At 63.5% G+C, this 56,385-nt stretch carries 53 protein-coding genes (2 of these 53 only partly in view); 25 read left to right on the top strand and 28 right to left on the bottom strand.

Annotated elements, in window-relative coordinates:
• A protein-coding gene (locus OGV19_RS27180; RefSeq protein ID WP_264311482.1) for an MFS transporter crosses the window boundary here: on the top strand, positions 1–1,437 show its 3' portion. It extends 72 nt beyond the left edge of the window; the window shows 1,437 of its 1,509 coding nt (coding positions 73–1,509); its start codon lies beyond the left edge, outside the window; its stop codon occupies positions 1,435–1,437.
• A 16-nt stretch (positions 1,438–1,453) separates the two neighbouring features.
• On the opposite strand, the gene OGV19_RS27175 is transcribed toward OGV19_RS27180, so the two are convergent.
• The 4 genes from OGV19_RS27175 to OGV19_RS27160 all read right to left on the bottom strand — a co-directional run bounded on the left by OGV19_RS27175 (position 1,454) and on the right by OGV19_RS27160 (position 6,842).
• Positions 1,454–2,044, bottom strand: a complete 591-nt coding sequence (locus tag OGV19_RS27175; protein ID WP_264311481.1) for a TetR/AcrR family transcriptional regulator — start codon at positions 2,042–2,044, stop codon at positions 1,454–1,456.
• Between the two features lie 129 nt (positions 2,045–2,173).
• Positions 2,174–4,561 (bottom strand): TonB-dependent siderophore receptor, encoded by a 2,388-nt coding sequence (locus OGV19_RS27170; protein WP_264311480.1) that lies wholly within the window; start codon positions 4,559–4,561, stop codon positions 2,174–2,176.
• Positions 4,562–4,725: 164 nt separating this feature from the next.
• Positions 4,726–5,193: a hypothetical protein gene (locus OGV19_RS27165; protein WP_264311479.1), complete on the bottom strand. Its 468-nt coding sequence runs from the start codon at positions 5,191–5,193 to the stop codon at positions 4,726–4,728.
• A 101-nt stretch (positions 5,194–5,294) separates the two neighbouring features.
• Complete coding sequence (locus OGV19_RS27160; protein WP_264311478.1) at positions 5,295–6,842, bottom strand: MFS transporter; 1,548 nt, start codon at positions 6,840–6,842, stop codon at positions 5,295–5,297.
• A gap of 328 nt (positions 6,843–7,170) precedes the next feature.
• On the opposite strand from OGV19_RS27160, the gene OGV19_RS27155 reads away from it, so the two are divergent.
• On the top strand, positions 7,171–8,031 hold the full coding sequence (locus OGV19_RS27155) for a LysR family transcriptional regulator (RefSeq protein ID WP_264311477.1): 861 nt from the start codon (positions 7,171–7,173) through the stop codon (positions 8,029–8,031).
• A gap of 57 nt (positions 8,032–8,088) precedes the next feature.
• On the opposite strand, the gene gabP is transcribed toward OGV19_RS27155, so the two are convergent.
• The 3 genes from gabP to OGV19_RS27140 all read right to left on the bottom strand — a co-directional run bounded on the left by gabP (position 8,089) and on the right by OGV19_RS27140 (position 12,642).
• A complete protein-coding gene (gene gabP, locus OGV19_RS27150) occupies positions 8,089–9,480 on the bottom strand; it encodes a GABA permease (RefSeq protein ID WP_264311476.1) in 1,392 nt (463 codons plus the stop codon).
• Between the two features lie 435 nt (positions 9,481–9,915).
• Entirely contained in the window at positions 9,916–11,271 is a 1,356-nt protein-coding gene (gudD, locus tag OGV19_RS27145) for a glucarate dehydratase (protein ID WP_264311475.1), read from the bottom strand.
• Between the two features lie 18 nt (positions 11,272–11,289).
• Positions 11,290–12,642, bottom strand: coding sequence for an MFS transporter (locus OGV19_RS27140; RefSeq protein WP_264311474.1), 1,353 nt, complete (start codon positions 12,640–12,642; stop codon positions 11,290–11,292).
• A 256-nt stretch (positions 12,643–12,898) separates the two neighbouring features.
• Here OGV19_RS27140 and OGV19_RS27135 point away from each other — a divergent pair, with 256 nt between their 5' ends.
• Positions 12,899–13,600 (top strand): FadR/GntR family transcriptional regulator, encoded by a 702-nt coding sequence (locus OGV19_RS27135; protein ID WP_264311473.1) that lies wholly within the window; start codon positions 12,899–12,901, stop codon positions 13,598–13,600.
• 14 nt (positions 13,601–13,614) lie between these two features.
• Here the strand turns inward: OGV19_RS27135 and OGV19_RS27130 are convergent, their stop codons facing one another.
• The 4 genes from OGV19_RS27130 to OGV19_RS27115 form a co-directional block, all read right to left on the bottom strand.
• On the bottom strand, positions 13,615–14,625 hold the full coding sequence (locus OGV19_RS27130; protein ID WP_264311472.1) for a zinc-dependent alcohol dehydrogenase family protein: 1,011 nt from the start codon (positions 14,623–14,625) through the stop codon (positions 13,615–13,617).
• Between the two features lie 113 nt (positions 14,626–14,738).
• Positions 14,739–15,329: an HAD family hydrolase gene (locus tag OGV19_RS27125; protein WP_264311471.1), complete on the bottom strand. Its 591-nt coding sequence runs from the start codon at positions 15,327–15,329 to the stop codon at positions 14,739–14,741.
• Complete coding sequence (gene tesB / locus OGV19_RS27120; RefSeq protein WP_027595074.1) at positions 15,326–16,195, bottom strand: acyl-CoA thioesterase II; 870 nt, start codon at positions 16,193–16,195, stop codon at positions 15,326–15,328. Before tesB ends, OGV19_RS27125 begins: the two co-directional genes overlap by 4 nt.
• 95 nt (positions 16,196–16,290) lie before the next feature.
• Positions 16,291–16,860, bottom strand: coding sequence for a GNAT family N-acetyltransferase (locus OGV19_RS27115; RefSeq protein WP_264311470.1), 570 nt, complete (start codon positions 16,858–16,860; stop codon positions 16,291–16,293).
• 180 nt (positions 16,861–17,040) lie between these two features.
• Here OGV19_RS27115 and OGV19_RS27110 point away from each other — a divergent pair, with 180 nt between their 5' ends.
• The 3 genes from OGV19_RS27110 to OGV19_RS27100 all read left to right on the top strand — a co-directional run bounded on the left by OGV19_RS27110 (position 17,041) and on the right by OGV19_RS27100 (position 20,116).
• Positions 17,041–17,727 carry a lipopolysaccharide core heptose(II)-phosphate phosphatase PmrG gene (locus OGV19_RS27110; RefSeq protein ID WP_264311469.1) on the top strand — a complete coding sequence of 229 codons (687 nt, stop codon included), beginning with the start codon at positions 17,041–17,043 and terminating at the stop codon, positions 17,725–17,727.
• A 77-nt stretch (positions 17,728–17,804) separates the two neighbouring features.
• On the top strand, positions 17,805–18,719 hold the full coding sequence (locus tag OGV19_RS27105) for a histone deacetylase family protein (protein ID WP_264311468.1): 915 nt from the start codon (positions 17,805–17,807) through the stop codon (positions 18,717–18,719).
• A gap of 149 nt (positions 18,720–18,868) precedes the next feature.
• Positions 18,869–20,116: a TIGR03862 family flavoprotein gene (locus tag OGV19_RS27100; protein ID WP_264314016.1), complete on the top strand. Its 1,248-nt coding sequence runs from the start codon at positions 18,869–18,871 to the stop codon at positions 20,114–20,116.
• Positions 20,117–20,287: 171 nt separating this feature from the next.
• Here OGV19_RS27100 and OGV19_RS27095 read toward each other — a convergent pair whose 3' ends face one another.
• Positions 20,288–21,619 carry an RNA helicase RhlE1 gene (locus tag OGV19_RS27095; RefSeq protein ID WP_264311467.1) on the bottom strand — a complete coding sequence of 444 codons (1,332 nt, stop codon included), beginning with the start codon at positions 21,617–21,619 and terminating at the stop codon, positions 20,288–20,290.
• A 55-nt stretch (positions 21,620–21,674) separates the two neighbouring features.
• Positions 21,675–22,595, bottom strand: coding sequence for a drug/metabolite exporter YedA (yedA, locus tag OGV19_RS27090; RefSeq protein ID WP_186652640.1), 921 nt, complete (start codon positions 22,593–22,595; stop codon positions 21,675–21,677).
• Positions 22,596–22,750: 155 nt separating this feature from the next.
• Between yedA and OGV19_RS27085 the strand changes: the two genes are divergently transcribed.
• Positions 22,751–23,212: an Lrp/AsnC family transcriptional regulator gene (locus tag OGV19_RS27085; protein ID WP_264311466.1), complete on the top strand. Its 462-nt coding sequence runs from the start codon at positions 22,751–22,753 to the stop codon at positions 23,210–23,212.
• 7 nt (positions 23,213–23,219) lie between these two features.
• Here OGV19_RS27085 and OGV19_RS27080 read toward each other — a convergent pair whose 3' ends face one another.
• Together OGV19_RS27080 and OGV19_RS27075 are read right to left on the bottom strand one after the other, a co-directional pair.
• Positions 23,220–23,714, bottom strand: a complete 495-nt coding sequence (locus tag OGV19_RS27080) for a LabA-like NYN domain-containing protein (protein ID WP_264311465.1) — start codon at positions 23,712–23,714, stop codon at positions 23,220–23,222.
• Between the two features lie 57 nt (positions 23,715–23,771).
• On the bottom strand, positions 23,772–24,536 hold the full coding sequence (locus tag OGV19_RS27075) for a DUF2076 domain-containing protein (protein WP_264311464.1): 765 nt from the start codon (positions 24,534–24,536) through the stop codon (positions 23,772–23,774).
• 167 nt (positions 24,537–24,703) lie between these two features.
• Between OGV19_RS27075 and OGV19_RS27070 the strand changes: the two genes are divergently transcribed.
• A complete protein-coding gene (locus OGV19_RS27070; protein WP_264311463.1) occupies positions 24,704–25,360 on the top strand; it encodes a YciC family protein in 657 nt (218 codons plus the stop codon).
• Between the two features lie 82 nt (positions 25,361–25,442).
• Here the strand turns inward: OGV19_RS27070 and hrpB are convergent, their stop codons facing one another.
• Positions 25,443–27,968 carry an ATP-dependent helicase HrpB gene (gene hrpB / locus OGV19_RS27065; RefSeq protein ID WP_264311462.1) on the bottom strand — a complete coding sequence of 842 codons (2,526 nt, stop codon included), beginning with the start codon at positions 27,966–27,968 and terminating at the stop codon, positions 25,443–25,445.
• Positions 27,969–28,083: 115 nt separating this feature from the next.
• On the opposite strand from hrpB, the gene OGV19_RS27060 reads away from it, so the two are divergent.
• Positions 28,084–28,503: a periplasmic Zn2+ metallochaperone PmcY gene (locus OGV19_RS27060; RefSeq protein ID WP_264311461.1), complete on the top strand. Its 420-nt coding sequence runs from the start codon at positions 28,084–28,086 to the stop codon at positions 28,501–28,503.
• A gap of 25 nt (positions 28,504–28,528) precedes the next feature.
• Entirely contained in the window at positions 28,529–29,398 is an 870-nt protein-coding gene (locus tag OGV19_RS27055) for a cation diffusion facilitator family transporter (RefSeq protein WP_264314015.1), read from the top strand.
• A 13-nt stretch (positions 29,399–29,411) separates the two neighbouring features.
• On the opposite strand, the gene OGV19_RS27050 is transcribed toward OGV19_RS27055, so the two are convergent.
• Positions 29,412–30,209 (bottom strand): DUF6515 family protein, encoded by a 798-nt coding sequence (locus OGV19_RS27050; protein WP_264311460.1) that lies wholly within the window; start codon positions 30,207–30,209, stop codon positions 29,412–29,414.
• 398 nt (positions 30,210–30,607) lie between these two features.
• Here OGV19_RS27050 and OGV19_RS27045 point away from each other — a divergent pair, with 398 nt between their 5' ends.
• Positions 30,608–31,084 (top strand): Lrp/AsnC family transcriptional regulator, encoded by a 477-nt coding sequence (locus tag OGV19_RS27045; RefSeq protein WP_003249795.1) that lies wholly within the window; start codon positions 30,608–30,610, stop codon positions 31,082–31,084.
• Positions 31,085–31,137: 53 nt separating this feature from the next.
• Positions 31,138–31,341, top strand: coding sequence for a DUF2788 domain-containing protein (locus tag OGV19_RS27040; RefSeq protein ID WP_033701689.1), 204 nt, complete (start codon positions 31,138–31,140; stop codon positions 31,339–31,341).
• Positions 31,342–31,542: 201 nt separating this feature from the next.
• Here the strand turns inward: OGV19_RS27040 and OGV19_RS27035 are convergent, their stop codons facing one another.
• The 4 genes from OGV19_RS27035 to OGV19_RS27020 form a co-directional block, all read right to left on the bottom strand.
• On the bottom strand, positions 31,543–32,178 hold the full coding sequence (locus OGV19_RS27035) for a pseudouridine synthase (protein WP_264311459.1): 636 nt from the start codon (positions 32,176–32,178) through the stop codon (positions 31,543–31,545).
• Between the two features lie 6 nt (positions 32,179–32,184).
• Positions 32,185–33,648: an AMP nucleosidase gene (amn, locus tag OGV19_RS27030; RefSeq protein WP_264311458.1), complete on the bottom strand. Its 1,464-nt coding sequence runs from the start codon at positions 33,646–33,648 to the stop codon at positions 32,185–32,187.
• A gap of 71 nt (positions 33,649–33,719) precedes the next feature.
• Positions 33,720–35,372, bottom strand: coding sequence for an acyl-CoA dehydrogenase family protein (locus OGV19_RS27025; protein ID WP_264311457.1), 1,653 nt, complete (start codon positions 35,370–35,372; stop codon positions 33,720–33,722).
• Positions 35,373–35,565: 193 nt separating this feature from the next.
• Positions 35,566–37,554 (bottom strand): sensor histidine kinase, encoded by a 1,989-nt coding sequence (locus tag OGV19_RS27020; protein WP_264311456.1) that lies wholly within the window; start codon positions 37,552–37,554, stop codon positions 35,566–35,568.
• Between the two features lie 265 nt (positions 37,555–37,819).
• On the opposite strand from OGV19_RS27020, the gene OGV19_RS27015 reads away from it, so the two are divergent.
• From OGV19_RS27015 to OGV19_RS27000, 4 genes are all read left to right on the top strand, one after another.
• Entirely contained in the window at positions 37,820–38,617 is a 798-nt protein-coding gene (locus tag OGV19_RS27015) for a hydroxymethylpyrimidine/phosphomethylpyrimidine kinase (protein ID WP_264311455.1), read from the top strand.
• A gap of 14 nt (positions 38,618–38,631) precedes the next feature.
• Positions 38,632–39,255 carry a thiamine phosphate synthase gene (gene thiE / locus OGV19_RS27010; RefSeq protein ID WP_264311454.1) on the top strand — a complete coding sequence of 208 codons (624 nt, stop codon included), beginning with the start codon at positions 38,632–38,634 and terminating at the stop codon, positions 39,253–39,255.
• 16 nt (positions 39,256–39,271) lie between these two features.
• The gene (gene hemL, locus OGV19_RS27005) at positions 39,272–40,555 is read left to right on the top strand and encodes a glutamate-1-semialdehyde 2,1-aminomutase (protein ID WP_264311453.1); all 1,284 of its coding nucleotides are present in this window, start codon (positions 39,272–39,274) and stop codon (positions 40,553–40,555) included.
• 258 nt (positions 40,556–40,813) lie between these two features.
• Positions 40,814–41,359, top strand: coding sequence for a tetratricopeptide repeat protein (locus OGV19_RS27000; RefSeq protein ID WP_264311452.1), 546 nt, complete (start codon positions 40,814–40,816; stop codon positions 41,357–41,359).
• A 6-nt stretch (positions 41,360–41,365) separates the two neighbouring features.
• Here OGV19_RS27000 and OGV19_RS26995 read toward each other — a convergent pair whose 3' ends face one another.
• Positions 41,366–41,692, bottom strand: coding sequence for a DUF1820 family protein (locus OGV19_RS26995; RefSeq protein ID WP_027592627.1), 327 nt, complete (start codon positions 41,690–41,692; stop codon positions 41,366–41,368).
• 260 nt (positions 41,693–41,952) lie between these two features.
• Between OGV19_RS26995 and OGV19_RS26990 the strand changes: the two genes are divergently transcribed.
• From OGV19_RS26990 to lnt, 4 genes are read left to right on the top strand one after another with little or no spacing between them, the layout of a single operon-like run.
• Entirely contained in the window at positions 41,953–42,951 is a 999-nt protein-coding gene (locus OGV19_RS26990; RefSeq protein ID WP_264311451.1) for a PhoH family protein, read from the top strand.
• Entirely contained in the window at positions 42,944–43,417 is a 474-nt protein-coding gene (ybeY, locus tag OGV19_RS26985) for an rRNA maturation RNase YbeY (protein WP_264311450.1), read from the top strand. Before OGV19_RS26990 ends, ybeY begins: the two co-directional genes overlap by 8 nt.
• A gap of 25 nt (positions 43,418–43,442) precedes the next feature.
• On the top strand, positions 43,443–44,282 hold the full coding sequence (locus tag OGV19_RS26980) for a CorC family transporter (protein WP_264311449.1): 840 nt from the start codon (positions 43,443–43,445) through the stop codon (positions 44,280–44,282).
• Positions 44,283–44,290: 8 nt separating this feature from the next.
• Entirely contained in the window at positions 44,291–45,808 is a 1,518-nt protein-coding gene (gene lnt / locus OGV19_RS26975) for an apolipoprotein N-acyltransferase (RefSeq protein ID WP_264311448.1), read from the top strand.
• A gap of 123 nt (positions 45,809–45,931) precedes the next feature.
• On the opposite strand, the gene OGV19_RS26970 is transcribed toward lnt, so the two are convergent.
• Positions 45,932–46,693 (bottom strand): YdcF family protein, encoded by a 762-nt coding sequence (locus OGV19_RS26970; protein WP_264311447.1) that lies wholly within the window; start codon positions 46,691–46,693, stop codon positions 45,932–45,934.
• A gap of 132 nt (positions 46,694–46,825) precedes the next feature.
• Positions 46,826–47,140 (bottom strand): hypothetical protein, encoded by a 315-nt coding sequence (locus tag OGV19_RS26965; RefSeq protein ID WP_264311446.1) that lies wholly within the window; start codon positions 47,138–47,140, stop codon positions 46,826–46,828.
• A gap of 227 nt (positions 47,141–47,367) precedes the next feature.
• On the opposite strand from OGV19_RS26965, the gene leuS reads away from it, so the two are divergent.
• The 5 genes from leuS (at position 47,368) to OGV19_RS26940 (ending at position 53,376) form a co-directional block, all read left to right on the top strand.
• A complete protein-coding gene (gene leuS, locus OGV19_RS26960) occupies positions 47,368–49,974 on the top strand; it encodes a leucine--tRNA ligase (RefSeq protein WP_264311445.1) in 2,607 nt (868 codons plus the stop codon).
• Between the two features lie 60 nt (positions 49,975–50,034).
• Positions 50,035–50,640: an LPS-assembly lipoprotein LptE gene (gene lptE, locus OGV19_RS26955; protein ID WP_264311444.1), complete on the top strand. Its 606-nt coding sequence runs from the start codon at positions 50,035–50,037 to the stop codon at positions 50,638–50,640.
• A 37-nt stretch (positions 50,641–50,677) separates the two neighbouring features.
• On the top strand, positions 50,678–51,715 hold the full coding sequence (gene holA, locus OGV19_RS26950) for a DNA polymerase III subunit delta (protein ID WP_264314014.1): 1,038 nt from the start codon (positions 50,678–50,680) through the stop codon (positions 51,713–51,715).
• 116 nt (positions 51,716–51,831) lie between these two features.
• Complete coding sequence (gene arfA / locus OGV19_RS26945; protein ID WP_016501800.1) at positions 51,832–51,996, top strand: alternative ribosome rescue factor ArfA; 165 nt, start codon at positions 51,832–51,834, stop codon at positions 51,994–51,996.
• A 60-nt stretch (positions 51,997–52,056) separates the two neighbouring features.
• Positions 52,057–53,376: a lytic murein transglycosylase gene (locus OGV19_RS26940; RefSeq protein ID WP_264311443.1), complete on the top strand. Its 1,320-nt coding sequence runs from the start codon at positions 52,057–52,059 to the stop codon at positions 53,374–53,376.
• A 116-nt stretch (positions 53,377–53,492) separates the two neighbouring features.
• Here OGV19_RS26940 and OGV19_RS26935 read toward each other — a convergent pair whose 3' ends face one another.
• From OGV19_RS26935 to OGV19_RS26920, 4 genes are all read right to left on the bottom strand, one after another.
• Complete coding sequence (locus OGV19_RS26935) at positions 53,493–54,431, bottom strand: S66 peptidase family protein (protein ID WP_264311442.1); 939 nt, start codon at positions 54,429–54,431, stop codon at positions 53,493–53,495.
• A gap of 86 nt (positions 54,432–54,517) precedes the next feature.
• Positions 54,518–55,534 carry a lipoyl synthase gene (lipA, locus tag OGV19_RS26930; protein ID WP_264311441.1) on the bottom strand — a complete coding sequence of 339 codons (1,017 nt, stop codon included), beginning with the start codon at positions 55,532–55,534 and terminating at the stop codon, positions 54,518–54,520.
• A 2-nt stretch (positions 55,535–55,536) separates the two neighbouring features.
• Positions 55,537–56,184 carry a lipoyl(octanoyl) transferase LipB gene (gene lipB, locus OGV19_RS26925; protein ID WP_264311440.1) on the bottom strand — a complete coding sequence of 216 codons (648 nt, stop codon included), beginning with the start codon at positions 56,182–56,184 and terminating at the stop codon, positions 55,537–55,539.
• A protein-coding gene (locus OGV19_RS26920; protein WP_264311439.1) for a DUF493 domain-containing protein crosses the window boundary here: on the bottom strand, positions 56,184–56,385 show its 3' portion. Its footprint extends 74 nt past the window's final position; only the last 202 of its 276 coding nucleotides appear in the window; its start codon lies beyond the right edge, outside the window — the gene reads right to left on this strand; its stop codon occupies positions 56,184–56,186. The genes lipB and OGV19_RS26920 overlap by 1 nt, the downstream gene beginning before the upstream one ends.

Genomic DNA, 56,385 nt, shown 5'->3' with positions numbered 1-56,385 from the left:
CCGGCCAGTGCGGGCTGGGCTGACCTGCTGTCAGGCGCGAATGGCGTGCGCTCGCTGGCATTGGCCGGGGGCGTCGTGCTCCATGCGATCAACGTCTACATTGCGACCACGATTCTGCCTTCAGTGGTCAGGGACATCGGCGGCATCGACTATTACGCATGGAATACCACGCTGTTCGTCGCCGCTTCCATCCTCGGCTCGGCACTGTCGGCGAGGTTGCTGGGCGGTGCGGGGCCGCGTGGCGCCTACATCGTCGCCACGCTGGTGTTTGCCAGCGGCGCCCTGCTGTGTGCGTTTGCCCCATCGATGCCGATCATGTTGGCCGGCCGCCTTGTTCAGGGGCTCGGCGGCGGTTTTCTGTTCGCCCTTTCTTACGCCATGATCCGGCTGGTTTTCGCTGAAGCCCTGTGGCCACGGGCGATGGCGCTGGTCTCGGGCATGTGGGGGGTGGCGACGTTGGTGGGCCCAGCAGTCGGCGGTATCTTCGCTGAGCTTGGCGCCTGGCGCGCCGCTTTTTGGTCGCTTATCCCGGTCGCCGTGTTGTTTGCGCTGCTGGCTGGCATCGTGCTGCCCAAACGCAGCGCTGAACGCTCAGGCCGCGCGCCGCTGCCACTGGTCCAATTGGTGTTTCTGACGTCGGCAGTGCTCGCCGTTTCAGCCGGCAGCGTCTCGCCCAGCGTGCTCTGGAACATCGCCGGCCTTGGCGCCGCCGTTATCCTCACAGCCTTGCTGATAGGGACCGAAAGCCGCTCACGTCACCGACTGCTGCCAACAGGTGCATTCAGCATCACATCGGCGCTGGGGGCACTGTATGCGACGATGTCGCTGCTGGCCGTCGCCGTGACCAGTGGCGAGATTTTCGTGCCGCTGTTCCTCCAGGTGCTCCACCATCAATCCCCCCTCGCCGCCGGCTATCTCGCCGCGCTCATGGCAGCCGGGTGGACGCTGGGGTCCCTTGCCAGTGCCGGGGCAAGTGGCAACGGCATCAGGCGCGCCATCCTCGCCGGCCCGATCCTTGGGTTGGCTGGCATGGTGACACTTGCCGTTTTGATGCGAACCGAAAGTGCAGGTGGCTGGCAAAGCATGACGCCGATCTGCCTCGCACTGGTAGCCATCGGGTTGGGAGTGGGCCTGGCGTGGCCGCATTTGCTAACCCGCGTGTTTCAGGTCGCGTCGGCTGGCGAGCAGGACTTGGCTGCGGCGTCCATCACCACCGTGCAACTGTTCGCCACTGCGCTCGGCGCAGCGCTGGCCGGCATGGTGGCAAACCTTGCCGGGCTTACTGACCCAGGCGGTATCGTGGGCACGGCAAGCGCTGCAGGTTGGCTGTTTGGCGTGTTCGCATTGGCGCCCCTGTTCGCCCTGTTTGCGGCCCAACGCGTGGTCCGCCAGCACGCCCAATCGGGGGCCATGCAGCAGCCGGCCTGCACGCGGTAGAACAGGGTGCAAGGCCTTATTCGAGAAAGCGCCGGATCATGCGCATCAGCGTTGGCGCATAGGCTTTGAGCTTGAAGTCCCGGTCCAGCACGGAGCGGGAGACTGCACCGTCAATGAGCGCGATGAGCCATGTAGCAGCGATCTTCGGGTCCAGGGATGCATCAATCTGACCTTGGGCGATGCCCCGCCGCAAAAGCGTAACCAGATCGCCCTTGATCGACGCCTCGCTGGCAGCGACCAAGGTTGCCATCTCGGGGTTGCGCATGCTCTCGGCAACGACCTCGACGCCGATCTTGGCGTAGACAGGGTCGGCGCACTGCTTGAGCAGGCCCTTTGCCAATTGCTCGATAGCCCGAATGGCATCGGGCTCTTCGGCAAGTTGGGCGAAGCGTTCGCTCATTTCACGCCGGTCTTCCTCCACAATGGCCTCGATCACGGCCTGTTTGTTGGGGAAGTAGTGGAACAGGTTGCCTGGGCTCATGCCCGCCGCTGCACAGATCTCGTTGGTCGAAGTGCCTCGAAAACCTTTCTCGGCAAAGCACGCCACAGCGGCGCCGAGGATTTGCTGCAGCTTGGCCTGGTGTTTCTCAGGGTCGACCTTTCTCATGTGTTCTCCGTGGTTGCAGGTGCCGACCTGCAATCGCACGGATTAGATCGACTACTTAGTCTCTCATTTGAAAAACCTCACACACAAGGCTGTGGGCGAAGCGAACCTGTAACCTGCGGATGCCTTGTATTACCAGCTGTAACTCAACTTGGCAGTGACTTCCCGCCCTGGGTTGTAATAATTCGCCGTCCCCGACCCCACCACATGCTGCTCGTCAAACAGGTTGCTGACATTCAGCGCCAGGTCAGTCCCCTTGGCAATCTGGTAATTCAACGCCGCATCAAACAACGTTGTGCCCTCGCTTTTCTTGGTGTTGGCGGCATCCATGTAGTAAGCCCCCACATACCGCGCCCCCAGCCCAACGCTCACGTCAGTATCAGGGATGCTGTAGTAGCTCCACAGCGAAGCAGAATGCTTCGGTGCAGTGGTGAATTCTTTACCCTTGAGCGACGAACCGTCATACAGCGCCCCACGCAGCACTTCGGACTCCATATACGAATAAGCGCCGATCACGCTGATGTCTTGCGTCACTTGCGCTTTGGCCTCCAGGTCGAGGCCGCGTACGCGCGACTCGCCAACTGTCTGCTGCTCGATGATGCCGCTCGGCAGCACCACGGCGATGGTGACGTTTTCCTGGGTCAGGTCATAAATGGCAGCGGAGAACAATGCGTCCATCCCCATGGGCGAATACTTCACGCCCACTTCGTACTGCCGACCCGTCTGCGGTGTAACGCCCACTTGAGGCGGCGAAACAGATTCGACCATGCTCACATAGGTCGAAACCTCATCGTTGACGATATAGGTCAACGCACCGCGGTAAGAGGTTTCAGAGAAGCTGTCGTTTTCACTCGCAGCGCCGCCGATGTATTCCTTGCTGGACAGGTCCATGGCGTCATTGCGCACACCTGCGGTCGCGATCAAGCGGTCGTAGAACGACAGGTTCTGTTGCAGGAAAACAGCCTTGGTCGTGGCGTCGTTCTTCTTGCGGGTATAGGGCGTGATGCCGCCAGGCACGCCGGTGAAGACCGGGTTGGCGATATCGATGGAAGGCGCCAGGCCGTAGACGGAGCTTTGCGTGGTGGTCGAGTCGAGATACTCCACCCCCACCAGGGTGCTGCTGTCGATGTGCTCGAACTGGGCATCGTATTGCAGCATGAGGTTGCCGTTGAGTTGATCGGCGTCGCTGTCGGTACCAAACACGTAGCGTGGAATCGTGGTGCCAACACGCGACGGGCTATCACTCAGGTAGGCGTAGCCAAAGTCATCACTCAACTCGCTGTAACGCAGGTTGCTGCGCAGCACGAAACCGTTGTCGAAATCGTGGGTGATGTTGCCGCTGAGGCTGGTGCGCTCGACGTTGTGGAAGTTGTAGCTGGGCTCACCGTAGAAATCGCTGCGGTCGTATTCCTTGTCCAGTGGATAACCACCGCTGTTCGGCGAACTGTCGGTTTTCAGGTAGTCCAGAATCACCGTGGCCGAGGTGTAGTCGGTCGGCGCCCAGGTCAGGCCACCCATCACGAAGCGGTTGTCGTCCTGCGAGTGGTCGTACTCGCGGTCGCTGTTCTGCATCTTGGCCGTGAAGCGACCGGCCACGGTTTTTTCGTCGTTCAGGGCATCGCCCACATCGATGCCAGTCTCGGCATGATCGTAGGAGCCATACGTGACATAGCCCTGGCCGAACTGCTCGAAGCGCGGCTGCTTGGTCACGAAGTTGACCGAGCCACCGGGGTCGGCCGGGCCGAACAGGGTGGAGTTGGCGCCGCGCAGAATCTCGATGCGCTCGTAGGCGTAAGGGTCTTCGCGCACACCGCGCATCGAGCTCAGGGTCAGGCCGTCACGGTAGGTGGTGGCCTGGAAGCCGCGGATCTGGAAGTAGTCGTTGCGATCGTCCGAGCCATAGAAGTCGCTGATAACGCCTGGGGTGTAGAGCAGGGCTTCTTCGGTGGTGCTGACGCTGCGCTGCTCCATTTCCTTGCGGGTAACGACAGACACAGACGCGGGCGTGTTGAGGATACTGGTCGCGACCTTGCCACCGACCCAAAGCTCCTTGGCGACCACCGAGTCGGCGTCGTCGTCAGCATTGGCCTTGACCTTGGCATTGATGATGACAGGCGCCAGCCGATAGTCCTCGGTCGCGCCAAGTTCGAGCGGGCCGGAAGGCTTGGTTTGCGCAATGATCAGGTAGGCATTCGTGCCATGCTGCTCCGGCTGTAACTCGGTCCCCTGCAACAATGACGACAGTGCTGCCGGCGTTTCGAGGGTGCCCTGCACGCCTTGGGTGGTGCGGTTGCCGATGCTCTGCGCATCGTAAGACAGGCTGATGCCCGCCTGGCGCGCAAAGCGGTCGAGTGCCGGCGCCAGCGGGCCACCCGGGATGTTCCACTGCTGTAGCGGGCTGTTGTGATCAGCGGGCACCGGTTGCGCAAGCGATGGCAATGCATAGCTGCTGACAACCAGCCCCAGGAAGGCGCCGTGCAGGGCTCGATTCAATGGATGGCGCTGTGGGGTCGAACTCATTTTCTCGCTCCGTGGAGTGCTGGCGGACTGGCCTGTATTCCGGCCTTCTCTACAAGCCGAACGAGAATGAGAAAACACCTCATTTATTTTCAGGTTTGTGCGCAGCACACGTCACACGCGCGCTATTGAGCCTCCCACACCGCCGTCCAGGCTTACCGTGCGCCCTATTCCTGCGTTGGATATGCCCCGTCGTCGCGGTCATTCAACTTCAGAATGTGCTCTTTGATGGAAGTACCCGCCAGGCTGACGAACGTCATATAAAAGTCCTTACCCAGATGCAGCAATGGCGAGCCTTTCAAGGATTCGGCGGCAGCCTTTATTGCAAATACCCCGAACTGTTCCGAGATGATTTCGACGCTGCGCGCACGCTTGGAGGGCTCGTCATATGGCTTCTGATACCAAGTGGCGATTTGGTAGTCGACATCTTCTCGTTCAAACACCGCATACACATGGCTGACCAGGGCTATGCTGGTTTCGCGAATCAAGCCAGGGTCGACATTGTGTTGCTCAAGCAGCGCTTCGATGGGTTGGTTCACGACAAACAGTAGGTCTGCCATCGTATAACCTGGCATCGGAGGGAACACGCCGGGAGGCAGTTCGAGGGTTGGGGCAGGTACGTCGTCATTGAACATGTGAAGCTCCTTCTTCAGCCTGAGTTGGCGCGCAGTGAATGACATTTGCCAATTGAATTAGTTGCGCGTCAAGAAGAAACAATCGCATTGCGCACGCTGCCTCATGACTGGCCCTCGGCCAAAAGCGCATCCTGCAGGGCCGGCAGTGGTCGGCTCAGTAACACGCCGACCAGCACCGCGAACAGCAGCGCCGCGACGCCCGCGACCTGCAGCACGGCTTCAAAACCACCGATGAACGCCTGGCGGGCCAAGGGCGCGACCGCTTCACGCAAGCCGGGGTCCAGCACGGCCAACGCCGCCTGCAGGTCGCCCGCGGCAACCCGCGTAGCCATCGTGGCAACCTGGCCAAGGTGCGCGGGCGCCACCGCTGCCATGGCCTCGTGCAGCAGCTGGCCGCTGCGGGCAGCCAGCACGCCGCCGAGCACACCGATGGCCAGCACAATCGCGCCGAAGCGCGTAGTGGTGCTCAGCCCCGAGGCCATGCCTGTCCGCTCACGAGGCACGCACGCCATGATGTTCTTTTGCGTATCGCCATTCAGCAGCCCGGCCCCCGCGCCCAGTACCACGCTCGCCAGAGCAAAAGCGGTATAGCCGCCGTAGCCAGCGGCCCAGGCACACAGCAGGTTACCCACGCCCACCAGCAAAAGCCCGAGGGCAAACACCTGGGCCGGGCTTAAGTGCATGGCCAGGCGCATGCCCACACGGGGTGTCAGCAGCATGGCCACAGCGAACGGCAGCATCCCCGCCCCTGCCGCCAGGGCCGACAGCTGCAGGCCGTTTTGCAGGTAGAGCGGCAGCAAGGTCATCATCACCTGGGCACAGGCCGCGTAGCCAAACATGCCCAAGAGGGCACCGACGAAGCGCCCGCTGCGCATCAGTCGCAGGTCGATCATCGGCCGTGTCTGGCTGCGCTCGACCATGATGAACAGCCCGAACAGGAATGCGCTGATCAGCAACCGCGCCAGAGTCTGGGCGCTGTCCCAACCGACCTGGTTGGCGTCGATCATGGCCCAGATCAAGTAGCCCAGGCTGCCGGCGAAGGTCAGGCTGCCCCAGGGGTCAAGGCGTGCTGCGGCGCTGTCGCGGGATGGCTCGACGCTGCGCAGCACCATCACGGCCAGCGCCGCCACCAGCGGCACGTTGATGTAGAAGATCCAGCGCCAGCCCAGCGTGCTGGCGATCACCCCGCCGAGCAGCGGCGCGAAGGTGATGGTGGCGCCCATGCAGGCGCCCCAGAATGCCCAGGCGCGCAAGCGTTCCTGGGGTCCGTGGAAGCGATGGCCAATGGCGGCGAGTGCCGAGGTCAGCAGCATGGCAGCGCCGATGCCCTTGGCCGCCCTGGCCAGGTCGAGGAACACCAGGCTGGGGGCTGCACCGCAGGCCAGCGAAGCGATGCCGAACACGACCAGGCCGATCAGCAGCATCCGCCGTCGGCCAAAGCGGTCGGCCAGGCTGCCGGCTGGCAGCAGGCAGGCGGCGAAGGCCAACAGGTAGGCGCTGACCACCCATTCGATATCGGCGAACGAGCCGGACAGGTCGCGGGCGATGCTGGGCAGGCTGACGGCGACGATGTTGGTGTCGAGGATGATCAGCGCACAGACCAGCGAGGCGGTGAGCAGGGTAAAGCGCGGGGAAGCGGGAGTAGGCATGGCAAGGCTCCGAAGGCGGGCTGGTTGCCATGCAGATCGCGGGCGGCCTGTGAGATCGTTGGGGCTGCTTTGCAGCCCATCGCAGCGGTTCGGCGCCCCAACAAGCCAGCTCCTACAGATACAGCGCAGGCCTTGAGTGCTGCACTGTATCTGTGGGAGCTGGCTTGCCTGCGATGGGGCGCGCAGCGGCCCCTGCGATATCACTGACAGCACCGATACCTTTGCCGCCATGGCATCAGCCTTGTAGTGTTGTCCTTACCTTAACGCCATCAGCCTCACGGCTTGTTAGCCGCCGCGGCCCGCGTCATTAGCTTGCAGGTAACACCGCATGGAAATCCGCCATTTCCGCTACTTCCTCTGCGTCGCCCAGCACGGCCACTTCACCCGTGCCGCAGAGCAGCTGGGCATCGCTCCGCCTACCCTCAGCCGGCAGATCCAGGACATGGAACGCGAGCTGGGCGTGCGCTTGTTCGAACGCAGCCAGCGCGAGGTGAACCTCACCGCCGCCGGCCAGGCGTTGCTGATCGAGGCCGAACACGCCGTACGCCAGTTCGATGCCGCGCAACTGGGCGCGCAGCGTGCAGGGCGCGGCGAAAGTGGGCGTATCGAATTGGGTTATGTAGCCTCTGCCGCCTACACGGGCATGCTGCAGCGGCAAGTGACCGGCTTCAGCGAAAGCCACCCCGGCGTGCGCCTGAACATCCGCGAACTGCCCATGGCCGAGTTGCCTGGCAGGGTGCGCGATGGCCTGCTCGACCTCGCCTACGTACGCTCGCCGATGGAGCTGCCGGAAGAACTGGAAGCCATCGCCCTGCACCAGGAAGGCTTCGTCCTCGCCCTGCCTGCCAGCTCGCGGATCAATGAGTTGCAACAGATCCCGGCCTCACGCCTGGCCAATGAGACCTTCATCCTCCCCGAGCAGATTTCCGGCACGCTCGAAGTGTCGGCGCAAGGTGGTTTCGTGCCACGACTCGGCCCGCAACCCGGCAGCCTGGTCGCGGTCATCACGTTGGTTTCATTGGGCCAGGGCATCGCCGTGGTGCCGGAGTCGGTTGTGCAGCGCATCAGCTTGGCGCAGGTGAATTACCGGCGCATCGCCGATTGCCAGGCCAGCTCATGGCTGAGCCTGATTCATCGGCGTTTTGAAAAGGCACCTGCGGTGATCAGGTACATCGAGATGATGCGCTGATCCCCGCAGTAAAAGTCTCACCAGTGGTGAGACTTTTTGCTTGGACGATCAAGCCAATCACCCCATCGACCGCGCCGCCACCGCCTGCGCATGCCCCCGCGATGTAACAATCCCCAGGAAGGAAATCACGATCGCCAGGCCCAGTGTCGAGCTCACTTCCACGCGATGCTCCGGGGTATACATCATCACCGCCAGCGCTGCCGCGATGAAGATGATCACAGCCCAGGTCAGCCATGGGAACAGCCACATGCGGAACTTCAGTTCGGCGTTCTCACGCTCCAGGCGGCGGCGCATGCGCAGCTGGGAGATGGCGATGACCATGTACACCAGCAGGGCGATGGCGCCGGAGCTGGCCAGCAGGAACTCGAACACCCCTTTGGGCGCGAAGTAGTTGAGGACGGCGATGGCCGCACCGATCAAGGTGCTGCCGAATACCGCCGAGCGCGGCACGCCGACCTTGGAGGTCTTGTTGAGGAAGGCCGGTGCGTCACCGCGTTTGGCCAGCGAGTACATCATCCGCGAGGCGATGTAGATCGACGAGTTCATGCAACTGGTCACCGCCACCAGCACCACCAGGTCGACCATGAAGGCCGCATTGGGGATGTTCATGATCTCCAGCGCACGCTGGTAGGACCCCACCACCGCCAGCTGCGGATCGTTCCACGGCACCACCGAAATGATCACGAAGATCGACAGGATGTAGAAGGTGCTGATCCGCCAGATCACCGAACGCGTGGCCTTGGCGATGTTGCGTGAAGGGTCGCTGGACTCGGAGGCGGCGATGGTCACAGCCTCGGTACCAATGAAGCTGAACATCACGGTGATGAACGCGCCGATGACGGCAGACCAGCCCTTGGGTGCAAAACCGCCGTGCTCGGCGATCAACCCGCTCAAACCGCTGACTTCACGGTTGGGCAGCCAGCCCATCAAGGCCGCGAAGCCCAGGCCGATGAAGCCGAGGATGGCGGTGACCTTGAGAATCGCGAACCAGAATTCGAACTCACCGTACTTGGCCACGCTGAACAGGTTGGTGCCTGCCAGCAACAGCACCGAGGCCAGGGCGAAGATCCAGCTGTCCACCTGTGGGAACCAGGCGTTGAGCACATGCCCCGCCGCCAATGCCTCGATGGGGATTACCAGCACCCAGAACCACCAGTACAACCAGCCAATGGTGTAGCCAGCCCAGCGGCCGATGGCCTGGTCGGCGTAGGTGGAGAAGGACCCGGTGTCAGGGTGCGCCACGGCCATCTCGCCGAGCATGCGCATGACCAGTACCACCAGGGTGCCGGCCACGAAGTAAGAAATTATGGTGGCTGGCCCGGCCGCGGCAATCGCGTGCCCGGAGCCTACGAAAAGTCCCGCACCGATAATGCCCGCGATGGACAGCATCGTAACGTGACGCGGCTTGAAACCTTGTGCAAGGTTGCCATCAGATCCCACGGTGTTCATTGATCTTGTTCTCTTTTTGCTAACACAAGGAAGGACGGGGGGCAGGCGTAGGCGAACACTATCTCCTAGAGAGTCAATCGGAATGACACGTCACTCACGCGCTATTGTTGGCCTTTTGCACGCATTCAGAGCAACGCACCAGCAGAATTCGGGGTCCATTTAAGCCCCGTAAGGCGTAGGGAAATTACACGAGAACGTCCCGCAAGTGTGCGATCACGACAACGCTTTTCCATTCCCGCCAGATGTCGCGATTGGCATGTCCAAACACGCCATCGGGCCGTCTGAAGCTATCGTTTTTCATTTGGGTGTGTATTGCCCTTGCACGCTTGCTACACGGTCAAGACTTGCTTGCTTGCACTGTAGGAGCAGCCTTGTGCTGCCCCCACAGCGATCACGCATGCCTGGGGTTGGCTCCGGGGCAGCGTGAGAAAGGCCTCAGCGCACCAGGCAGGGCCGCTTGTTGTCGAAGCTCCAGCCCGGTATCAGAAACTGCATCGCCACGCTGTCATCCCGCGCCCCGAGCCCCATGTTGCGGTAGCACTCGTGCGCCTTGGCCAACTGGTCCTCATCGAGCTCCACCCCCAGCCCCGGCCGCGCTGGCACGCGCACATGGCCGTCGACGATACGCAACGGCTCACGCGTCAGGCGCTGGCCGTCCTGCCAGATCCAGTGGGTGTCGATAGCCGTGATCTCACCCGGCGCCGCCGCCGCCACCTGGGTGAACATGGCCAGGGAGATATCGAAATGGTTGTTTGAATGCGAGCCCCAGGTCAGCCCCCAGTCATTGCACATCTGCGCCACCCGCACCGAGCCCTGCAAGGTCCAGAAGTGCGGGTCGGCCAGGGGGATGTCCACCGACTGCAGCTGGATCGCATGGCCCATCTGCCGCCAGTCGGTAGCGATCATGTTGGTGGCGGTGGGCAGCCCGGTGGCACGGCGAAACTCGGCCATCACTTCACGGCCCGAGTAACCGTTCTCGGCACCGCAGGGGTCTTCGGCATAGGCCAGCACACCGTGCTTGTCACGGCACAGGGCGATGGCCTCCTTGAGCGACCAGGCGCCGTTCGGGTCGAGGGTGATGCGCGCGTCGGGGAAGCGCTCGGCCAGGGCGGTCACCGCTTCCATCTCTTCCTCACCACGCAGTACGCCACCCTTGAGCTTGAAATCGCTGAAGCCATAGCGCTGCCTGGCGGCTTCGGCCAGGCGCACCACCGCGTCGGGCGTCAGGGCCTTCTCGTGGCGCACGCGCAACCAGTCATCGTCTGCGTCCGCTTCGTTGCGATACGCCAGGTCGGTCTGCTGGCGGTCGCCGATGTAGAACAGGTAACCCAGCATCTTCACCGCCTCACGCTGCTGCCCCTCGCCCAGCAGTGCGGCCATGGGCACGCTCAAGTGCTGGCCGAGCAGGTCGAGCATCGCAGACTCGATAGCCGTAACCGCGTGCACGGTAATGCGCAGGTCGAAGGTTTGCAGGCCACGGCCGCCGGCATCGCGGTTGGCGAAGGCCTGGCGCATGGCGTTGAGCACACGCTGGTAATGGCCGATGGGCTGGCCGACCACCAGGCTGCGGGCGTCCTCCAGCGTCTGGCGGATCTTCTCGCCTCCTGGCACCTCGCCCAGGCCGGTGTTGCCAGCGCTGTCGCGCAGCACCACCACGTTGCGGGTGAAGTACGGGCCATGGGCGCCACTGAGGTTGAGCAGCATGCTGTCGTGGCCAGCCACCGGGATCACGCGCAGGTCGGTGACCACGGGGGTGGCAGTGTGAACGGCGGGAGTGGTCTGCATGTTCATGGTTTTATCTCGCAGTCATCAGTGGGTCTGGCCCAGGGCCGAAGGCGCCTTGAGCTCATCGGAAGGGGCGCCCTTGGGGCGTGTGCGGACGAAGAACACGGCGATAGCCGCCAGCACCGACGTCACCGCCAGGCCATACAACCCGCCCTGGATCGAACCGGTTTGTTGTTCGAGTAGGCCGAAGGTGGTGGGGGCAACGAAGCCACCCAGGTTGCCGACCGAGTTGATCAGCGCAATCACTGCCGCCGCGATGCGGGCGTCCAAATAGCCCTGGGGGATCGGCCAGAACAGCGACGAAGCCGACTTGAACCCGATGGCAGCAAAGCAGATGGCGACAAAGGCGAACACTGGCCCACCGGTGGTGGACATGAACATGCCGATTGCGGCAATCACCAGCGCGGCAGCTACCCAGGCCTGCTGGAACTTCCAGCGGGTGGAGCCGGACGCGAAGGCGTACATCGCCAGAATCGAGATCAGCCAGGGGACCGAGTTGAACAAGCCAACCTGTAGGTCGCTGAGGTCGCCCATGCGCTTGATGATGCTCGGCAGCCAGAAGGTCGCGGCATAGATGGTCAGCTGAATGCAGAAGTAGATCAGGCAGAACAGTACGATCTGGCGATCCTTGAGCAGGCTCCACGCGGAAGGTTTGACGGCGCCCAGCGCCTCACGCTCACGCTGCTCGCCGTCGATGGCCTGGACCAGCGCCTCCTGCTCGGCCTGGCTCAACCACTTGGCATCCTGCGGTTTGGAGTCAAGCCAGAAGAACACGAAGAAACACAGCGTCACCGATGCCATGCCTTCGATGAACAGCATCCACTGCCAGCCGTGCAGGCCCAGCCCCTGAATCTGCATCAAGGCCCCGGCCAGCGGGCCGGAGATCAGCGACGCCAGCGCCGAACCGCTGAGGAAGATGGCAATCGCCTTGCCGCGCTCGGCGGCGGGTAGCCAGCGGGTGAAGTAGTAGATCACGCCGGGGAAAAACCCGGCCTCGGCAACACCCAGCAGAAAACGCAGCACATAGAACTGGGTTTCGGTCTGCACAAAGGCCATGGCCGTGGCCACCAGGCCCCAGGTGAACATGATGCGGGTCAGCCATAACCGTGCGCCGACACGCTGCAGGAGCATGTTGGAGGGCACTTCGAACAACGCATAGCCGATGAAGAACAGCCCGGCGCCAAAACCGAAGGCAGCGGCGCTGATGCCCAGGTCGCTTTCCAGGTGAGGGCGGACGAAGCCGATGTTGACGCGGTCGAGGTAGTTGACGATGAACATGATGACGAACAGCGGCAGGACGTGGCGCTTGACCTTGGCCACGGCAGTGGCCAGTACGTCGCCATCAGCCCGGGCAGGCGGAGCGAGGGTGTCGTTCACTTGCGGATCTCCCACTAGTTGTTTTTATGCGGGTTGTCTGACATGACAGTGGGGAGGAGCATATGCGCCGCAAGGTTGTACGACAAGATAGGTAAAGTCGTCAAAAAGGCAAAATACAAGCTGTCACAATGATAATATGCTGCGATCTTGCAAAAACAACAGCAGACGACGCTGCCTTCAAGATAAGAAAAACCAGCAGAAAATATTTTTATGAATTAGCTTGTCGTACAAGTTAAACGATGACTCGGAGCTCGCCATGGGCACAGCGAACATGCGTCTACGCGGCCACAGCCGCGCCCACGACCTGGTCTCCAGCCTTACCCAGCAGATCCTGCTGGGTACCTTCAAGCCAGGCGACAAGCTGCCGTCGGAAAACACCCTGGTGCGCGAGCACGGCGTCAGCCGTACCGTGGTGCGCGAAGCCTTGTCGAAGTTGCAGGCCTCAGGGCTGGTCGAGCCCCGCCACGGTATCGGTACCTTCGTGATAGAGCGCCAGCCCCAGGCAGGCCTGCGCGTTGGCGCGGAAAACGCCGCCAGCGTGCGCGACCTGCTGGAGCTGCGCATCGGCCTGGAAGGCCAGGCCGCCGCCCTCGCCGCGGTGCGCCGCGACGACGGGCACGTGGCCCGCATGCGTCAGGCATTGGACGATTATCAGGACCTGGCCGCCGCCGGCGACAGTTGCATCGAGGCCGACCGGCGCTTTCATCTGCTGATCGCCGAGGCCACCGGCAACCTGTACTTCAGCGAGATGATGGCCCAGCTTGGCAGCGGGCTGATCCCGCGCAATCGCATGGCCCTGGCCGAACGTGCCGGGGCCAGGCTGGCCAGGCATGCGTACCTGGCCAATCTGGAGCACGAGGCGATACTCAACGCCATCCGCCGCCAGGACCCGGATGCAGCGCGGGCCGCAATGTGCCTGCACCTGTCCAATAGCCGCGACAGATTGCTGCCTGAGTGAGCCTGTAGCGGCAATTACCAGGTCAGGCAGATCTTGCCGAAATGCCGATTGCTCTCCTGGTAGCGGAACGCATCGACGATCTGCTCCAGTTCGAAGTGCTTGTCCACCACCGGCCGCAGGCCATTGGCATCAATTGCCCGCACCATCGCCTGCTGCTGCGCCCGGCTGCCGACCAGCACGCCCTGCAGGCGAATCTGCCGCACCAGGGCCTGAACCAGGGGCAACTGCCCTGCCACCCCGGTGAGGATGCCAATCAACGACACATGCCCGCCAATGCGCGTGGCAATCATCGATTGCTCCAGGGTGGCCGGGCCGCCCACTTCGATCACATGGTCGACACCGCGATTGTGGGTGAGCTCACGCACCTTCTCACCCCAGGCCGGGGTGCTCTTGTAGTTGATCAGGTGGTCGGCGCCCAGCGCCTTGAGGCGTTCGAGCTTGGCATCGCTGGACGACGTCGCGATCACGGTTGCACCCGCCAGCTTGGCGAACTGCAAGGCGAAGATCGACACCCCGCCCGTGCCCTGCACCAGCACCGTATCGCCGGGCTTGAGGTGGTCATCGCTCATCAAGGCGCGCCAGGCGGTCAGGCCTGCTGTGGTCAGCGTGGCGGCCTCGGCGTGGCTGTAGCCCTTGGGCGCGAGGGTGAAGGACGTGGCGCGGGCGGTGACCTGCTCACGGGCGTAGCCGTCGAGGCCATCGCCAGGCACCCTGGCGAACCCTTCGACATTGGCCTGGCCGTCGAGCCAGTCCGGGAAGAAGGTGCTGACAACATTGTCGCCGACCTGGAACTCACTGACACCCGCGCCCACCGCCGTCACTTCGCCGGCACCGTCGGCCATGGGGATACGCCGCTCGCTCGGCCCCCACATGCCGCTGACCACGGCGAAGTCGTGGTAGTTGAGGGAACTGGCGTGCAAACGCACGGTGATCTCGCCGGCCTGTGGCGCAGGCGCCTCGCAGGTGCCGACCTGTACTTTGTCGTAGCCGCCGCCAGGTTGGACGTAGATGGCCTTGCTGCTCATGGCTGGGTCTCCATTCAGGGAAAAACTGCGGTTCAGCATAGCCAGTGCGGGCTGCCTCCCCTGTGGGAGCAGGTTTATCCGCGAAAAGGCCCGCACTGCCAATACACAAAAAATCAGCCAAGCATCGCGCGCAACGCCCGGCAATCCGCCGCATGCCAATCCACCAGATGCGGCCACGGGTTGTCCGGCAAGTTGACCAGTACGGTCCGCGCCCCGGCCGCACGCCCGCAATCCAGGTCAAAGCGATAGTCACCGACCATCACCAGTTCGCTGGGCGCCACACCCCAAGCCCCGGCGATCTTCAGCAGGCCATCCGGGCTAGGCTTGGGTTCGGCCTCATCACGGCCAAGCACATGCTCCACCGGGAAGCAGTCAGCCAGGCCAATGGCTTCCAGGGTGACATGCGCAAGCTCCCGGGCGTTGCGGGTGAGGATCGCCAACCGGCATCCCCGCCCAGCCAGCTCGCGCACCAGCTCCACCGCCCCCGTCGCGGCCTTTGAGGCCAGCGCCAGGTCGCGCTCATGTTCCAGCAGCCAGGCATGCTTGGCCGCCGATTGCGCCGCCGGCAAGGCCGCCAGGTGGGTCAGGATGTCGTGCTCGGGCGGGATCTCCAGCGCTTCGCGGATGGCCGCAAAATCGTGCACCGCCACGGTCAGGGTGCCGTCCATGTCGAACACCCAGTTGCGTACCTCGCCCAGGCTCATGCCCAGTCCTTGCGATGGCGAATCAGGCCTTCCTGGCTCGACGACGCCACCAGTTGCCCGGCCTGGTTGAAGATGCTGCCCCGGCAGAAGCCGCGGGCATTGCCGGCCCAAGGGCTGTCGGTGGCGTACAGCAACCACTCGTCGGCGCGCAGGTTGCCATGGAACCACAGCGAATGATCGAGGCTGGCGATCTGCATGTCGCGCTGCCACACCGATTTGCCATGGGGCAGCAAGGCGGTGGTCAGCAGGCCGAAGTCAGAGGCGTAGGCCAGCAGGTACTTGTGCAGCGCAGGCACGTCCGGCAGGTTGCCGTCGGCACGGAACCAGGCGTACTTCACCGGGTCGCCGGGCTTGGGGTTGAACGGGTCACGCTCGGTCACCGGGCGGATCTCGATCGGCTTGGCACACAGCACCTTGTCGCGGATCCGCTCAGGCAGGTGCTCGGCCATGGCACTGGCCAGTTCGACTTCGCTGGGCAGGTTTTCCGGGCCCACCACATCGGGCATCTGCGCCTGGTGCTCGAAGCCCTCTTCGTCGTACTGGAACGACGCGCTGCAGGTAAAGATGGTGTGGCCCTTCTGGATCGCCGTCACCCGGCGGGTGCTGAAGCTGCCACCGTCACGCACACGGTCCACCGAATACACCACCGGCAAGCTGGCATCGCCAGGGCGCAGGAAGTAACCGTGCAGCGAATGCACATGGCGCGCATCCTCGACCGTCTGGCTGGCCGCCGACAATGACTGGCCCAGCACCTGCCCGCCATACAGCTGGCGGAAGCCCAGGTCCTGGCTGCGTCCACGGAACAGGTTCTCCTCGATGGACTCGAGGCTCAACAGGTCGACCAGGTCGTCCAACACATGACTCATCGGGGGTTCTCCTAGCAAAGCAACTCAGCTCTACAACACTTTCATGAAGGCAAATGATACAGGGTTTGTCATTCGCACCGCGCATGGCCCTCCATTCAGCCGCGCAGGGTCTGCTCCCAGTGTGCACGGTCGATGCGGTACAGCACATGAGGGCGCAACGGGTGGCCGACAGGCAGGCGCGGGTGTTCGAAACTACCACTCGAGTCCTGGAGCATACCGATGGCCTGCATGACCTTCTGCGAGGGCAAGTTGCTCTGGCTAGTGAACGACACCACCTCATCCAGGCGCAATTGGGCGAAGGCGCAACGCAGGCAAGTCCAGGCCGCTTCACTGGCAAACCCCAGGCCCCAGTGGCGACGCGCCAGGCGCCAGCCGATTTCCACTGCGGGCGCGAAATCGGCCTCGAAACTGACGTTCAACAGCCCGGTCATGCCAATGAACGCGCCGCTGTCCTTGCGCTCCAGGGCCCACAGGCCGAAACCGTGCTCATTGAAATGGCCACGGATGCGCCCGATCAGGGCAGCCGCTTCCAGGCGCGTCAGGGGCGCGGGGAAGTAGCGCATCACCTGCGGATCGGCGCACAGCGCGGCGAACTCGCGCAGGTCGTCGTCGTGCCATTGGCGCAACACCAAGCGTGCGCTTTCCAGTTCCAGAATAGGGGTCATCGGGCGTGCTCCGGTTTTGCTGTCTTGCAGTTTACAGCGTAGGCGCGGGCGAACGATTCACTCAAGCAGCAGCACTTGAATGCAATTTTCACAGCGCCTTCACCGGCACCCGACAGGCCGTTTTCCAGAATGACGCCAGCCACGCCTACACCTGGCGTGGCCATGCCATCGGAGCGACGCATGCCACCGAGCAATACCCTGGGACACCCTGCCATCCACGCCCGGCGCAAGCGACGCTTGTCGCGCAAGGCCCTGGGGGCCGCCCTGGGCCTGTGCATGGTGGTGGCGGCGTTGACCACCTGGTTGGCAACGAGGACGCACATCGTGGACCTTGGCAACGAGCAACAATTGACTGACAGCGGCCTGTTGCAGGACTGGGCCGACGGCGCCGTGATCGTGATGATTCGCCATGCCGAACGCTGCGACAGCGCACCCGGCCCGTGCCTGGACGACCCCACCGGCATCACCGTGGCCGGCACCCAGGCGGCCACCCAGGTCGGCCAGGGCTTGCACACGCTGGGCCTGAGCAATGCCGATGTACTGAGCAGCCCTAAAGTGCGTACACGCCAGACCGCGCACTTCATTCTGGGGCAAGCGGTACCCAGCGCTGCCTGGCTGGAGAGCTGCGACAACCAGTTCGCCGATGAAGCCCTGGCGCGCAAACGGCCTGGGCACAACTTGGTGCTGGTGACCCACAACGGCTGCATCGACCATTTCCAGCGCCAGCAGCGGGTGGTTGGCGGGGAGCGGGAAAGCGGCTATGCCAGTGCGCTGTTCGTTTCGGTAGACGGCAACGGCAAGGCGCGGATCCTGGGCCGGTTGAACGAGCCAGATTGGCAGCGGGTGCTGGCCAGCACCGGCAAGTGACAACCTAGCGTGACAAGCCGGTTGCGCGGCGCTGCACAACTGGCAAGATCAGCACTGGCCCCCATTGCGAACCCACCATGCCGTTGCCGCTGATCTACCACGATGACTACAGCCCGGCGTTCCCCGCTGAACACCGCTTCCCGATGGACAAGTTTCGCCTGCTGCGCGACCACCTGGTCGACAGCGGCCTGACCCGCGACCAGGACCTGTTGCGCCCGCAGATCTGCCCCAACGACATCCTCGCGCTGGCCCACGACCGCAGCTACATCGAGCGCTACATGAGCGGCGACCTGTCCCGCGAGGACCAGCGTCGCCTCGGCCTGCCCTGGAGCGAGGCGCTGGCCCGGCGCACCGTGCGTGCCGTCGGTGGTTCGCTGCTGAGCGCCGAGCTGGCACTGGAGCATGGCATCGCCTGTCACCTCGCCGGTGGCACGCACCACGCCCATTACGACCACCCCGCCGGCTTTTGCATCTTCAACGACCTGGCCGTGATCAGCCGCTACCTGCTGGAAGCCGGGCGGGTGCACCGGGTGCTGATCTTCGATTGCGACGTGCACCAGGGCGATGGCACCGCACGGATACTGCACGACACACCCGACGCGATCACCGTGTCACTGCACTGTGAACAGAACTTCCCGGCCCGCAAGGCGCAAAGCGATTGGGATATCCCCCTGCCTCGCGGCATGGGCGACGCGGCCTACCTCAAGGTCGTGGACGATGCCCTCAACTACCTGCTGCCGCTCTACCAGCCAGACCTGGTGCTGTACGACGCCGGCGTGGATGTGCACAAGGACGACGCCCTGGGCTACCTGCAACTGACCGATGAAGGCCTGGCGGCACGCGACGAGCGGGTGATGCGCCAGTGCCTGGGCCGCGACATCCCCGTGGTGGGCGTGATCGGTGGCGGCTACAGCAAGGACCGCGCAGCCTTGGCGCGGCGCCATGGCATCCTGCATCACAGCGCGGCGAAGGTCATCGGTTGTTCACAATGACTGTGGAACCGCCTGTGGATAAGCTGCTGGAAAGCGGCTGCAGCCCTTTAGCCACGCTGCCTGTAAGGTATTGATCATTTTTTGATCAGTGCTTGCGCAAGCCCGGCTGCGCTAGAATGCGCACTCTTTTCCACAACCTGCCGCCGCCCATGCCCGATTTACGCCACTCCGCCCCTCCCCTTGTCGCCGTCATCGGTGGCGGCCCCGCCGGCCTGATGGCTGCCGAAGCGCTGGCCCAGGCGGGCTTGGCGGTCGAGGTGTTCGATGCCATGCCCTCGGTGGGCCGCAAGTTCCTGCTGGCAGGTGTCGGCGGCATGAACATCACCCATTCCGAGCCCTATCCGGCCTTCGTCGCGCGCTATGCCGAACGCCAGGGCGAATTGGGCGCCCTGCTGCGCGGCTTCGATGCCGACGCCTTGCGCCAGTGGATTCACGGCCTGGGTATCGAAACCTTCGTCGGCACTTCGGGCCGGGTCTTCCCTCGCGACATGAAGGCCGCCCCCTTGTTGCGCGCCTGGCTCAAGCGCCTGCGCGACAGCGGTGTAGTTATCCACACCCGCCATCGCTGGTTGGGTTGGAATGACGATGCCAGCCTGCGGATCGCTTATCCACAGGGTGAACGCGAGGTACATGTGGCCGCTGTGGTGCTTGCGTTGGGCGGGGGCAGTTGGGCGCGCCTAGGTTCCGACGGTGCGTGGCAGCCGCTGCTGGCTGAGCGGGCTGTGGATATCTCGCCCTTGCAGCCGAGCAACTGTGGTTTTGAAGTCGAAGGCTGGAGCGCCTTGCTCAAGGACAAGTTTGCCGGCGCACCGCTGAAAAACATTGCCCTGAGCGTGCCGGGCAGCCAGCCGCGTAAAGGTGAGTTCATCCTCACCGCACAAGGGGTCGAGGGCAGCCTGGTGTACGCCCTGTCAGCGCCGGTGCGCGAAGCCATCAACCGTGATGGCCGTGGCGTACTTGTGCTCGACCTGCTGCCGGACAAGGCTGTGGATAACATTGCCCAGGCGTTGGCCAGGCCGCGTGGCTCGCGCTCGATGGCCAAGCACCTGCACAGCCAGCTGGGCATCGACGGGGTCAAGGCAGCGCTGTTGCGGGAGCTGACCGATCAGGCCACGTTCGCCGACCCTCAAGCGCTGGCGCGGGCAATCAAGGGGTTGCCGATCACCTTGGTGCGCACCCGGCCGCTGGATGAAGCCATCAGCAGTGCGGGCGGGGTGCGCTTTGAAGGGCTGGATGAGGGGTTGATGGTCAAGGCATTGCCGGGGGTGTTCTGTGCCGGCGAGATGCTGGACTGGGAGGCGCCGACCGGGGGGTATCTGCTGACGGCGTGTTTTGCCAGCGGGCTGCGCGCTGGGCGGGCGGCGGCGGAATGGGTAGCGGGGCTGCCTGACAGGTAGCTGCAGCCCAACTTTCTGGGTGCAGTCCACTTTGTGGGAGCGGGCTTGCCCCGCGAATGAGGCCACCCAGTGCATGGCACCGGCTTCGCCGGTGTTCGCGGGGCAAGCCCGCTCCCACACGGCCCCCTGCCAAACCAACGTGGTGGTTCTACAGGGGCGCCCCCGGCGATATCAAGGCTTACGCTTACGCGGCCCACCATTGAAACTCGGCACCTTACGCACCGCTTTCACTGACGGCGCCGGGCTCGCCGCTTCGGCACTGTCCATCCAGCGCCCCAAACCACGTTTGGCGCTGTTCTCTTTCGGCTTTTTAGGCTTCTTCGGCTTCTTGATCACCTGCCCACTGGCATCGGTCATCGGCACGCGGTGCTCAGGGATAAAGTCCGGTTCTTCATGGCGCGGCAAGGTCTGGCGGATCAGCGTCTCGATCGACGCCAACATTTGCACCTCATCGGCACACACCAGCGAAATCGCCTCCCCTTTGTTGCCGGCACGGCCCGTACGACCAATGCGGTGCACATAATCCTCGGCAACGATCGGCAGGTCGAGGTTGACCACCAGCGGCAGGTCGTCGATATCCAGCCCGCGCGCTGCAACATCGGTCGCCACCAACACCTGGATTTCACGGGCCTTGAAGGTATCCAGCGCCCGCTGGCGCGTGGCCTGTGGGCGGTCGCCATGGATGCCATCGGCATTGATGCCTTCGCTCAGCAAACGCTCCACCAACTGGTCGACACCGTTGCGGGTCTTGGCAAACACCAGCACCTGGCTCCAGCGCTGCTTGCGCAGCAAATGGCAGAACAGGTCAGCCTTGCGCTTCTTGTCCACAGGCACCAGCCACTGCTTGACGGTGGTGGCGGCGGCATTGCGCGGGCTAACTTCGATGCTCAGCGGGTCGTTCAGGGCCAGGCCGGCAAGGACCCGGATCTGGTCCGAGAAGGTCGCGGAAAACAGCAGCGTCTGGCGCTTGCGCGGCAGCGCTGCGTACACCGACTGCAGCTCCTCGGCAAAACCCAGGTCGAGCATGCGGTCGGCTTCGTCGAGCACCAGGGTCTGGACCTGGTTGAACTTCACGGCGTTCTGCCGGAACAGATCGAGCAAGCGACCCGGCGTGGCCACCAGCAGGTCGACGCCACGGCGCAGGCGCATCATCTGCGGGTTGATGCTGACGCCGCCGTACACCGCATAGGTGCTCAGCGGCAGGTTCTCGGCATACTCGCGCACATTGTTGTGCACCTGCTCGGCCAGCTCGCGGGTGGGGACCAGTATCAGCGCGCGGATCGAGTTGCTGGCAACTTTCTCACCTTCAAGCGCCAGGCGCTGCAGCACCGGCAGGGCAAACCCTGCGGTCTTGCCGGTGCCGGTCTGGGCTGCGGCCATCAGGTCGCGGCCGGCCAGCACGGCAGGGATGGCCTGGGCCTGGACCGGGGTCGGGGTGGTGTAGTCCAGCTGCTGCAAGGTACGCAGCAAAGGTTCGATCAGGCCGAGTTTGGCGAAATTCATGGCAATACCGTCAGGGGGTTCAGCGAAGGCGGCAAGTTTACCGCAACACCCCGGCCTACTTGCAGATTTCGCCCTTCAGCGGTTGCGCAGGCTGTGGCGCTTTGCGCCATTGAGGCAGGCCGATCAGCACCACTGCGCCAATGATCACCGCCATCGCCACGCACTCTTCGGCACCGATTTGTTCGCCGGCGAAGACGATACCTAGCAGCACCGCCACCGCCGGGTTGACGTAGGCATAGCTGGTCGCGGCTGCGGGGCGCACATGCTTGAGCAGGTACATATAGGCACTGAACGCCAGGATCGAGCCGAAGAACACCAGGTAGGCCAGCGCGCCCCAACCGGCAGCGGTCGGCATCTGGGTCATGCGCTCGCCCGACACCACGCTGCCAAGCAGTAGCACTGCACCGCCCACCAGCATTTCGGCAGCACTGGCCATCGGCCCCTGGGGCAGCGGCAAGCTCTTGCTCCATACCGAACCGAATGCCCACGAAGCCGCCGCGAACAGGATCAGTGCCGCGCCAATCGGGCTTGCCTGCAAGTTGGAGCCGAGGTTGAGCAGCCCGATGCCGACCAGCCCAAGCCCGATCCCTGCCCACTCGAGCCGCGAGTTACGGTGGCCAAACAGCAGGCCGAACACCAGGGTGAACAGCGGCACCGTCGCCACCGCCAGTGCCGCCACGCCTGAGGCCACACCGGCGTGCTCAGCCACGGTCACGCCGCCGTTGCCACAACTGAGCAACAAAAAACCGATTGCCCCCGCCGCCCGCCACTGCGGCCAGGTCGGCGCCGGCACACCCCGCCAGCGCAGAAAGCCATACAGCAAGCCCCCAGCGATCAGAAAGCGTACCCCTGCCATGAGCATGGGTGGCCACGATTCGACGCCAATGCGAATAAACAGGTAAGTGGAACCCCAGACCAGATACAGGGCCATGAAGGCGCCAATGAGCAGGAGCGGGAAGCGACGGGAGGCAGGCATGGGAAAGTACTCGAAATCCGTTTACGGGTGACTTAGTTTAGAAAGGCCACTGCGTAAACTTAAGTTACAAAACAGCTTTAAATCACCCGAACACTTTGCAATGAACGGTTATTGTAGTGTTTTCCAAATGAATCGAAGCCGCACAGGAAAACCCCATGGACAAGTACGACCGCATGCTGCTCGCCGCCCTGCTCGAAAACGGCCGGGCCACGTTTGCGCAGTTGGCGCGTCAGGTGAATTTGTCGGCGCCTGCAGTGGCCGAACGGGTGGCAAAACTCGAAGCCAGCGGCGTCATCACCGGCTACGCGGCGAAGGTAGACCTGGAAAAGATCGGCCTGCCGATCCAGTGCGTAATCGAACTGCGCCTGGCCAGCCATGGCAATCAGCAGGCCTATGATGCGCTGGCACGCATCCCCGAACTGACCGAGTGCCATCGCGTCACCGGTGACCCCTGCGTGATCATGCAGGCGGCGGTGGGCTCGATGGGGGAGCTGGAGGCGCTGATCAACCGGGTTTCACAACTGGGCTTCAGCAAGACCTCGATCATTCTTTCCAGCGCAATCGAGCGACGGGTACCGCTCGATCATTTGCAGGGCCCGGGCAAAAAACAGCCATGAATGGCGGTCAATGCCGCAACAACAACCGCCCCTCGATCGGCACATAACGGCTGGCGGCGCGAATCAGTGACATCGCGGTAAGCCCAGGCACGCCATACACCACCGCTTCGGTGCCATGGCGCTGGATGACCCGCTCGAGCAACAGATCGAAGTCGCCATCACCGGAGGCCAGCACCACCTGGTCCACGCGGCTGGCCGCGTCGATCACATCAAGGGTGATGCCCACATCCCAGTCACCTTTGGCCGAGCCATCGCTGCGCTGGATGTACGGTTTCAGCCGCACCTCGAAACCGAGGTTGCGCAAAATCTGCTGAAACTGCTGTTGCTTGCTGTCACCGCGGTCGATGGCATAGGCCACGGCTTCGACGATCTGCCCTTCGCGGCTGATCTCGGCCCACAGCGCGGCGTAGTTGAAATGGCAACCGTGCGCCTGGCGCACGGTGTAGTAGAGGTTCTGCACGTCGGCGAACAACGCGATCTTTTTCACCTGGAACCTCTTCATCTGATGGAATTCGGGGCTGCCCTGCAGCCCCAAAATGCCAGCAGTATGCCAGACCCGTCAGACGTAGGAATCGTCGTCGGAGAAGAACCCGCCGTCATCGCTGCCATAATCGTTATCGGCGTAACTGCCCTGGTCGCTGCCCCAACCGCCGTTGTCGGCCACCTGCTGTTGCCCGCCTTGATCGTTCCAGCCGCCAGTATCGCTGGCCGGTGCTGGCTCGTCCTTGTTCACCTCTGCCACTTCCTCAGGTTGTGAGTTGTGGTTGAACAGGCTGCTTATACCCTGAGCAAGCAACACCCCGCCTGCCACACCGGCTGCGGTCTGCATCGCACCACCCAGGAAGCTGCTGGCACCACCGCGCGCTGGCGCTGCGCCGAAACCGGGCTGCTGTTGTTGCTGCGCTTGCTGCGGGTTGAAGCCCGGCGCGGACGGTTCGCGCCAGCCTCCGCCTGAAAAAGCGGGCGCCGAAGGCCGCTGCGGCTGCGTGGCCGGTGGCGCACTACGCCCACCGGAACCGAAGATGCTCGACAGGAAACCACCGCCGCTGTTGCTCGGGGTGCTGCTACCCGCACGGCTGGCCTCGACTTGCGCACGGGCTTGTTTGAGCTCCGCTTCCAGCTGCTTGTTCTGCTCGTCCAGGCGCTTGATAGCCGCTTCCTGAACCAGAATCGCCTGGGCCATGTAATACGGCGCTGCCGGCTGCTGACGCACATGCTCTTCGATGCACGCCTGGGCCAGGGCATCGCGGGGCTGGCTCGGGTCTTCAGCTTGCTTGATGCGGCCGAACAGGCTATCGATCAGGGTTTGTTCTTCAGTGTTCATGAAGCTACCTCGTGGGGACGCGGGACAACGGACAGCGTCAAAGATGGGGGGTGCAGGCGCTGGATTCAATCACTGCGGCGGTGAAACTTTTTTCAGCAAGTGACAGCTGCGAGCCTGCTTTGGGCTAAAGTTAGGCCCCTGCTTTTACTGCCATGCGATGTTGACCGATGAATCCGCTGAGCGTTCTGCGCGACTCCCTGTACTTCTTCCGCCGCCACCTGCCAAGCATCATCCCACTGTGCTTGCCGCTGGTGGTGCTCGAAGCCCTGCTGACCCAACTGCTCTATCGGCAGATGGGCGACCAGGCCTCACCCGCCTACGGCATGCTGGTGAGCCTGCTGTTCTACCCGCTCTACAGCGCGGCGCTGATCCTCTACCTGGACACCCGCAGCAATGGCCAGGACATTTCCAAGCGTGATCTGTTCGCCCGCGCCCTACAGTTATGGCCGCAGCTAGCCCTGCTGATCCTGATCAGTTCGCTGCTGATCATGGCGGGCCTGGCACTGTTCGTCTTCCCCGGGGTGTGGATCATGATCAACCTGGTGTTCGCCGAATACCTACTGGTGCTGCGCGGCCTGCCTGTCGTGCAGTCGATGCGCGAGAGCGCGCGGATGACCACCGGCAATTTCATGCGCATCATGATCTGCGTGCTTGGGGTACTGGCACCGATCTGGCTGATCGACGGGCTGTTGCTGATGACCTTCCCGCAGCCGGCTCCGGGCATGGAGCTGGCCATGGACAGCCTGAGCGGTTTTTTGCAGCTGTTCAGTACGGTGGTGCTGTACCGCCTGTTCATGCTGTTGGAGGCTGATTCCGGCGCATGACGCTCAAGGCACCCCAAACCGGGCCAAGTTCACCTACCTGACAACGAGCTCGGCCCCTGCATGAAGATCAACTTAAGCCGAATCAGGTACCCCGTGGTTTGGCCCGCGCCGTGGCTTCAGCCACCAGCGGGTCATCCGGCCAGTAGTGCTTGGGGTAGCGGCCCTTGAGGTCCTTCTTTACCTCGGCATAGGTCGTGCGCCAGAAGTTGGCCAGGTCCTGGGTTACCTGCACGGGCCGGCGAGCGGGTGATAGCAGATGCAACTTGACCTGCTGACGCCCCTGGGCGATGCGTGGCGTGTCTGCCAGGCCAAACAGCTCCTGCAGACGCACCGCAAGAATGGGTGGGTTTTCACTGTAGTCCAGGCGAATGTTCGAGCCCGACGGCACGGCCAGATGCGCGGGCGCCCACTCGTCCAGGCGCTGCGGCAATGGCCACGGCAGCAGGTTGCGCAGGATCGACGACAGGTCCAGGGCGGCAAAATGGCTCAAGCGCGAAACCTTGCCCAGGTACGGCTGCAGCCAGTCTTCCAGGTTGGCCAGCAGGGCCTCGTCGCCCAGGTCGGGCCACTCACTGTGCCCGTTCTGGTCCAGGTCCAGTTGACGCAGCAACGCTACCCGCGCCTGCCACTGACGCAGTTCCGGCGTCCAGGTCAGCAGATTGAGGCCTTTACGCCGCACCAGGCCGATCAAGGCCCTGGCGCGGGCTTCGTCATCCAGGCCAGGCAACGGCTCGCGGCTGAGCACCAGCTCGCCGACCTTGGTCTGGCGTTCGGCGCGCAACACCTGTGCGCGGTCGTCCCAGTCGAGGATATCGACCCGTTCGACCTGCTCGGCCAGCACATCGTCCAGCAGCGCTGGGTCGAACTCGGCAGCCAGGTAGATACGTTCTTCCCGCTGGCCCTGGCGGCTCCCCAGGTCGGCAACCACCAGCCAGGGGCACTTCATCAAGGCATCAACTTCAGCGAACAAAGCCGCGCGGCCATTGGCCAGGCGATATTCAGCGCTGCCCTCGCGCCGCTGCTGGGCGACCCGGTCTGGGTAGGCCAGCGCCAGCAATGCGCCCAACCAGCGCGAGTGTTCGGGGTCGGCGACCCCTGCGCCCGCCCTGCCGCGTAGCAACCCGCGGTATTGCCGGGCCAACTGCCGCGCACGCTGCACGCCGCCCTGCCCGCCTCGGGACGCCTTGCTTTCACCGCTGATCAACGCCAGCCGGCTGTGCAGGTCGGCACCACCCCCGCGCTGGATATCACGCTCCCCCAGCAAGGCGGCGACATCACAGGCCATGGCGGCCAGCCCAAGATCCTGGCCACGCAGCAGCAAGTGGGCAATGCGCGGATGGGCCGGCAGTTCGGCCATGGCCTGGCCGTGTTCGCTGAGGTTGTCGCGGCTGCCGGCCTTGAACGCACTGAGCCGTGCCAGCAGGTCCTGGGCCTGGGAGAACGCCGCCGCTGGCGGCTGGTCCAGCCAGCGCAGCTGATCGGGCGTGACGCCCCAGCGGGCCAACTGCAAGGCCAGGCCTGCGAGGTCGGCCTGGAGTATTTCTGCGCTGCCGTGCGCGGCCAACTGGTCATGCTGTGCTTCGGACCATAGCCGGTAGCACACCCCTGGTTCCAGGCGGCCCGCCCGGCCGGCACGCTGGGTAGCGCTGGCACGGGAGATACGCTGGGTGTCGAGCCGGGTCATGCCACTGCCGGGGTCGAAACGCGGCACCCGCGCAAGGCCTGCGTCAACCACCACGCGCACGCCGTCGATGGTCAGGCTGGTTTCGGCGATGTTGGTGGCCAGCACCACTTTGCGCAGACCTGTTGGCGCCGGGTCGATCGCTGCGCGCTGGGCATTGAGGTCGAGTTCGCCATGCAATGGGCACAGCAAGATGTCGGAACGCTCGCCCAGCATGTCCTGAAGGCTCTGGTGAACCCGGCGGATTTCGGCCTGCCCGGGCAGGAATACCAGCACGCTACCGGGCTGTTCCGCCAACGCCTGGAGGACGCAATCGACGACCCGTGGCTCGATGAACTCGCCCGGCTGGGACGGCCGCCCCCAGTGGATGTCTACCGGGTACATGCGGCCTTCGCTGCTGACGACCGGTGCATCGTCGAGCAGCCGCGACAGGCGCTCGCCCTCCAGCGTCGCGGACATCAGCAGAATTTTCAGCGGCTCGTCACGCAGCAGCTCGCGCCCATTGAGGCTCAACGCCAAAGCGAGGTCAGCATCCAGGCTGCGCTCGTGGAACTCGTCGAAAATCAGCAGCCCCACGCCCTCCAGCGCAGGGTCCGCCTGCAGACGGCGGGTGAGGATACCCTCGGTGACCACCTCGATACGGGTCTTCGGCCCGACCTTGCTGTCCAGGCGGATGCGGTAGCCCACGGTTTCGCCGACCTTCTCGCCCAGCTCGCTGGCCAGCCTTTCGGCCGCCGCGCGGGCGGCCAGGCGCCGTGGTTCGAGCATCACGATGGTCTGCCCGGCCAGCCACGGCGCGCTCAGCAACGCCAGGGGCACGCGGGTGGTCTTGCCGGCGCCGGGGGGCGCTTCGAGCACAGCTTCGTCGCGGTTTTCCAGGGCCTGGCGCAAAGCGGGCAGAACGGTATCGATCGGTAATGAAATCATGGTGGTCCTCGAACAGTCGGGCGAGTATAACGGCGAACCCAGCCTGCTCTATCATGGTCTTAGCTTCAGGTGCTGGCGCTTCGCTTGCCCTGCTGAATACCTTTCGGAGATTTACATGCGTATCCCATCCCGCGTCATTGGCGGCGCCCTTATCGTCACCTTGCTGACCCAGCTGACGGCCTGCGGCACGCTGTTCTACCCAGACCGCCGCGGCCAGATCGACGGTAAGATCGACCCCGTGGTCGCCGCCATGGATGCCATTGGCATCTTGTTCTACGTGATCCCCGGGCTGATCGCCTTCGGCATCGACTTCGCCACCGGCGCCATCTACTACCCGGGTGGCCGCACAGCCCAGGTGGCCCCGGAAAAACTGCGCGAAGCGGTAAGCCCCGACGGCAAGATCGACAACCGCAAGTTGCAGGCCATCCTCGAAAGCGAGCTGGGCCAGCGCCTGCCGCTGAACGACCCGCGCCTGATCCAGCACCGTGGCAGCGTCGAGCAGTTGGCGGCCTACCAACTGGTACCGGCTGCCTGACCCGCACAAGGACATCACCCACAGCATGATCACCCCGGCTGAACACCAGCGCCTCTTGCGTCTGGCCACCCGCGCGTCACTGGCGGTGGCCAGCATCCTGGTCGTGAGCAAGGCGCTGGCCTGGTGGCTGAGCGGCTCGGTCAGCCTGCTGGCCGGGCTGACCGATTCGGCACTGGACGCCGTCGCCTCGTTTCTCAATCTGCTCGCCGTGCATTACGCCCTGCGCCCGGCCGATGACGACCACCGCTTCGGCCACGGCAAGGCCGAGGCCCTGGCTGGCATGGCCCAGGCGCTGTTCATCGGGGTCAGTGCGGTGTTGATCGGGGTGCAGGCGGTCGAACGCCTGCATACGCCACAACCGTTGGGCGATACCACGGTCGGCATCGCAGTGATGCTGCTTTCGCTGGTGCTGACCATTGCCCTGCTGGCGTTGCAACACAAGGTCATTCGCCTGACCGGCTCCACGGCGGTGCGGGCCGACTCACTGCACTACCGCTCAGACCTGCTGCTCAATGGCAGCATTCTGCTCGCCCTGCTGCTGACACAGTTTGGCTGGTCGCAACTGGATGCCTTGTTCGGCCTGGGCATTGCTGTCTACATCCTCTGGAGCGCTTTCCAGATCGCGCAAGAAAGTACCGCCATCCTGATGGACAAGGAGCTGCCCGGCGAGGTTGGCGAGGCGATGTCCGCCCTGGTGCTGGCCATCCCCGGCGTGAAGGGGGTGCATGACCTGCGTACACGGGTATCGGGCAACCAGTGGTTCGTGCAGTTGCATCTGGAACTGCCAGGGGAACTGGCGCTGCATGATGCCCATGGGTTGTGCGAGGCGGCATCAAGGGTGATCCGCCAGCGTTATCCACAGGCGGATGTGATGGTGCACGCGGACCCGGTGTAGGTGCGCGTCAGCTTCAGTTGATGCTGTATCCACGCCCGCTGAAACAGGCCCCCAGCGCCCGCCGATAGCTATCCGCAACATTGATCGGTGGTGCGTAGGCAGCCGTCGCCGGGTCGAACCCAGACTGGCTCACCGCCCAGCGATGGCACTGGTAGCGGTCCTGGTCCTGCTGTTCTTGCCCCTGGCCATACATCGGATAGGCCACCACGTCGTAACTGCCACTGACCGGTGCCACTGGCACAGGCGCGGGTGCAGCCATCGGTGGGTTGACCACCACGTACTCACGGCTGTCCGCCAGGTACTGGTAATAGGTATCGGCAACCAGGAAGAACAACGCCCCACCCAACCACACCTCACGGGCATACGAGGGCAGGTACTCAACCCTTGCGCCATAGGGTGGTGCCACGACGATGTAACGGCCACCATGCGGTCGATACCAGTAGCCACTCGAGTAGAAGTAGTCCTGCCCACGGTAAGGCACCTTCCAGTAGCGATCAGGGAAGCCGTCGATGGTCTGCCCTGGACGATACTGCGGCCCCGGCCCCCAGCCATTGCCATGACCGTCCGGGCGCCCCTGCCAGTGGCGGTTATCGCCATTGCGCCGAGGGATATCCTGGTAATAGCCTTCACGTGGCGGCTGCGTCTGGCGCACTTCATCGCGCGAGTTGAGCGGGGAACGGCCTGGGGTGGCGCCATTCGGGTCGCCGCCATGCCCTCCGTGCCCCTCATCCGGGCCTTGAGCCACAGCCCCCAGGCTGATGCTCAACGTAACCAAACCAACACCTGCCAACTGCCAGATGCGCGACTTCATGGTGCCCCTCTCGATCAAAAATGACTGCAGCCGCTGCCAGTCTACCGCGCCGGCCACACACCCAACTTAAAATCGCGGACATGAAAAAAGGGAGGCCGTTGGGCCTCCCTTTGGGAATTGTCGTCCGTGCTCGGCACTTGTGGCGCCGGCTCACCTCACGCCGTCTTCTGGACGGTGTGTAGCCCGGGGGCCTGGCGGATCCTGTTGGATGGCTGGGCCGCGACCGCCCGCCTAGGGCGCGTCGCCGTGGACTGATGTCCGGGCAGTGATTCTGTGGATAAAGATACCGAACCGGCGGCGACAGAGGATTGCGAAGATTGCTGAGATAAATAGCACTTGCGCAATTTTTCATCGTAGATTGATAATTCACCGCAATCGGAACAGAAAAGGCATATTCCATGAGCAAACTTGACCGCTACGACCTGAGCATTCTTGCCGAACTGCAGCGCGATGCGCGCATTTCCAACCAGGAGCTGGCCGAACGCATCGGCTTGTCGCCTTCGCCGTGCTCGCGTCGGGTCAAGCAACTGGAGGACGACGGCTACATCTCGCGTCAGGTTGCCCTGCTCGATCGCAAGAAGCTGGGGCTGAGCCTGACCGCCTATGTACTGATCGGCATGGACCGCCACACCCCGGAGCGCTTCGAGACCTTCGAGGCCGCCATCCGCAACCTACCGCAGGTGCTCGAATGCAGCCTGGTCACCGGTATGGACGCCGACTACCAGCTCAAGGTAGTGGTGCCAGACATGGACCACTACCAGAAACTGCTACTCGGCAGCCTGACCCGTATCGAAGGCGTCACCAGCGTGCGTTCGAGCTTCGTGCTGAACCAGGTACTGGCCAGTACCGAGCTGCCATTGACCCACCTGCGTTGAATACTTGGGCGCCCGGCGTATGATCGAGCGCTCAGCCTGCCTGGAGAACACTGATGGATCCCGCCGTATTCGAAGAATGGATGATGATCATCCTCGTCACCGTGTTGATCGGTTTCATGGGCTTTATCGTCTGGGACCTGGCGAAGAAGTCCAAGGCCGGGCGGTTTGGCACCATGATCCTGTTCTTCGTGCTGGGGCTTGGGGTATTGGCCTTTATCATCAAGAGCGTGGTGGTGGCGTTTCTGGAAGGGGTGTAACTGCCAGGCACGGGCAAGCCCACTCTCCTAGAACAAAACTTAACTCATTGATTTAGCAGCGACTCTGTGGGAGCGGGCTTGGCCCGCCACCACCGGCGAAGCCGGTGCCATGCGCCGCGTGGCCTCATTCGCGGGGCAAGCCCGCTCCCACAATGACCAGTGTTCTCTGCAGGGATTTGGGCAAGTTGCTAGGTTTTCCAGCTATCTGCGCAGCTTGGCCGGGACTTCGCGCCAACAGCCCTGCTCCAGCCCCTCCAGCGTCCAGTCACCAATCCGCACCCGCACCAGGCGCAAAGTAGGCAACCCTACCGCCGCCGTCATCCGTCGCACCTGTCGGTTACGCCCTTCGCGGATCACCAGCTCCAGCCAGCTGGTCGGCACGCTCTTGCGAAAGCGCACCGGCGGGTTGCGCGGCCACAGCTCGGGGTCTTCCAGGCGGCGAGCTTCAGCCGGCAAGGTCGGCCCATCGTTCAGCTCTACGCCCTCGCGCAGGCGTTGCAGCTGCTCGTCGCTCGGCTCACCTTCCACTTGTACCCAGTAAGTTTTGGCCAGCTTGTGCTTGGGGTCGGCGATGCGCGCCTGCAGGCCGCCATCGTTGGTCAGCAACAGCAGGCCTTCGCTGTCACGGTCCAGCCGCCCCGCCGGATAAACACCCGGAATGTCGATGAAGTCCTTGAGGGTCGCGCGCCCCTCGCCATCGCTGAACTGGGTCAGCACGTCGAACGGCTTGTTGAACAGGATCAGGCGCGGCTCGGCCGGCGGCGCCTTGGGCTGGCGACGCGGGTCGGCAGGCCGCGCCTGGGGGCGGCGCGGCTTGGAACGGGGTGGCAGGGGCATGGATCCTCAGCGGAACGGCGGCTCATCGAAGCTGCGCAGTTTACGCGAGTGCAACGAATTGAGCTCGGTACGTAGCAGGTCGAGTGCGGCAATGCCGATCTTCAAGTGCTGGCTGACCGCCCGGTTGTAGAACGCGTTGGCCGAACCCGGCAGCTTGATCTCGCTGTGCAGCGGCTTGTCGGAGACACACAGCAAGGTGCCATACGGAACCCGCAGCCGGTAGCCCTGGGCGGCAATGGTGCCACTCTCCATGTCCACCGCCACCGCACGTGACAGGTTGATCAATGGCCGCTCCTGGGCCCAGCGCAGTTCCCAGTTACGGTCGTCGTAGGTCAGCACGGTGCCCGTGCGCAGGCGCTTTTTCAGCTCTTCGCCACGCTCGCCGGTCACTTGTGCCGCAGCTTCCTGGAGGGCCATCTGCACCTCGGCCAAGGCCGGGATGGGAATGTTCGGCGGCACCACACGATCGAGAATACCGTCACGCCGCATGTAGGCATGCGCCAGCACGTAGTCACCGATAGTCTGCGACTGACGCAGGCCGCCACAGTGGCCGATCATCAGCCAGCAGTGCGGGCGCAGCACGGCCAGGTGGTCGGTGATGTTCTTGGCATTGGAAGGGCCGACGCCGATGTTGACCAAGGTTACGCCGTCACCGTCGGCGGCGATCAGGTGGTAGGCCGGCATCTGATAACGGTGCCATACCACACTGGCCACCAGGGCCTGGGTTTCGCCATGGTCCATGCCTTTTTCGATCAACACGTTGCCCGGCAGCACCATGCGTACGAAGCGCGGGTCGTCACGCAGTTGCTCAAGGCCATGGCTGATGAACTGGTCAACATAGCGGTGGTAGTTGGTCAGCAGGATCCAAGGCTGCACATGCCGCCAGTCGCTACCGGTGTAGTGCACCAGGCGGCGCAGCGAGAAGTCCACACGCGCCGCATCGAACAACGCCAGCGGCAGGGTTTCGGTGCTGTCCCAGTCGTACAGGCCATCGGCGATATTGTCGGTGGCTGCCGACAGGTCGGTGCTGGGGAACACCCGCGCCAGTTGCGCAGCGGTGATGCCACTGCCGGCCAGTTCGTCGCCCTGATCGACCACGTAGGGGTACGGAATGTTCTGCTCGCTGACACCCACTTCCACCGTCACGGTGTAGTCGTGCATCAGGGGGCGCAGTTGCTCCAGCAGGTAGCCACGGAAGGCGGCGGGCTGGGTGACGGTGACGCTGTAGGTGCCGGCTACCTGGACCTTGGCGTAGGCACGTGTGGTGGCCGCGACCTCACCCTGGCTGTAGTAGGTCAGGCGCAGCGCGGGATAACGGAACAGCCCCCGCGCTTCGGCGTCCGGTTCGGTTCGGTCTTTCAGGTATTGCTTGAGGGCCTGGCTGAGGGCACCGGTGGCCTGAGCATGCAGGGCCGCCAGACGGTCGACGGCCTGTTCTGGGGTATCAACGACTACAAAAGCGTGGCTCACACTGTGCTTCCTGTCTGGACATGCATGTGGACCATCTTGCCTGCCTTCGAGGGTAATTACATCCCCATTGATCAGCGTTGCCAGACCGGCGTGGCCCTTGCCACCAGTGCCTGCACATCCACACCCCGTGGCAACGCCCCATAGGCCCGACCACCACCGGCCAGGCGGCTGCCGATGAACGCATCGCTGACTACCGTATTACCCGCCTCCAGCAGCAGCTTGGCCTGCAGCGCCAGAGCAATATCCTCGGTCAACTGACGGGCGCGATACTGGATGTCCGCCGTATCGGCAAACGCCCCCTTGAGGTTGCCAATGTGCGCGGCCAATCGAGGGTCGCCATGGCCATCACCCAGTTCGGCAAACAAGGCATCGAGCACCCCAGGCTCCTTGGACAAGGCCCGCAGCACATCCAGGCACTGCACATTGCCTGAGCCTTCCCAGGTCGAGTTGACCGGCGCCTCGCGGTACAACCGTGGCAGGATGCTGTCTTCGACATACCCGGCCCCGCCCAGGCATTCGGCGGCCTCGTTGATCATGGCCGGGGCGCGTTTGCAGATCCAGTACTTGCCCACCGCCGTGACCAGCCGGGCAAAGTGTGCCTGCTGTGGATCATCGAGCTGCTCCAGGGCCTGCCCCATGCGCAGGCTCAGGGCCAACGCGGCCTCGCTTTCCAGCGCCAGGTCGGCGAGCACGTTCTGCATCAACGGCTGCTCGTTCAGCACCCGGCCGCCGACCTTGCGGTACGCGCAGTGGTGGGCGGCCTGGGTCAGGGCCTGGCGCATCAGGGCACTGGAGCCGACCATGCAGTCGAAACGGGTCATGGCCACCATTTCGATAATGGTCGGTACACCACGCCCTTCATCGCCCACCATCCACGCCAGAGCGCCACGGAACTCCACTTCGCTGGACGCATTGGAGCTGTTGCCCAACTTGTTCTTCAACCGCTGGATATAGAACTGGTTGCGGTTGTCATCCGGGCGGTGGCGGGGCAACAGAAAGCAGCTCAGGCCTTTTTCGGTCTGGGCCAGTGTCAGAAAGGCATCGCACATGGGCGCCGAGCAAAACCACTTGTGCCCGACCAGTTCATAGGCCTGGCCTGGCCCAGGTGCCCCCACCGGGTAGGCCCGTGTGGTATTGGCACGCACGTCGGTGCCACCCTGCTTCTCGGTCATGGCCATGCCGAGGGTGACCCCAGCCTTGTGCCGGTCGCCGATATTGCGCGGGTCGTATTCACGCGCCAGCACCTTCGGCAGCCAGTATTCAGCCAGCTCCGGCTGCAACCTGAGCGCCGGCACCGCGGCAAAGGTCATGGTCAGCGGGCAGCCCGTGCCGGCTTCGGCCTGGCTGTGCAGGTAGGTCATCGACGCGCGCGCCACATGCGCACCGGGGCGGGGTTCGGCCCACGGCAACGAGGGCAGGCCATGTTCGACTGCGGTGCGCATCAGTTCGTGATAGGCCGGGTGAAACTCGACCAGGTCGATACGATGGCCATAGCGGTCGTGGCTGCTGAATTCCGGTTTGTGCGCGTTAGCCAAAAAGCCCGCAGCCATCAGCGGCCCGCCGGCCAAGGCACCGTAAGCATCGATCCGCGATTCGGCCCAGCCAGCGCCAAAGCGCCGCGACCACTCCTGCAATGGCAGATCAAGGCGGTACAGGTTGGCGCCGTCGAGGGACGGAGGCTGGTTGGTGACTTCGTGGGTTTCAGCGTACTGGTGCAGGTTCATTGAGAGCTCCTGGATCCGGGCAGGCCTGAAAGTCCCAGTGAAGCATTCCCTGTGGGTCAGTCAAAGTGACATTAATGACTAAATATGAGGCGGGGAGCGCATGGTATAGGGGGGTATCAGGGCTGACAGGGGGACGCCAGGCGCTGAATGTGTTGTGGCAAACACCTGTCAGCCCTTACCAAAGGCTATGCCTTCAAAGCGAACGCCGCGTCTGCAGGATACTCGGGCTCATCTGCACCTGCGAAATCTCCACGTTCAAACTCAACTCGAACCGGCTACCCAACCCCCGCGTCGACTCATGCGACAACCGAGCCCCCAGCAACTCCCCCATCTGCCGGCAAATCGACAAGCCGATGCCCAGCCCACCATAACGCCGGGTCATCGAGCCATCGACCTGGTAGAAGCGCTGATACAGGGTCGCCTGGTCGAGGTCATCGAAGCCGATGCCACTGTCACTGACCGTAAAGGTGAGTGCCAGGTTGTCCGGCCCCTGACGACGACCGCGCACCTGCAGCATGACCCCGCCTTGATCGGTGAACTTCAGGCCGTTGTCCAGCAGGCACCCCAGGCAGCGGGTGAGCTTTTGCGCATCACCCAGCAGCGCGTCGGGCAGATCGGCAGGTATGTCCAGGCTCAGGTACAACCCTTTGCCCAGCGCCTGGCCGGCATGCGCGGCACGCAAGCCCTGCAGCATGCTGCGCAGGCTGAAAGGCGCAGGTTGCGCACGCAGACGACCGCCCTGCAGTTCGGAGAGGGTGAGGATGTCGTCGACCATGTCCATCATGCCCTGGGACGAACCGACCGCCGTACGATGGTACTGGGCCATTTCGGCATCCATGGGCAGCGTGCGCATCAGCTCCAGCGAACCGATCACACCATTCATCGGGGTGCGCAGCTCATGGGTGACCGTGGCCAGGAACTCATCCTTCAAGCGGTTGCTCCTGGCCAGCTGCAGGTTCAACTGCTCCAGTGTTCGCCCGGTTTCACGCAGGGTCTGCGCCTGCTGCTCGCGCAGGCTGTTGATACGGTCGGCCAGCGCCAGCGACAGCAGCGCCACCTCCAGCGCCGAGCCCAACTGGCTGGCATACATGGTGATGAACACGTTCGGCAGGTAACCCAGCACCATCAAGGTGTTGACCAACCCGCCCAGCAAAAACGCCGACCAGGCGATAATGAACCAGCGCGCCACCCGCAAACCGCGCGACCAGGCATACACGCCAGCGGCAAAGATGCTGACGGTGAACAGCAACGCCAGCACCGTGGCCATGCGCAGGGCGATGCCATAAGGCATGCTCACGGCCAGTACCATCACCAGCCCGCCCCCCAGCATCAACAGCTGCAACAACCGGTCGAAGCCACGGCTGATTTTGCCCAGTTGCAGGAAATGCCGGGCAAACTGGCAGCCGAACAAACCGGCAGCGCCAATGAACAGCGGCGTCGAGGCATTCGCCCACCAGGGGCTGTCCGGCCAGAAGTAGGCGACCCCCGCACCGTTCACCGAAACCTGATACAGGCCGAACGAGGCGATGTAGAGGATGTAGTAGAGGTAGCTGACATCCCGCACGCTGAGGTAGATGAACAGGTTGTACACCAGCATCACCAGCAACACGCCGTAGATCATGCCCAGTACGTACAGGCGCGTGGGCTGGTCCTCCATGTAGGCCTCGGCCGACCATAACGCCAGCGGTGCCTGCACCGAGCCCTGGCTGTGCAAACGCAGGTAGACGGTGGTCGCCTGGCCTGGGGGCAGCGGCAACTCGAACAGGTAGTTGTTCTGCCGGATCTGCCGGGTGGCGTAAGGCAAAGCGTCGCCCGTGCGCTGGGCCAGCCGGTAGGTACCGGCGCTGTCGGGCAGGTACAACTCGAGGTGGTCCAGGGGTGGGTAGGCCAGTTCCAGCAGCCATTGGCGGGGGGTGGCAGTGGCCGACGGCAGGTAACGCAGGTCAATCTTCAGCCAGAACACCGAGGTGGAATAACCGGCGTTCAGCACGTCTTCATGGTGGGGGCGGAAGGATTTGACGAACCCGGGGGCACTGACCTGGGCGATGCTGGCACTGCCATCGAGGTCTTCGTAAACCTGCATGGCCTTGCCCAATGGAAGATGCCGGGTAGCGTCGTCGAAATCGACCGCTCCGGCCAGCACGGGCAACAAGCCCAGAAGCACAATCAGCAAATAGCGCATACAGCCCCAGCATGGCCTGTCCGGTCGCGTCGCGGTTGCCTCCCATCCGTTTGAGACGACGTAATCCGGCAGAACCCGTTTGTCGAGTTATCCGAGCACTCTAGCATAGCTTCCCCACCTGGCAATCGGCCACCTTGAATCATGGTCTAATGGCTCTAAATCAGTACTTTCAGAAGTTTCACACGCAACAATCTGACCAGTTGATCAACAAAACACGTTTGTAGGACGATCCCCACAATTGGGTTTGGTGGTAAGCTCGCCGCCCATGAATACCTACAGCTCCCGCCCCGTTGTCCTCTGTCTCTCCGGCCACGACCCCAGTGGCGGCGCCGGCTTGCAGGCAGATATCGAAGCCCTGATCGCCCAAGGCTGTCACGCCGCACCTGCGGTGACTGCCCTGACCGTCCAGGATACCGTCAACGTTTCCGACTTCCGCGTGCTCGACCGCGAGTGGGTGCTGGCCCAGGCCAACGCCGTGCTGGCCGACTCCACGGTCGCCGCCGTCAAGCTTGGCATGCTCGGCTCCCTCGACATGGTCGACACCGTCGCCGAACTGCTGGCCGCCCACCCGCACCTGCCGCTGGTCTGCGACCCGGTGCTGCGAGCCGGTGGCGGTGGCCGCCTGGGCAAGGACGAGGTCGGCTATGCCGTGCGCGAACGCCTGCTGCCGCTGGCGACCATTGCCACGCCGAACCTGCCGGAAGCGCGCATTCTCGCCGAGCTGCCGGACGGCACGGCGGACGAGTGTGCCGAGAAACTGTTGCCGTTCTGTAGACACCTGTTGATTACCGGTGGTCACGGCGACGAAGACGAAATCCACAACCGCCTGTACAGCCGCGATGGCCAGCGCCATACCTGGACCTGCCAGCGCCTGCCAGGCAGCTATCACGGTTCGGGCTGCACCCTGGCCAGCGCCCTGGCGGGCCGACTGGCCTTGGGCGAAGCGCTGCAAAGTGCCGTGCGCAGTGCGCTCGAATACACCTGGCGCACCCTGCGTGACGCCGAGCAACTGGGCAAGGGACAGTTCGTCCCGCGCCGCCTGCCCCTGGACTTCTGTTCCTGATACGAGGCCTTCAGATGAAGCTACGCGGTCTGTATGCAATCACCGACAGCCAGCTGCTCGCCGGCCGTTTCCTGTCCCATGTCGAGGCGGCCCTGGATGGCGGCGTGTGCCTGCTGCAGTACCGCGACAAAAGTGACGACGCGGCCCAGCGCCTGCGCGAAGCCGAGGCACTGATGCGGCTCTGCGAGCGTTACGATACTCAGCTGATCATCAACGATGACGCCGAACTGGCCGCGCGCCTGGGCGTCGGCGTGCACCTGGGCCAAACCGACGGCCCACTCACCCCGGCCCGCGCCCTGCTCGGCCGCAACGCGATCATCGGCTCGACCTGCCACGCCCAGCTCGACCTGGCCCGCCAGGCCGCCAGCGAAGGCGCCAGCTACGTGGCCTTCGGCCGCTTTTTCAACTCCGTGACCAAACCGGGCGCACCGGCTGCCAGCCTCGACCTGCTGGAGCAGGCCCGCGCCCAGGTCAAACTGCCGATCGCCGTGATCGGCGGCGTCACCCTCGACAACGCTGCCCCGTTGGTTGCCCATGGCGCCGACCTGCTGGCAGTGATCCACGGCCTGTTTGGTACCGATAGCGCGCAGGAAGTCACCCGCCGCGCCCGTGCCTTCAACGCCCTGTTCGTTTCCTGATTCGAGAGAACTTTCCATGTCCCGTTCCGAAGCCCTGTTCGCCGCAGCCCAGAAGCACATCCCGGGTGGCGTCAACTCGCCGGTCCGCGCTTTCAAGAGCGTCGGCGGCACGCCGCTGTTCTTCAAGCATGCCGAAGGCGCCTACGTCGTTGACGAGGACGACAAGCGTTACGTCGATTATGTCGGTTCCTGGGGCCCGATGATTCTCGGCCACGGCCATCCAGAGGTGCTGGACTCGGTACGCAAGCAACTCGAACACGGCCTTTCCTATGGCGCCCCGACCGCCATGGAAACCGAGATGGCTGACCTGGTCTGCTCGATCGTGCCATCCATGGAGATGGTGCGCATGGTCAGCTCCGGCACCGAAGCCACCATGAGCGCCATCCGCCTGGCCCGTGGCTACACCGGCCGCGACGCCATCATCAAGTTCGAAGGCTGCTACCACGGTCACTCCGACAGCCTGCTGGTGAAAGCCGGCTCCGGCCTGCTGACCCAAGGTGTGCCAAGCTCGGCGGGCGTGCCGGCGGACTTCGCCAAACACACCCTGACCCTGCCGTTCAACGACATTGCCGCCGTCGAAAAAACCCTGGCCGACGTCGGCCAGACCGTGGCCTGTATCATTGTCGAGCCAGTAGCCGGCAACATGAACTGTGTACCGCCAGCGCCAGGCTTCCTCGAAGGCCTGCGCGAGCAGTGCGACAAGCATGGCGTGGTGTTGATCTTCGACGAAGTAATGACCGGTTTCCGCGTCTCGCTCGGCGGCGCCCAAGGCCACTACGGCATCACCCCTGACCTGTCGACCTTCGGCAAGATCGTCGGCGGCGGCATGCCGGTCGGCTGTTTTGGCGGCAAGCGCGAAATCATGGGCTGCATCGCCCCGCTCGGCCCGGTCTACCAGGCCGGCACCCTGTCGGGTAACCCGCTGGCCATGGCCGCTGGCCTGACCACCCTGAAGCTGATCAGCCGCCCAGGGTTCCACGCCGAACTGACCGACTTCACCAGCCGCATGCTCGACGGCCTGCAACAACGCGCCGATGCTGCTGGCGTGCCGTTCGTCACCACGCAGGCAGGTGCCATGTTCGGCCTGTACTTCAGCGGTGCCGACGACATCGTCACCTTCGACGACGTGATGGCCAGCGATGCCGATCGCTTCAAGCGCTTCTTCCACCTGATGCTGGACGGCGGCGTGTACCTGGCGCCAAGCGCATTCGAGGCGGGCTTCACCTCCATTGCCCACGGCGACAAGGAGCTGCAGATCACCTTGGATGCGGCTGAGAAGGCCTTTGCAGCCCTGAAGTAATGCCGAGTCTGTACCGGCCTCTTCGCGGGTAAACCCGCTCCCACAGGTGCCGCACCGGCCTTGAAAATGGTGCGGTCCCTGTGGGAGCGGGTTTACCCCGCGAAAGGGCCGTTACAGGAGATAAATAACCCCTCACAATCAGCTGACTTCCCCAACCAGACATAAATTCGAGTAAAACTTTGTAAGGTTGGCGCTGCTTATCCCATAATGTGCCACCAGAGACATTGGCCGCAGCTTTGCAGAGGTAAGTCGATCCCCATGAACCGCACCGGCCGCGCCCTGACCCTGGGCTGCCTGTTGCTTCTTCAGCCCCTGCTGGCCCTGGCGGAGGGTGGTAACTCGTTGCTGATTCCAGCGACGGGCCGCTGCACCCTGAATGTTCAGCCAGAAGACCTCGCCAATGCCCTCAAGGCCTGTGAGCAGACGGCGACGACGGGGGATGCCCAGGCGCAATTCGAACTGGGCGAGTACTACTACACCCAGACACCGAAAGACCTGAACAAGGCCCTGAACTGGTTCCAGAAGGCCTCGCTGCAAGGCCATGCCGAGGCCCAATACCGCCTTGGCGCCATGTTCTTCCGCGGCGAAGGGGTCAAGGCCAACAATGTGCAGGCCTACATTCTGCTGAAAATGGCTGCAGTCAACGGCGCCGAGGATGCGCTGGACATGGCTGACGAAGTCACCGAGCAAATGCCCCGCGACGAACTGGAGCACGCGACCCAGGTGCTTGGCCAGATCTTCCGCAAATACCTGCTCGAACTGCAAAACGCCGAAGGCCGTACGCCGTTCTCGCCACTCCCCTGAAACGCCCTACTTCTCCGGCATCGGCATGGGGAACGGCATCACATTGCCGCCGCCCTTGGCCTCGCTGATCTTCGCCGTACCCAGGCGCTCGACCTCGTCGATACGCACGATCGAGTGCATGGGCACGAAACTGCGGATCACACCCTCGAACTGGCTCTTGAGCTTTTCTTCACTGGGGTCGACCACCACCTGGGTGCGCTCGCCGAAGACGAACTCCTCGATTTCCAGAAAGCCCCACAGGTCGCTCTGATAGATCTGCTTGGCATACATCTCGAAGACCTGCCCCTGATTGAGGAAGATCACTTTATAGATGGCGGGTTCGCGTTTGCTCATGGTTGGCGGGATAACACATGCGTAAGAAAAGGCGGGCATCATACCCGTACCGGCCCCTTCGCGGGCAAGCCCGCTCCCACAGGTATGCACCCACCTGCAAAACGGTGCAGTACCTGTGGGAGCGTGCTTGCCCGCGAAGGGGCCAGAACAGGCACTACATACCTTGTGCCAACCCTTGATCGTTTCAGTGCTTTCGCCACTGCGATTCAAGGGTTATTCTTGAGCTCACATCCATTGCCGTCGGGCGGCTAAAAACGACCTTGAACGCACCCATAGAACCCCATCGTTTCATCCTCGAACCTTTCGAGGCCCACCGTTTCGCCAACTTGTGCGGGCAGTTCGACGAGCACCTGCGCCTGATCGAACAACGCCTGGCCATCGAGATCCGCAACCGTGGCAATCAGTTCGAACTGATCGGCGAACCCAAGACCACTTCCGCTGCCGAACAACTGCTGCGCCGCCTCTACCGCGAGGCCAAGGCCACTGACCTGTCGCCGGAAACGGTCCACCTGTACCTGCAGGAGTCGACCGTCGAGAACATCGACAACCCGGCGGTCAACGAGGTCAGCGTCTCGTTGCGCACGCGCAAGGGCAACATTCGCCCGCGCGGCGTCAACCAGCAGCGTTACGTCAAGGAAATCCTGGCCAACGACATCAACTTCGGTGTTGGCCCGGCCGGTACCGGCAAGACCTATCTCGCTGTGGCCTGCGCCGTCGATGCCCTGGAACGCGAGCAAGTGCGCCGCATCCTGCTGGTGCGTCCGGCGGTCGAAGCGGGCGAGAAGCTCGGCTTCCTGCCTGGCGACCTGGCGCAGAAGATCGACCCCTACCTGCGCCCGCTGTATGACGCCCTCTACGAAATGCTCGGTTTTGAACACGTGGCCAAGCTCATCGAGCGCCAGGTGATCGAGATCGCCCCGCTGGCCTACATGCGTGGCCGCACCCTGAACAACAGCTTCATCATCCTCGACGAAAGCCAGAACACCACGCTGGAACAGATGAAGATGTTCCTCACCCGCATCGGCTTCGGCTCGACGGCGGTGATCACCGGTGACATCACCCAGGTCGACCTGCCGCGTGGCACGAAGTCGGGCTTGGCGCATGTGATCGAGGTGCTCAAAGACGTTCCGGGTATCAGTTTTACCCATTTCCAACCCAAAGATGTGGTTCGTCACCCACTGGTGCAACGCATCGTCGAGGCCTACGACCGCTTCGAAGGCCGTCAGGCCAAGCCAGAGGCGCCCGGCAAAGATGCTTGAACTCGACCTACAACGGGCCACGGACGCCGCCGCCCCTGACGATGCCGCCTTCCGCCGCTGGTGCGAGCTGGCCTTGCGCCAGCGCAGCGCCGACTCGGAGATGACCATTCGCCTGGTCGATGAAGCCGAAGGCCGCGAGCTGAACCACACCTACCGGCACAAGGACTACGCGACCAACGTGCTGTCGTTCCCGGCCGACGTGCCTGATGACCTGCTCGATATCCCGTTGCTGGGCGACCTGGTGATCTGCGTGGCGGTGGTCGAGCGCGAGGCTGCCGAACAGGGCAAAACCCTGGAGGCGCACTGGGCGCACCTGGTCATCCACGGCTGCCTGCACCTGCTCGGCTACGATCACATCGACGATGAGGAAGCCGAGGAAATGGAAGCCCTGGAACGGGAATTGCTGGCAGAACTGGGTCATCCTGACCCGTATGCCGACGATGAAAACGAAACAATCACACACTGACACTGCAAGGATCACGAGAACCGCCATGAGCGAAGATCGATCGAGCAACGGGCAAAAGTCCTGGCTGGGCAAACTGACCCAGGCTTTTGCCCATGAGCCGAAAAACCGCCAGGAGCTCCTTGAGCTGCTGCGCGAAGCCCATCAGAACAAACTGCTCGACAGCGAAGCGCTGACCATTGTCGAAGGCGCCATTCAGGTCGCCGACCTGCAGGTGCGCGACATCATGGTGCCGCGCTCTCAGATGAACAGCATCAAGGCAGGCCAGTCGCCTCGCGAGTTTCTGCCGGCGGTGATCGACGCCGCGCACTCGCGCTATCCGGTGATCGGCGAAAGCCACGACGATGTGCTGGGCATCCTGCTCGCCAAGGACCTGCTGCCGCTGATCCTCAAGGAAAACGGCGACAGCTTCAACATCAAGGACCTGCTGCGCCCGGCCACCTTCGTGCCGGAGTCCAAGCGCCTGAACGTGCTGTTGCGCGAGTTCCGCGCCAACCATAACCACATGGCCATCGTCATCGACGAATACGGCGGCGTGGCGGGCCTGGTGACCATCGAGGACGTGCTGGAACAGATCGTCGGCGACATCGAGGACGAACATGACGTCGAGGAAGACAGCTACATCAAGCCGCTGCCCAGCGGCGACTTCCTGGTCAAGGCGCTGACCCCGATCGAGAACTTCAACGAGTTCTTCGACAGCACCTTCTCCGATGACGAATTCGACACGGTTGGCGGCCTGGTGATGAGCGCGTTCGGGCACCTGCCCAAGCGCAACGAAACCACCGAGATCGGGGCCTACAAGTTCCGCATTCTCAATGCCGACAGCCGGCGGATACACCTGCTGCGCCTGACACCGATCACCCGCTAAGGACAATCATGCGTTGGATCACCCGCCCCGGCTGGCCCGGTAACCTGCTGGCCATGGCGGCCGGCGCTTCCACCCTCCTGGCCCTGGCGCCGTTCGACATCTGGCCGCTGGCCCTGCTGTCGATCGCCCTGCTCTACCTTGGCCTGCGCGAGCTCAGCCCGCGCCAGGCCATGGGCCGCGGCTGGTGTTTCGGCTTTGGCCTGTACGGCGCCGGCACCTGGTGGATCTACGTCAGCATGAACACCTACGGCGGCGCCTCGCCGCTGCTGGCGATCCTGCTGCTCTTGGCGTTCTTCGCCGCCCTTGCCTGGTTCTTCGCCTTGCCCGCGTGGCTTTGGGCGCGCTGGCTGCGGCGCAACGAGGCACCGCTGGCCGATGCCTTGTGCTTCGCGGCCCTGTGGCTGCTGCAAGAGGCCTTCCGCGGCTGGTTCCTCACCGGCTTCCCTTGGCTCTACGCGGGCTACAGCCAGCTCGACGGCCCCCTGGCCGGCTTGGCCCCCTTGGGTGGCGTGTGGTTGATCTCCTTCACCCTGGCGCTCAGCGCCGCCTTGCTGTGCAACCTGCACCGCCTGCGTGCCCGGCCCTCGTTCCTGGCCGTCGCCGGCGTGCTGTTGCTGGCGCCCTGGGTACTGGGCATGGCACTCAAGGACCACGCCTGGACCACGCCTGCAGGCGATCCGCTCAAGGTGGCCGCCATTCAGGGTAATGTGGCGCAGGACCTGAAATGGGACCCAGCCCACATCGACGCACAGCTGGCGCTGTACCGTGACATGAGCTTCACCTCCAAGCCGGTAGACCTGCTGATCTGGCCCGAAACCGCGGTGCCGGTGCTAAAGGACCAGGCCCAGGGCTACATCGACGTGATGGGCCGCTTTGCCGCCGAGCGCCATTCGGCGCTGATCACTGGTGTGCCGGTACGTGAGGTGGTGCATCACCAGCGCCGCTACTACAACGGCATCACCGTGACCGGCGAAGGTGACGGCACCTACCTCAAGCAGAAACTGGTGCCCTTCGGCGAGTACGTGCCCTTGCAGGACATGCTGCGTGGCGTGATCGAGTTCTTCAACCTGCCCATGTCGGACTTCGCCCGAGGCCCCGAAGACCAGCCGTTGCTGCAGGCCAAGGGTTACCAGATCGCACCGTACATCTGCTATGAAGTGGTCTACCCGGAGTTCGCGGCGAGCCTGGCGGCGCGCAGCGACCTGCTGCTGACCATCAGCAACGACACCTGGTTCGGCAGGTCGATCGGCCCGCTGCAGCACCTGCAGATGGCCCAGATGCGCGCACTGGAAGCCGGCCGCTGGATGATCCGCGCCACCAACAACGGCGTGACCGCGCTGATCGACCCGTTCGGGCGCATTACCACGCAAATTCCGCAGTTCCAGCAGGCGGTGCTGTATGGCGAGGTGGTACCGATGCAGCAACTGACGCCTTATCTTCAGTGGCGCTCTTGGCCGCTGGCGATTGTCTGCGTGCTGCTGCTGGGCTGGGCGTTGCTGGCGGGGCGCATCGCCAAGACTGTCTGATGCAGCCTGCACTGGCCTCTTCGCGGGGCACGCCCGCTCCCACAGGCACTCTTGCTCTTAGGGCAGAGTTGTAATTGTGGGAGCGGGCTTGCCCACGAAGAGGCCGGCACAGGCAACCCAGCTTCAATAGAACACCCGATACCCCACCAACCCCACCATTTCATTCAGCAACTGCCCGCTCTGCCACATCGCCCGGCTCTCCGGCAGCAAACCGGCAAACGGCCGGGCATGATCGCGGCCCAGGAAACCCATCGGCGCCGGCACCACCTCGAACCCCGCCTGTTCAAAGCTGAAGCGCGAACGTTGCATATGCCAGGCCTGGGTTACCACCACCACGCGGCGAATACCCAGTGGCTGCAGAATGTCTGCCGTGAACCGGGCGTTCTCCCAGGTAGTGCGGCTGGCCTCCTCTTTCCATTTCACCTGGACACCAAAGTCCTCACGCAAGCGATCGGCCATCAAACGCGCCTCGCTGGGCGGCGTACCGTAGTGCAAGCCACCGCTGGTCAGCACCGGCAAACCCGAAGCCTTGGCCAGCCGTGCGGCAAAGCGCATGCGTTCAAGGGCCGTTGCGGTGGGCTGATCATCGCCCCCCCAGGCCGGGTCGCCGCGCTCACGCCCCGCCCCCAGCACCACAATCGCATCCGCCCGGCTCGCCAGGGCGGCCCAGTCGCTCACGGCCAGCGGCGGCTCGCTTTCCAGCACACGGGCGGTTTCCTGCACCACCAGCGGCAGGCTCATCAGCCACAAACCGCCAAGCCCCACCGCAAAACACAGCCCAGCCAGCCGCGGGCGTCGCTTGCGCAGCCACCACGCCGCCAACAGCAACACGAACAGGACGCCAGGCGGCATCAGCCATTGCTTGATGAAGTATCGGATTGGCATCGGCTACACCTCCATGGAAGGCGTGCAGCCTAAGAGGATCGACGCCGGGCAACAAGTGTGCCGCCGGCGACGATCGTGAGAAGTGTATTGAAGAACCGGCGCGCGATGGCCTGCGCCTGGCGTCCTGAACGGCTAACGATGTGGCAGCGTCCTGGATCTCGCCGTGCTGGCGGGGCGTTTCTTGTCCTTGAGCCAGATGATCTTGGCCGATGTCGGCTCCGCTTGCGGGTAACTGCCGGCACAGGCATTTTGGCGCTCCGGAAGGGTTTCCAGGTAAGCCTTGATCACTTCGAACTCTGCGTGGCTAAGGCCGCGCAACTCCAGCTCGGCTGGCATCTCGTCGCGCAATCGTACCGACGTCCTGGCAACTTCCAATGCCAGGCCAAGGCGGTCGATCAGGCGTTCGTAAAGCTCCGGTTTGATTACGGGTAGCTGCGTCTCTCCCATCCGTTCACCTCATTGAAGATAAGAATATCTCCCCCCACACCTGAGCTTAGCGTCACTCTTAAAAGCAGCCGTTTGCCGCGACCAGCGGGCATTCGCAATCAAGGTTTCCCACGATGCGCAGCGCTGCTGTATGCTACGGCGTTCACTCTAAACGACACCGGAGTACCGGTTGCAGCGAGGTTCCGCTGCCTGGAACAAGGTCTCTTCTCTCTCAGCCAAAAGTAGCCATGCACGAACAATACACGCCCCGTGATATCGAAGCCGCCGCCCAGAACTTCTGGGACGAGCAACAATCGTTCGCTGTTACCGAACAGCCAGGCAAAGACACTTACTATTGCCTATCGATGTTCCCGTACCCGAGCGGCAAGCTACACATGGGCCACGTGCGCAACTACACCATCGGTGACGTGATTGCCCGCTACCAGCGCATGCTGGGCAAGAACGTCCTGCAGCCGATGGGCTGGGACGCTTTCGGCATGCCCGCGGAAAACGCGGCGATGAAAAACAACGTCGCCCCGGCCAAGTGGACCTACGAAAACATCGACTACATGAAGACCCAGCTCAAGAGCCTGGGCCTGGCCATCGACTGGGCACGTGAAGTCACTACCTGCAAGCCGGATTACTACCGCTGGGAACAGTGGCTGTTCACCCGCCTGTTCGAAAAAGGCATCATCTACCGCAAGAACGGTACCGTGAACTGGGACCCGGCCGACCAGACCGTGCTCGCCAACGAGCAGGTCATCGACGGCCGCGGCTGGCGTTCGGGCGCGCTGATCGAAAAGCGCGAAATCCCGATGTACTACTTCCGCATCACCGACTATGCAGACGAGCTGCTGGAAAGCCTCGACGAGTTGCCGGGCTGGCCTGAACAGGTCAAGACCATGCAGCGCAACTGGATCGGCAAGTCGCGCGGCATGGAAGTGCAGTTCCCGTTCGACCAGGCCAGCATCGGCCACCAAGGCACCCTCAAGGTCTTCACTACCCGTCCTGACACGCTGATGGGCGCCACCTACGTCGCCGTCGCCGCCGAACACCCGCTGGCCACCCAGGCCGCCCAGGGCAACCCGGCGCTGCAGGCGTTCATCGACGAGTGCAAGAGCGGCAGCGTTGCCGAGGCCGACATGGCCACCCAGGAGAAGAAGGGCATGCCCACTTCCCTGCTGGTCGAACACCCGCTGACGGGCGAAAAACTGCCGGTCTGGGTCGCCAACTACGTACTGATGCACTACGGCGACGGCGCCGTGATGGCCGTACCGGCCCACGACGAGCGCGACTTCGAGTTCGCCCGCAAGTACAACCTGCCGGTCAAGGCCGTGGTGCGCACCAGCGCAGGCGATGACGTCGGCAACGAATGGCTGCCCGCTTACAACGAGTACGGCCAGCTGATCAATTCCGGCGAGTTCGACGGCCTGGACTTCGCCGGCGCCTTCGACGCCATCGAAGCCGCCCTGATCCGCAAGGACCTCGGCAAGTCGCGTACCCAGTTCCGCCTGCGCGACTGGGGCATCAGCCGTCAGCGCTACTGGGGCTGCCCGATCCCGATCATCCACTGCCCGTCCTGCGGCGACGTGCCGGTACCGGAAGACCAACTGCCGGTTACCCTGCCGGAGAACGTGGTACCGGACGGCGCCGGCTCGCCGCTGGCGCGCATGCCTGAATTCTACGAATGCACCTGCCCGAAATGCGGCACTGCGGCCAAGCGCGAAACCGACACCATGGACACCTTCGTCGAGTCGTCCTGGTACTTCGCCCGCTACGCCTCGCCAAACTACGACCAGGGTCTGGTCGACCCGAAAGCGGCCAACCACTGGCTGCCGGTCGACCAGTACATCGGCGGCATCGAGCACGCGATCCTGCACCTGCTGTATGCACGCTTCTTCCACAAGCTGATGCGTGACGAAGGCCTGGTCACCTCGAACGAGCCGTTCAAGAACCTGCTGACCCAAGGCATGGTGATCGCCGAGACCTACTACCGCGTCGCCAGCAACGGCGGCAAGGACTGGTTCAACCCGGCCGACGTCGAGATCGAACGTGACGCCAAGGCCAAGATCATTGGCGCCCGCCTGAAGACCGACGGCCTGCCGGTGGAAATCGGCGGCACCGAGAAGATGTCGAAGTCCAAGAACAACGGCGTCGACCCGCAATCGATGATCGAAGCCTACGGCGCCGACACCTGCCGCCTGTTCATGATGTTCGCTTCGCCACCCGACATGAGCCTGGAGTGGTCCGATTCCGGCGTCGAAGGCGCAAGCCGCTTCCTGCGTCGTGTCTGGCGCCTGGCCCAGAGCCACGTCAGCCAGGGTCTGCCGGGCAAGCTGGATGTCGCCGCGCTGGATGACGCGCAAAAAGTCATCCGCCGCGCCATCCACGCTGCCATCAAGCAGGCCAGCAACGACGTGGGTCAGTTCCACAAGTTCAACACCGCCATCGCCCAGGTGATGACCGTGATGAACGTGCTGGAGAAGGCCCCGCAAGCAACCGAACAGGACCGCGCCCTGCTGCAGGAAGGCCTGGAGGCTGTGACCTTGCTGCTGGCCCCGATCACCCCGCACATCTCCCATGAGCTGTGGCTGCATCTGGGCCACGCAGAGTCGGTAATCGATGCCGCCTGGCCGAGCGTCGATGAGCAGGCACTGGTGCAGGACACCGTTACCCTGGTGGTTCAGGTCAACGGTAAACTGCGCGGCCAGGTCGAGATGCCGGCCGCGGCCAGCCGCGAAGAAGTCGAAGCCGCCGCCCGCAGCAACGAAAATGTCCTGCGCTTCATCGATGGCCTGACCATCCGCAAGGTCATCGTGGTACCGGGCAAGCTGGTCAACATCGTCGCCAATTGATGGCACGCCCGCCCGCAGCCACTGCGGGCGGGCGGTACAGGCCCAAGAGGGAGCAACAACATGATCAAACGCAATCTGCTGGTAATCGGCCTGGCCGTTTTGCTCAGCGCCTGCGGTTTCCAGCTGCGCGGCACCGGCTCCACCGAGCTGAACGTCAAGGAGATGGACGTCAGCGCGCGTAATGCCTATGGCGAAACAGTGACCGAACTGCGCCAGGTCCTGGAGCGCAGCGGCGTCAACGTCCACGCGGGCGCACCTTACCGCCTGGTGCTGACCAACGAGCAGGAAAGCCAGCGCGCCGCGACCTACAGCGGTGGCAGCCGCTCGGCCGAGTACGAGCTGACCACGGTGCTGGACTACAGCATCCAGGGCCTGAACAACCTGGAACTGCTCACCGACAAACTGGAAGTCCGCAAGATCTACATGCGTGACGCGTCCAACATCACAGGTTCCGAGCAAGAAGCCAACCGGGCACGCGAAGAGATGCGCCGCGACCTGGTCAACGCCATGGTCGTACGCCTGCAGATGCTGACCCCGGCGCAACTGGACGAGCTGCAGCGCAAAGCCGACGAACGCGCCAAGGCGCAAGCCGACGCGCTGGAAGCGGCTCGCCACCAGCAGGCCGAAACGCCGCAGCAGTCGCCACTGGAAGTTCCGGGCAACTGAGCCCGTGCGGGGCACCCAGGTGCCCCGCCTGTTTCCGATGAAACTCGCCCCCGCCCAACTCAACAAGCACCTTCAAGGCACTCTGGCACCGGTTTACGTGGTCAGTGGCGACGACCCGTTGCTGTGCCAGGAAGCCGCCGACGCCATCCGTGCCGCTGCGCGCCAGCAAGGTTTCGACGAACGCCAGGTGTTCAGTGCCGACGCCAATTTCGACTGGGGCACCCTGCTCCAGGCGGGCGCCAGCCTGTCCCTGTTCGCCCAACGCCGCCTGCTGGAGCTGCGCCTGCCCTCCGGCAAACCTGGCGACAAGGGTGCTGCCGCGTTGATGGAGTATTGCGCCAACCCGGCTGAGGACACGCTGCTGCTGATCAGCCTGCCCAAACTCGACGGCAGCGCGCAGAAGACCAAGTGGGGCAAGGCACTGATCGAAGGTGCCCACTGCCAGTTCATCCAGATCTGGCCGGTGGATGCCCACCAGCTCCCCCAATGGATCAACCAGCGGCTGTCGCAGGCCGGCCTTTCGGCACAGCGCGATGCTGTCGACCTGATTGCCGCACGTGTCGAAGGCAACCTGCTGGCCGCCGCCCAGGAAATCGAAAAGCTCAAGCTGCTTGCCGAGGGCAATCAGATCACCGTGGAGACCGTGCAGTCGGCCGTCGCCGACAGCGCCCGCTTCGATGTCTTCGGGCTGGTCGATGCCATTCTCAATGGCGAAGCCGCGCATGCCCTGCGCATGCTCGAAGGCCTGCGCGGTGAAGGCGTGGAGCCGCCGGTGATTCTGTGGGCCTTGGCCCGCGAGCTGCGCCAACTGTCCGGGCTTGCCCAGCAGTTCAGCCAGGGCGTACCGCTGGACAAGGCATTCAGCCAAGCGCGGCCACCGGTGTGGGACAAACGTCGCCCGCTGGTCAGCAAAGCCCTGCAGCGCCTGTCTGCGCAGCGCTGGGCTCAGCTGCTGCAAGATGCTCAGCGTATCGATGCGCAGATCAAGGGCCAGGCCGAAGGTTCGCCCTGGACCGGCCTGGCACGGCTGTCGCTGCTGATGGCGGGCCAGCGGCTAGCGCTCCCTCCCGAATAGCCGGGGCCGCTCCTACAGGCAGCCCTGAGCCCCGAACCATATACACAATCAATTGGCCCTCCCCCACCCAGGGGCCTACAGTGCGCCTCGAACACCATCCATCGGGAACCCGCACCATGAGCAAAAAGCCGAAAAAGCACGGCCCCAACAAGGCCAAGTCCATCGTCGCCCAGCCCCTGTTCCGCTGCCGCCAGGAACAACCAGACAAGGGCAAAGGCAGCTACCGCCGCGAAGCCTTCCAATCGAGAGATTGGGAGGCTTCTTACTTTTTGGCCGCATGAAAGCATCGAAAGCGCAGGCATGGTATGGTCAGCACCTGACCTGAAATTCTGGATCTGTGCATGCTCCTCAGTCTTCTCCCCCGTTGGAAATCCCGTCAACTGATCGCGGCCTCCAGCTTCATCCTGCTCGTCGCCTGCGCGGAAAAACCCACCGCCGCCGATGCCTTGCCGCTGGCCCCTGCCCAGCCCGCCCCGGTGGTGAACCTGCCCGGTGCAACGCCCGACGCCAGCACTACTGAGATCCAGCCTCTGCAAACGTTCGCGCAATGGCAGGCTGGCTTCCGCCAACAGGCCCTGCAGGCCGGTATTTCGCCAACCACCTTCGACCGTGCATTCGTCGGTGTAACCCCCGACATGGACGTGATCAAGGCCGACCGCAGCCAACCTGAATTCACCCGCCCCGTGTGGGAATACCTGGAAGGCGCCCTGTCGCCACTGCGCGTGCGCAATGGCAAGAAACTGCTGGAGCAGAATGCGGAACTGTTGAGCCGCATCGAGCAGCGCTATGGCGTGGACCGCCAGGTGCTGGTTTCGGTATGGGGTATGGAAAGCAACTTCGGCCAGTTCCAGGGCAGCAAGTCGGTCATTCGCTCGCTGGCGACCCTGGCCTACGAAGGCCGCCGCCCACAGTTCGCTCAGGACCAGCTGATTGCCGCCCTGCAGATCCTGCAGAACGGCGATATCCAGCCTGAGGCCATGCGCGGTTCATGGGCCGGCGCCATGGGCCAGACCCAGTTCATCCCGACCACCTACAACACCCATGCGGTGGATTTCGACGGCGATGGCCGCCGGGACATCTGGAACAGCACCCCCGACGCCTTGGCCTCGACCGCGCACTATCTGCAAAGCTCCGGCTGGAAACGTGGCCAGCCTTGGGGCTTTGAAGTGCAAGTACCGGCAGGCTTCGACTTCTGGCTGGCCGATGGTTCGCTGCGCAAGCCGGTGAGTGAATGGCTGCAACTGGGCGTGAAGCTGCCCGCCGGCACCCAGTTGCCCGCCAACAGCAACCAGCTGTCCGCCGCCCTGCTGCTGCCTGCGGGTGCACGCGGCCCGGCGTTCCTGGTGCTGGACAATTTCCGCGCCATTCTCAAGTACAACAACTCATCGTCCTATGCCCTGGCCGTGAGCCTGCTGGGTGATCGGTTCTCGGGCTGGGGCTTCATTGCCGGCAGCTGGCCGAAGGAAGACCTGCCATTGAGCCGCAGCGAGCGCATGGAACTGCAAAACCTGCTCAATGCCAGCGGGCATGACGCCGGCAATGCCGATGGCATCATTGGCGCCAATACCCGCAAGGCCATTCGCAATGCCCAGCAAGGGTTTGGGTGGGCGGCGGATGGGTATCCGACGCACAAGCTGCTTGAGAGCCTGCGTCAGCGTTAACGCCATTGCGGCCCTTCGCGGGGCAAGCCCGCTCCCTCAGGAACTGCGGCGACCTTAAGGCCTGCACAGTACCGGTGGCAGCGGGCTTGCCCGCGAAGGGCTGCACAGCAGCCCCCTCAAGCCCTAAACAAGTCCTGCTGCAACACCAGGCTCATCTTCTCGCTGTCCAGCACCACCTCAGCCCCCAGCGGCAAGCACACATTCGGGTCACAATGCCCACTGCGCCACCCGGCCAGCACCGGCACACCCAGCGGCCCGAAAATGTCCTGCAGCAGCGGCGCCAACGCCGCCACGGTGATCCCTGCAAAATCCCCTACCAACACGCCCCTCACCCCGTCAAGCTTGCCCGCCAGGCGCAACTGGGTCAGTAAACGATCCACCCGAAACAGCGGTTCGTTGACGTCCTCGATAAACAAGATGCACCCCTGCGTTTCGATCTCTGCCACGGTGCCCAGGGTCGCGCCGAGCATCGACAGGTTGCCACCCAGCAAACGCCCACTGGCAATACCCGGCACCACGCAGTTCAAGGCAAAGTCGGCAGGATGCGCAATCGCATCCCCGGCCCCAACCTGCCCAATCAACTGCGCTATGAGCGACGACTCGGTCGGCTCAAGCTTGGCGCCCAGCAGATCGGCGTTCAGCATCGCCCCATGGAAGGTAAGTAAACCAGTGTTCCGGTAGATGGCCGTGTGCAGCGCGGTGATGTCGCTGTAGCCGATCAGTGGCTTGGGATTGCGGCGAACGAGGTCAAAATCGAGCTGGTCGAGCAGGCGCATGCTGCCGTAGCCGCCGCGCATGCACAGGATCGCGTCGATAGCCGGGTCTGCGAAGGCATCGTGAAGGTCCTGCAGCCGCTGCTGATCTGAGCCCGCCAGGTAGCCCTGGGCCTGATCAACGCCCGGGTAGATACGACAGCGATAGCCACGTTCGGCAAACCACTGGCTGGCTTTTTGCGCATCCAGGCGTGCCGGCCCGGCCGGCGCGACGATGGCAAAGCAGGCATCCTCCCGCAGTACGGCGGGCAGGCGGGACTCGAAGGTTTCGGCGCAATTCATCGCAACTCCTTGCAGCGCAGGGCACAAAAACAAAAATGCCGATGCCGCCTTTCGGCGCGCATCGGCATGTGTGACTCAGACCAGGCTCAGAGCTTGATCTTGGCTTCGTGGGCCTGCTGGTCAGCATGGTACGAAGAACGTACCAGCGGGCCGGAGGCCACGTTCTTGAAGCCCATCTTGTAGCCTTCTTCGGCGAACCAGGCGAAGGTGTCCGGGTGCACGAAACGCTGCACCGGCAAGTGGCTGCGCGACGGCTGCAGGTACTGGCCGAGGGTCAGCATGTCGATCTCGTGCTCGCGCATGCGGTGCATCACTTCGATGACTTCTTCGTCGGTCTCGCCCAGGCCGAGCATCAGGCCCGATTTGGTCGGTACGTGCGGGACCATCTGCTTGAACTTCTGCAGCAGGTCCAGCGACCAGTCATAGTCCGAACCCGGACGCGCGGCCTTGTACAGGCGCGGTACGGTTTCCAGGTTGTGGTTGAAGACATCCGGCGGCTCTTGCGCGGTGATCTCCAGGGCCACATCCATACGGCCACGGTAGTCCGGGACCAGGGTTTCCAGTTGCACACCTGGCGACAAGGCGCGGATCTCGCGAATGCAGTCGGCGAAGTGCTGGGCACCACCGTCACGCAGGTCGTCGCGGTCCACCGAGGTGATCACCACGTACTTCAGGCGCAGGTCGGCAATGGCGACGGCGAGGTTTTTCGGCTCGTCGAGGTCCAGTGGCTTCGGTCGGCCGTGGCCCACGTCGCAGAATGGGCAACGACGGGTGCAAATGTCACCCATGATCATGAAGGTCGCGGTACCGCCAGAGAAGCACTCGCCCAGGTTCGGGCAAGAGGCCTCTTCGCAGACGCTGTGCAGCTTGTGCTTGCGCAGCAGTTGCTTGATGCGGTCTACCTCGGGCGAGACCGGGATGCGCACGCGGATCCAGTCGGGCTTTTTCGGCAGCTCATCGGTCGGGATGATCTTCACAGGGATGCGCGCCACCTTGTCGGCGCCACGCAGTTTGACCCCAGCTTCCACCTTCTTCGGCGCAGGGCGCGAGGTGACATCCTGGGTAGGTATCAGGTTCGGCACGGCTTCTTGCACAGTTGTCATATTCAGTCGATTCCGCCCGTGAGGGTCGTCTGCTCAGCGTAGTCGAGGTGCTTGACCAGCTGTCCGCGCAGCCTTGTCCTGACCTCGTTGAGTTCGATCGGGCCTGCCTGATCGCGTAGCTGGGTCATGGCCAGCCCCGCATAACCGCAGGGGTTGATTCGGCGGAATGGCGCAAGGTCCATGTCCACGTTCAGGGCAAGGCCGTGGAAGGAACGGCCGTTGCGGATTCGCAGGCCGAGGGAGGCGATTTTCGCTCCATCGACATAGACACCCGGGGCGTCGGGCTTGGCCGCGGCCTGGACATCGTAACTGGCAAGCAGGTCGATAAGGGTCTGCTCGATACGGCTGACCAGCTCACGTACACCAAAACCCAGCCGGCGCACATCCAGTAGCAGGTAGGCCACCAACTGCCCGGGGCCATGGTAGGTCACCTGGCCACCACGGTCGGTCTGCACCACCGGGATATCGCCCGGAATCAGCAGGTGCTCGGCCTTGCCGGCCTGGCCCTGGGTGAAGACCGAAGGGTGTTCGACCAGCCAGATTTCGTCCTGGCTGTCGGGCCCTCGCTGCTCGGTAAAGCGACGCATGGCTTCCAGCACCGGTTCATAGGGCTGCAGGCCAAGATCGCGAAAACCGAGACAGGCGGACATCAGAGCACCATTTTCACGATGCCGGTGGCACGCAGTGCACTGTTGATGTCGTGCAGCTGGTTCTCGCTCTCGGCAACGATGTGCAGTTGCACCGTGGTGTACTTGCCTTCCTTGCTCTGGCGCTCGGCCAGGGTAGCGAGGTCGACCTTGGCGTATTTGCTGAGGATTTCGATGACCGTGTCCTTGAAACCGACAACGGTA

Origin of the sequence: Pseudomonas putida (assembly GCF_025905425.1) — a bacterium.
Classification (GTDB): Bacteria; Pseudomonadota; Gammaproteobacteria; order Pseudomonadales; family Pseudomonadaceae; genus Aquipseudomonas; species Aquipseudomonas putida_AF.
This window is presented reverse-complemented; position numbering and strand designations above follow the sequence as displayed.

Bases quoted from the DNA above. Each gene is read 5' to 3' on its own strand.
- OGV19_RS27175 (WP_264311481.1), bottom strand. From the start codon at position 2,044: ATGAGAAAGGTCGACCCTGAGAAACACCAGGCCAAGCTGCAGCAAATC.
- OGV19_RS27170 (WP_264311480.1), bottom strand. From the start codon at position 4,561: ATGAGTTCGACCCCACAGCGCCATCCATTGAATCGAGCCCTGCACGGC.
- OGV19_RS27165 (WP_264311479.1), bottom strand. From the start codon at position 5,193: ATGTTCAATGACGACGTACCTGCCCCAACCCTCGAACTGCCTCCCGGC.
- OGV19_RS27160 (WP_264311478.1), bottom strand. From the start codon at position 6,842: ATGCCTACTCCCGCTTCCCCGCGCTTTACCCTGCTCACCGCCTCGCTG.
- OGV19_RS27155 (WP_264311477.1), top strand. From the start codon at position 7,171: ATGGAAATCCGCCATTTCCGCTACTTCCTCTGCGTCGCCCAGCACGGC.
- gabP (WP_264311476.1), bottom strand. From the start codon at position 9,480: ATGAACACCGTGGGATCTGATGGCAACCTTGCACAAGGTTTCAAGCCG.
- gudD (WP_264311475.1), bottom strand. From the start codon at position 11,271: ATGAACATGCAGACCACTCCCGCCGTTCACACTGCCACCCCCGTGGTC.
- OGV19_RS27135 (WP_264311473.1), top strand. From the start codon at position 12,899: ATGGGCACAGCGAACATGCGTCTACGCGGCCACAGCCGCGCCCACGAC.
- OGV19_RS27130 (WP_264311472.1), bottom strand. From the start codon at position 14,625: ATGAGCAGCAAGGCCATCTACGTCCAACCTGGCGGCGGCTACGACAAA.
- OGV19_RS27125 (WP_264311471.1), bottom strand. From the start codon at position 15,329: ATGAGCCTGGGCGAGGTACGCAACTGGGTGTTCGACATGGACGGCACC.
- tesB (WP_027595074.1), bottom strand. From the start codon at position 16,195: ATGAGTCATGTGTTGGACGACCTGGTCGACCTGTTGAGCCTCGAGTCC.
- OGV19_RS27115 (WP_264311470.1), bottom strand. From the start codon at position 16,860: ATGACCCCTATTCTGGAACTGGAAAGCGCACGCTTGGTGTTGCGCCAA.
- OGV19_RS27110 (WP_264311469.1), top strand. From the start codon at position 17,041: ATGCCACCGAGCAATACCCTGGGACACCCTGCCATCCACGCCCGGCGC.
- OGV19_RS27105 (WP_264311468.1), top strand. From the start codon at position 17,805: ATGCCGTTGCCGCTGATCTACCACGATGACTACAGCCCGGCGTTCCCC.
- OGV19_RS27100 (WP_264314016.1), top strand. From the start codon at position 18,869: ATGCCCGATTTACGCCACTCCGCCCCTCCCCTTGTCGCCGTCATCGGT.
- OGV19_RS27095 (WP_264311467.1), bottom strand. From the start codon at position 21,619: ATGAATTTCGCCAAACTCGGCCTGATCGAACCTTTGCTGCGTACCTTG.
- yedA (WP_186652640.1), bottom strand. From the start codon at position 22,595: ATGCCTGCCTCCCGTCGCTTCCCGCTCCTGCTCATTGGCGCCTTCATG.
- OGV19_RS27085 (WP_264311466.1), top strand. From the start codon at position 22,751: ATGGACAAGTACGACCGCATGCTGCTCGCCGCCCTGCTCGAAAACGGC.
- OGV19_RS27080 (WP_264311465.1), bottom strand. From the start codon at position 23,714: ATGAAGAGGTTCCAGGTGAAAAAGATCGCGTTGTTCGCCGACGTGCAG.
- OGV19_RS27075 (WP_264311464.1), bottom strand. From the start codon at position 24,536: ATGAACACTGAAGAACAAACCCTGATCGATAGCCTGTTCGGCCGCATC.
- OGV19_RS27070 (WP_264311463.1), top strand. From the start codon at position 24,704: ATGAATCCGCTGAGCGTTCTGCGCGACTCCCTGTACTTCTTCCGCCGC.
- hrpB (WP_264311462.1), bottom strand. From the start codon at position 27,968: ATGATTTCATTACCGATCGATACCGTTCTGCCCGCTTTGCGCCAGGCC.
- OGV19_RS27060 (WP_264311461.1), top strand. From the start codon at position 28,084: ATGCGTATCCCATCCCGCGTCATTGGCGGCGCCCTTATCGTCACCTTG.
- OGV19_RS27055 (WP_264314015.1), top strand. From the start codon at position 28,529: ATGATCACCCCGGCTGAACACCAGCGCCTCTTGCGTCTGGCCACCCGC.
- OGV19_RS27050 (WP_264311460.1), bottom strand. From the start codon at position 30,209: ATGAAGTCGCGCATCTGGCAGTTGGCAGGTGTTGGTTTGGTTACGTTG.
- OGV19_RS27045 (WP_003249795.1), top strand. From the start codon at position 30,608: ATGAGCAAACTTGACCGCTACGACCTGAGCATTCTTGCCGAACTGCAG.
- OGV19_RS27040 (WP_033701689.1), top strand. From the start codon at position 31,138: ATGGATCCCGCCGTATTCGAAGAATGGATGATGATCATCCTCGTCACC.
- OGV19_RS27035 (WP_264311459.1), bottom strand. From the start codon at position 32,178: ATGCCCCTGCCACCCCGTTCCAAGCCGCGCCGCCCCCAGGCGCGGCCT.
- OGV19_RS27025 (WP_264311457.1), bottom strand. From the start codon at position 35,372: ATGAACCTGCACCAGTACGCTGAAACCCACGAAGTCACCAACCAGCCT.
- OGV19_RS27020 (WP_264311456.1), bottom strand. From the start codon at position 37,554: ATGCGCTATTTGCTGATTGTGCTTCTGGGCTTGTTGCCCGTGCTGGCC.
- OGV19_RS27015 (WP_264311455.1), top strand. From the start codon at position 37,820: ATGAATACCTACAGCTCCCGCCCCGTTGTCCTCTGTCTCTCCGGCCAC.
- thiE (WP_264311454.1), top strand. From the start codon at position 38,632: ATGAAGCTACGCGGTCTGTATGCAATCACCGACAGCCAGCTGCTCGCC.
- hemL (WP_264311453.1), top strand. From the start codon at position 39,272: ATGTCCCGTTCCGAAGCCCTGTTCGCCGCAGCCCAGAAGCACATCCCG.
- OGV19_RS27000 (WP_264311452.1), top strand. From the start codon at position 40,814: ATGAACCGCACCGGCCGCGCCCTGACCCTGGGCTGCCTGTTGCTTCTT.
- OGV19_RS26995 (WP_027592627.1), bottom strand. From the start codon at position 41,692: ATGAGCAAACGCGAACCCGCCATCTATAAAGTGATCTTCCTCAATCAG.
- ybeY (WP_264311450.1), top strand. From the start codon at position 42,944: ATGCTTGAACTCGACCTACAACGGGCCACGGACGCCGCCGCCCCTGAC.
- OGV19_RS26980 (WP_264311449.1), top strand. From the start codon at position 43,443: ATGAGCGAAGATCGATCGAGCAACGGGCAAAAGTCCTGGCTGGGCAAA.
- lnt (WP_264311448.1), top strand. From the start codon at position 44,291: ATGCGTTGGATCACCCGCCCCGGCTGGCCCGGTAACCTGCTGGCCATG.
- OGV19_RS26970 (WP_264311447.1), bottom strand. From the start codon at position 46,693: ATGCCAATCCGATACTTCATCAAGCAATGGCTGATGCCGCCTGGCGTC.
- OGV19_RS26965 (WP_264311446.1), bottom strand. From the start codon at position 47,140: ATGGGAGAGACGCAGCTACCCGTAATCAAACCGGAGCTTTACGAACGC.
- leuS (WP_264311445.1), top strand. From the start codon at position 47,368: ATGCACGAACAATACACGCCCCGTGATATCGAAGCCGCCGCCCAGAAC.
- lptE (WP_264311444.1), top strand. From the start codon at position 50,035: ATGATCAAACGCAATCTGCTGGTAATCGGCCTGGCCGTTTTGCTCAGC.
- holA (WP_264314014.1), top strand. From the start codon at position 50,678: ATGAAACTCGCCCCCGCCCAACTCAACAAGCACCTTCAAGGCACTCTG.
- arfA (WP_016501800.1), top strand. From the start codon at position 51,832: ATGAGCAAAAAGCCGAAAAAGCACGGCCCCAACAAGGCCAAGTCCATC.
- OGV19_RS26940 (WP_264311443.1), top strand. From the start codon at position 52,057: ATGCTCCTCAGTCTTCTCCCCCGTTGGAAATCCCGTCAACTGATCGCG.
- OGV19_RS26935 (WP_264311442.1), bottom strand. From the start codon at position 54,431: ATGAATTGCGCCGAAACCTTCGAGTCCCGCCTGCCCGCCGTACTGCGG.
- lipA (WP_264311441.1), bottom strand. From the start codon at position 55,534: ATGACAACTGTGCAAGAAGCCGTGCCGAACCTGATACCTACCCAGGAT.
- lipB (WP_264311440.1), bottom strand. From the start codon at position 56,184: ATGTCCGCCTGTCTCGGTTTTCGCGATCTTGGCCTGCAGCCCTATGAA.